Raw genomic sequence first — 47,639 nt, 5'->3', positions numbered from 1 at the left:
CATCGCCCGAGCGGCCCTCGTCCTCCTGCAGCTGGAACACGACCGCACAGCCTGAAGATCACGAAGCGTCACGACAAATTACCGAGAAGGGTTCACTGTGAGGAAGCCAGGTGTCCACCGCCCTTTCCACAGCGCCGCTCTCCCCCTCCGACCGGGCGGAGCGCTGGCGCGATGTGGTCTCAAGCACCTTCATACCGCTCGACGTCGAGTTCCTGGAGAAGGAGCCGTCGCCCGGAACGCTTGTCAGCACGCAGCTCGGCCCCCTGCGGATCGCTCACGTGAAAGCGGGACCGCAAACAGTCACGCGCACCAGTCGGCACATTGCCCGACAGGATGAGGAGTTCCTGACCCTCAGTTTCCAGTGGCGGGGCACCGCACTCAAGGAACAAGACGGGCGGGAATCCCTGATAGAACCTGGTCAATTCTCCCTGTCCGATTCTTCCCGCAGCTTCAGGAAGAGGGTTGACCGTGAATTCTCCTTCACTTCCTTCCATTTCCCTCGGCAGGCGCTCGGCGTGCGGGACGAGGATCTGCGGACACTCACCGCGACCGCCTTCGCCGGCGACGTGGGAAGCGCCGGCCTGGTGGCGACCTACTTCGCGTGTCTGGCGCGCCACCAGGAGAACGAGAACGACAGCCTCGGCCGCCGGTTCGCGACCACCGGGCTGGACCTGCTCGCGTTGTTCATCGCCGAGCGGTGCGGTCGCTTCGACTCTCCGGAGTCCGGCCCCGGCGCAGCCGTGCTGGTGCGGGTGAAGGACCACATCAGGCGAAACCTCTCCGACCCGGAGCTGTCACCGTCCAGCATCGCCGCGGCGCATTTCGTGTCGGTCCGCTACCTGCACAAGCTGTTCGAGCCCGAGGGGACCTCGGTGAGCGGCTGGATCCGCATGCAGCGCCTGGAGCGGTGCCGACGGGAACTCCTGAGGAGCCCGGAGCGTGGGGGCGGCGTGGCGGCCGTCGCTCGACGCTGGGGATTCGTCAGTCCCAGCCACTTCAGCCGCGCCTTCCGCGTGGCCTACGGGATGACACCGCGCGACTGGCAGCTCCTCGATGCGTCCGGCCGGAGGCCCAAGGCAGAGGCCGTCTGAGGCGCTGCCCGCCTTCTTCCGTCCGCACGGCGGGCCTCGGCCGGACGGTCACCCCTGCGCGCGCAGGTCGGCGACCACCGCGGTCATGCCCCGGACGGTCGGGGCGTCGAAGAACGCGTACAGCGGAACCTCGACTCCCAGCCGGTCGAGGATCCTCACCGAGATCTGGGTCATCGTGATCGAGTGACCACCGAGGTCGAAGAGATCCTCGGTGTCCGCCAGCTCGGGGATCCGGAGCACCTCGCACCAGATCTGCCGTACCGTTTCGAGCAGGCTCCCGGAGTTCGCCGAGGCCGGGGATGCCGCCTCCGGCGGGGACGGCAGCGCCGACCGGTCGAGCTTGCCGTTCGGCGTGGTCGGCAGGGCGTCGAGGGCGACGAACGCCTCGGGCACCATGTACGCCGGCAGCGACGCCGCCAGCGCGCCGGAGTTCGCCCGCGTCCGCGCCCCCGACGACGTAGCCGACCAGCCTGTCCTCCCGCACCATGGCGGCGGCCTGGTCCACTCCGGGCACGGCGAGCAGCCGGGACTCGATCTCGCCAAGCTCGATCCGGTAGCCCCTGAGCTTGATCTGGCCGTCGATCCTGCCGAGGAACTCCAGCCGTCCGTCGCCGCGTCGGCGCACCCGGTCTCCGGTCGATCCGCACCCCCTTGGGGCGGCCGGTCGAGCCGGAGGTGTAGATCACATAGGCCAGGTCGTGCGGTGCCGGTGGCGTGGCGGCGGTCCCGTCGGCCGTGCCGGGATCCTCGATGGCGGCTTCGAGTTCGGCGTCCCCCAGCGTGAGGACGGCGCGGGAGTCCTCGACGATGAAGTCGAGCCGTTCCGCGGGGTATTCCGCGTCGAGCGGAAGGTAGGCGGCCCCGGCCTTGAGGACTCCGAGCAGGCCGACCAGAAGCCGCTCCGTCCGGCTCGCCCGCACCGCGACGAGGCTTCCCGGGCCGACGCCCTTGCCGTGCAGCCGGTCCGCGAGGCGGGTCGCGGCAGCGTCCAGCTGTGCGTAGGTGAGCCGCCGGTTCGCATGGATGACCGCGACGGCGTCGGGGGTGCGAGCGACCTGTTCCGCGAACAGTTCCGGCACGGTCCGTACCGGATGGTCACATCTTCTCCCCGGACGGACACTGCCGGCCGTTCAGCGACGACGCCGGCGGCACCATCGGCGCCAGCGGTGTCGGTGTGGTGGTGCTGAAACCCCTGCGGCTCGCACGGCGTGACGGCGACACCGTCTACGCGGTCGTCACCGGCTCGGCCCTCAACAACGACGGCGCCGACAAGCTCAGCTACAGCGCCCCCTCGCTGGCCGGCCAGCGCGAGGTGATCCGCGCCGCCCTGCGGCGCAGCGGCCGATCCGGTGCCGACGTCGGGTACGTCGAGGCACACGGCACCGGCACCCGGCTCGGCGACCCGGTGGAAGTGGGTGCGCTGCGTCAGGCCCTGGACCTCGGCCCGTCGGACCACTGCGCGCTGTCGTCGGTGAAGAGCCAGATCGGCCATCTGGGCGCGGCCGCCGGAGTGGTCGGCCTGGTGCGGGCCGCCCTGGCGGTCCATCACGGCGTGATCCCGCCCACCGTCGACTTCCACCGTCTCAACCCGCAGATCGGCGCCGAGATACCGTTCTCCATCCCGACCGAGGCCCGGCCGTGGCCGGCCGGCCGGCCACGCGTGGCGGCCGTCAGCAGCTTCGGCATCGGCGGTACCAACGCCCACCTGCTGCTGGAAGAGGCCAAGGTGCCCTCGGCGCCGCTCCATGCCCTGCCCTGCCTGGTGCTGTCCGGCAGCAGCGCCGAAAGCCAGGGCCAGTACATGAGACAAAGGGCGACAGCCCGACACAAGGGCGGGGTTGGTTCCCGGCAGGCGGGGCCCGAGGAGGCGTACTCGGGTCAGACGTCCCTGTTCCGTAAGGAGCCCGGACATTCCGACGCGGCGTCGTGGCGGGTGGGATGGAGGCATGGAACAGCGCTTCTTTCCCCCCGTGTTCAGGGGCAGGCTGCACGACGCCCGCACGGCGACCGCGATCGGCCGGTGGCTGGGGCTTGCGTTCGCGGTGTGCTTCGTCACCGGCCTGGTCAGCCACGTCCTGCAGCACCCGCCCTCCTGGGCGGCCGACGAGCTGCCGAGCCGCCCCACCTGGGGCTACCGCCTCACCCAGGGACTTCATGTCGCCTCCGGCATCGCCGCGATCCCGCTGCTGCTCGCCAAGTTGTGGACGGTGTATCCGCGCCTGTACGCATGGCCGCCCGTGCGGTCGGTGCGTCATGCGCTGGAGCGGCTGTCGGTGGGCGTGCTGGTGGCGGCAGCCGTGTTCGAGGTGGGCACCGGGCTGCTGAACACGGTGCAGTGGTATCCCTGGCCGTTCTCGTTCGTGCCGGTGCACTACGCGATGGCGTGGCTGGCGACCGGTGCGCTGCTGCTGCACCTGGCGGTCAAGGCCTCGGAGATCCGGGCCAACTGGACCCGGCGGTCGCCGGGAACGCTCGCCCTGCCCGAGAAGGACGCCGTCGACCGGCGCTCGTTGCTGGCCGGCGTGGGCGCGGCGGTCGGAGCGGTCACCCTGACCACCGTGGGCCAGTCCCTCACCCCGCTGAAGGACCTCGATCTGCTCGCGCCCCGCCAGCCGGACCACGGCCCGCAGGGCCTGCCGGTCAACCGGACCGCCGCCGCAGCCGGGGTCGGCCGGATCGCGGCCGAGCACTACCGGCTGGTGGTCTCCGGCCCGCGCCCCTATGTCCTCACCCTGGACGAGCTGCGCGTCATGCCGCAGTACGAGGTCGATCTGCCGATCGCCTGCGTGGAGGGCTGGAGCACATCGGCCCACTGGACGGGCGTGCGGGTCAGGGATCTGCTGGACCGGGCGGGCGCCCCGCCGCACGCGCGGGTTCGGGTGGTGTCGCTGCAACTCCGGGGCGGATACCGGGTGTCGGAGATGGGGCACGTATACGCCCGTGACCCGCTGACCCTGCTCGCGCTGCGCTTGAACGGGCGGGAACTCGCCCCCGACCACGGTTACCCGGCCCGTGTCATCGCGCCCAACCGGCCCGGTGTGCTGCAGACCAAGTGGGTCGGACGGCTGGAGGTGCTGTCGTGAAGGTGATGCGGATCCTGACGGGCCTGGCCGGCGCTGTGCTCATGAGCATCGGCGCCTTTCTGCTGTCGGACACGGGCGATCCGACGGGGGTGCTGGTCTGGCTGGGTGGAGCACTGGTGCTCCATGACGTGGTGATCGCCCCGCTGGTGCTGCTCGCCGGGCTGCTACTGGTGCGCGGCGGCGGGCGGGGCCCGGTGCGCGGGGCGCTGACGGTCGCGGGCGCGTTGACGGCGGTGGCGCTGCCGGTGCTCGTGCGCCCCGGGGCGACCGCCAACTCCTCGGTGCTGCCGTTGGACTACCCGCGCAACTGGCTGCTGGTGCTCGTCGCCGTAGCGACGGGGACAGCGCTGCTGACGGCCGCCCGCGGGTGCGTCCGCAGCCGGCGGCGCCCGCCAGGGGCACGCCAGGACCGGCGTGGCCGACGCCGTTGACCTCCACATCGGGCGGAAGGCTTACGAACCCCTGACGTCCGGGCGCGGAGCGGCCCGCGGCCGGGTGTGCGGCCCTACGGTCGGTGGCATGTTGATCCTGGTCACCGGAGGCGCGGGCTTCATCGGCTCGCACATCGTCCACGCCCTCCTGGACGCCGGGCACGCGGTGCGCGTCCTCGACGCCGTGTTGCCCGCCGCCCACCGCACCGTGCCGTCCCCGCCCCCGGAGGCCGAATGGCGGCAGGCGGATGTCCGGGACGCGGCAGCCGTGGCCGATGCCCTGAGCGGAGTGGATGCCGTGTGCCATCAGGCCGCCATGGTCGGCCTGGGCAAGGACTTCGCCGACGCGCCCGACTATGTGAGCTGCAACGACCTGGGCACCGCGGTGCTCCTCGCCGGGATGGCGGCGGCAGGGGTGCGTCGGCTGGCGCTGGCCGGCTCCATGGTGGTCTACGGCGAGGGGAGCTACGCATGTCCGGCCCACGGCCCCGTCCGGCCGGGGCCGCGCCGGGCGGCGGACCTGGACGCGGGACGCTTCGAACCACCCTGCCCGCGCTGCGGCGCTCCCCTCGCCGCCGGCCTGGTGGACGAGGAGGCGCCCGCCGACCCGCGCAATGTCTACGCCACCACCAAGCTCGCCCAGGAGCATCTCGCCGCCGCGTGGGCGCGGGCCACGGGCGGGCGGGTGGCGGCGCTCCGCTACCACAACGTGTACGGGCCCGGAATGCCGCGCGACACTCCCTACGCGGGCGTTGCCTCGCTCTTCCGTTCCGCGCTGGCGCGCGGCGAAGCCCCGCGCGTCTTCGAGGACGGCGGCCAGCGGCGCGACTTCGTCCACGTACGGGATGTCGCCGCGGCCAACCTCGCGGTGCTGGGCGCGGTGGACGGGCTGCCGAAGGGGACCTTGCGGGCGTACAACGTCGGCAGCGGCGAGCCCCACACGGTGGGGGAGATGGCGGCCAAGCTCGCCGCGGCGCACGGCGGTCCGATGCCGGTCGTCACGGGAGAGTACCGACTCGGCGACGTCCGCCACATCACCGCCTCCTCGCAGCGGCTGCGCGCGGAACTGGGCTGGAAGCCGCAGGTCACCTTCGCCGAGGGGATGACGGGGTTCGCGGGGGCGCCACTGCGTGACGGCTGACGTTGCGCTGCCGCGCCCGGCTGCCGTACGGGGCCTCAACCCGCGGCCGGAAGGCGGACCTCGAAGCGGCAGCCGCCCGGGACGTTGCGTACGGCGGCATGGCCGCGGTGAGCCTCCACGATGCCGCGCACGATGGCCAGGCCGAGCCCGGCCCCGGCCGGCGGGGTGCGAGCGTGGGTGCCGCGCCAGCCGGTGTCGAAGACCCGGGGCAGGTCCTCCGGCGGGATGCCGCCGCAGCCGTCGGTGACCGACAGCACGACGCTGTCGGCCACCCGGCAGGCACAGACGGCGACGGTGCCGTCGGCGGGGGTGCGGCGGATGGCGTTGACGAGCAGATTGGCCAGGACGCGGGACATCTCACGGCTGTCGACCTCGACCGGCACGGGCTCGACCCCGTCCCCGACGAGCCGTACCCCGTGCTCCCTGGCCAGCGCGTCGGCGCCCGCGATGGCGTCGCCGACGAGGTCGTAGACCGACATCCGTGTGGGCGACAGGGCCAGCACCCCGGCCTGGATGCGGGAGAGTTCGAACAGATCGCTGACCATGCCGCTCATGCGCTCGACCTCGGCGCTGATCCGGGTGTGGTAGACGGCGGGGTCCTCGACCACGCCGTCCTCCAGGGCCTCGGTCATCGCCTGCAGTCCGGCCAGCGGGGTGCGCAGGTCGTGGGAGATCCAGGCGACCAGTTCGCGGCGGGAGGCCTCCAGGGCCCGCTCCCGTTCCCGGGAGGCGGTGAGCTTGGCGCTGGTGGCGGCGAGCTGACGGCTCAGCTCGGCGAGTTCGGCGGTGGGGGCGGCGGCGGGCGGGGTGAAGCTCCCGTCGTCGCCGAGGGCCCGGGTGGCCTCGGCCAGGGCCCGGCTGCCCCGCACGACGCTGCGGCCCAGGACGAGCGCCACCGCCAGGGAGACGACCGCGGCCATGGCGCACACGGTCGTCACGACCCACAGGTCGTGGTCCGACAGGAGCATCGCCCAGGCCACCAGAAGGGTGCCCCCGAGCATCGCCGCGACCGTGACGGCCGCGACGACGGCCAGCGACAGGGCGACCGAGCAGCGTCTCAGCAGCCGCAGCGCGACCGCGCCGCCCAGCCCGGCGGCCACCGCGCCGATCGCGGCGTACAGGGCGATGAGCAGCGTGTCACCGACCATCGTCGGCTCCGCTCTCGGCAGGGCCGGTCTGTTCGGGAGGGTCGAAGCGGTAGCCGACCCCCCACACGGTGCTGATGAGGTGAGGGTGCGCCGGGTCGTCCTCGACCTTCTCGCGCAGACGCCGCACATGCACGGTGACGGTCGACAGGTCGCCGAACTCCCAGCCCCACACCCGGCGCATGAGTTCCTCGCGGCTCGTCGCCCTGCCCGGGTGGCGCAGGAAGAACTCCAGCAGGTCGAACTCGCGGATGGTGAGGGCAAGTTCCGCACCGTCGCGGGTGGCGCGCCGGGCGACGGGGGCCAGGGCGAGCGGGCCGGCCCGCAGCCAGGGCTCCGCGGGTTCGGCGCGGGCCGCCGCCCGTGTCCCGGCGCGGCGCAGCACGGACTCCACGCGCAGTACGAGTTCGCGGGGGCTGAACGGCTTGGTGACGTAGTCGTCGGCGCCGACCTCCAGGCCGAGGACGCGGTCCTCCTCGTCGCCGCGCGCGGTCAGCATGATCACGGGCAGGGGGCCGTCCTCGCGGATGCGCCGGCAGACCTCCAGGCCGTCCATGCCGGGCAGCATCAGGTCCAGTACCACCAGGTCGGGCGGCCGGACGGCGGCGCTGGCCACTGCGGCGGGACCGTCGGCGGCCAGCTCGACGGCGAAGCCCGCCCGGTCCAGATAACCGGCGACGACCTCGGAGACGGTCGGGTCGTCGTCCACGACGAGTACGCGTTTCACGCCACCGAGTCTCGCACCGTCCTCCGGCCGGCCGGCGGGGCGGCGGGCGATGTCAGAGATCCGTAAGGACGGGTGGAGGTGAGCAACCCGGGAGGACGCCACAGGCGCGCGATCTGCCAGGACGGTGGGTGCGCGCAAGCGTGCGGGGACGGGTGGGGCCACGACCGGCACGCCGACCTCCGGTACGTCCATCCGGCGCCGGACGTCAGCGATCCGTAAGGTCGCCAATTCCCTTTTGTTCGTTCTGCGTTCGTAGGGTGAGTGGGGTGATCGAGACATCCCCCTCCTCGCCTCCGCCCGTCGATGTCGTGCTGCCCTGCCTGGACGAGGCCGGGGCCCTGCCCTGGGTCCTGGAGCGGATCCCGCCGGGCTGGCGTGCGATCGTCGTCGACAACGGCTCGACCGACGGCTCGGCGGACGTGGCCCGCTCCCTCGGGGCCCATGTGGTCCGGGAGCAGCGCCGCGGCTTCGGAGCCGCCTGCCACGCCGGGCTCGCTGCCGCCATGGCCGACGTGGTCTGCTTCTGCGACTGCGACGCCTCCCTCGACCCCGCGCTGCTGCCGGCCCTCACCGGGCCGGTCCTCGACGACTCCGCCGACCTGGTCCTCGGCCGCCGCCGGCCCACCGCCCTCGGCGCCTGGCCCGTGCACGCCCGGCTGGCCAACCTGGAGCTGGCCCGGCTGATCCGCAGGCGCACCGGGCTGCGCCTGCGTGACCTCGGCCCGATGCGCGCCGCCCGCCGCGAGACGTTGCTCGCCCTGGACCTGACCGACCGGCGGTCCGGCTACCCGCTGCAGATGGTGGTCCGCGCCGCCGACGCCGGCTGGCGCGTCCGGGAGATCGACGTGCCCTACCACCCGCGCACCGGCCGTTCCAAGGTCACCGGCACCTGGCGCGGCACCTGGCAGGCGGTGCGGGACATGAGTGCCGTCCTCGGCGAACCGCGCACCGCGGACCCCGCGAGTAGAACCGCCGCCGGACCCGCGGACATCGCGAGCGTCACCGGCGTCACCGGAGCCGGACGATGAGCGCCCGGAGCCGGGGCACGGTCACGGGGCCTGCCACGCTGCTGGTCATCGCCAAGGAGCCCGTACCCGGGCGGGTCAAGACCCGGCTCACCCCGCCGTACACCCCGCAGCAGGCGGCAGCACTGGCCGAGGCCGCACTCGCCGACACACTCCACACGGTGCTCCGGGTCCCCGCCCGGCGCCGCGTCCTCGTGCTGGACGGCGCTCCCGGCGCCTGGCTGCCCCCGGGGTTCGACGTCGTACCCCAGGCACCGGGCGGCTTGGACGAGCGGATCGCGGCGGCCTTCACCCACTGCGCCGACGGTCCCGCGCTGCTGATCGGCATGGACACGCCCCAGCTGACCCCCGGTCTCCTCGACGGTGTCGGCGAAGACGGTCACGACGCCTGGTTCGGGCCGGCCGCCGATGGCGGGTTCTGGGCGCTCGGCCTGGCCGATCCGGCCCGCGCCGGGGCTCTGGTGCGGGGTGTGCCCATGTCCACCGACCGTACCGGCGCGGTCCAGCGGGCCCGTATGGCCGCGGCGGGGCTGTCGGTGGGCGACCTGCCGGTGCTGCGCGACGTGGACACCGCCGCCGACGCGGCCGAGGCCGCCGCCGACTGTGCACCGGGCGCCCGCTTCGCCGCCGTACTGGACCGGCTGGCGGAGATCGTACGGTGAGGGGCACGGCAACCGGTACGGCACCGGGCGGAACGTCCCCCGACGCCGAGTGGGCCGAGCCGGCCACGCCGGGCACGCACCGGCAGCCTCCGATGTCCCGGCCCTTGATGCCGCGGCCCGCCCCGCCCCGCACACCGACGCCCTCCACCGCTCGCCCCACCCCCGTGGAACCGGGCGCACCCTGGGCGGACGACCCCTACGTCCACGCCCTGCGCGCGGGCCGAGGCCCGCTGTACCTGCGCCGTCTGTGCCCGGGCACGGGGCAGGAGCCGCTGCTCCTGGACGTGGAGCGCTGGTGCGCCGCGCCCGACGCCGCCGACACGAGCGTGCTGCGTCGCTGCACCGGCCCGGTGCTGGACGTCGGCTGCGGCCCCGGACGCCTGGTCGCCGCCCTCACCGCCCGTGGCCGGCCGGCGCTGGGCGTGGACGTCAGCCCCACCGCCGTCGCCCGGACCCGCCGTCTCGGCGGAGCCGCCCTGCGGCGATCCGTCTTCGACCCTCTGCCGAGGGAAGGCCGCTGGGGCACCGTCCTGCTGATGGACGGCAACGTCGGCATCGGCGGCGACCCGGTCGTCCTGCTGACCCGGCTGCGCGACCTGGTCCGCCCCGGCGGACGGCTGCTGGCCGAGGCGGCCCCACAGGACGTGGACGAACGTCTCACCGTCCGCGTCGAGGACGCCCACGGCCGCCATGGCAGCCCCTTTCCCTGGGCCCGCCTCGGCACCACCGCGCTGGCGCACGCCGCCGACACCACGGGCTGGATCCTCACCGGGCGCTGGACGGCCGGGGACCGCCCCTTCGTGGAACTCCACCGCCCCGGGCCGGGACACCCCGGCGAACGCCCCACGGCCACCGGAAGGCCCGGCCGCCCATGACCGACACCACCCCCGCCTGCCGGCGGGATTCCGCGACGTCCGCGCGGCACCCGCGTCCTGGCTCCGCCGTACCGGCGAACCGCAGCACGGCCCGGATCGCCATCGGTGTCACCGTGGTCCTCCTCGCCGCCCTCACCGCCGTGGTCGCCGGCACCCTCCGCGCCGGCGACGACATCGGCGCCCCCGGCCGCCTGCTCACCGGCTACGGCGTCGCCTGGACCCTGTTCGCCGCCGCGGTGTGGACCGTGCGCAAGGTGCCGGCGCGTACCGCGACCGGGCTCGTGCTGGCCGGTGCGGCCGCCGTGGCGCTGGGCGCGCTCGCCGCGCCGCCCCGCACCAGCGACGACATGTACCGCTACGCCTGGGACGGCCGGGTCCAGGCGGCCGGCATCTCTCCCTATGCCCACCCGCCCGCGGCACCGGAACTGGCCGCGCTGCGCGACGACTGGCTGTTCCCCACCCAGGAGGCCTGCGAGGGCTGGGGTCTCCACCAGACAGGCAGTGGTCTGTGTCTCCGTATCAACCGTCCCACCGTTCCCACCGTCTACCCGCCTGTCGCCGAGGGCTGGTTCCTCGCCGTCCATGCCGTCTCCCCGCCGCACAGCCGCCACAAGCCGCTCCAGATCGGCGGCGCGGCACTCGCGTTCGGCACCACCGTGGCCCTGCTCGCGGTGGGGCGCCGACGCGGGGACCCGCAACGGGCCCCGGCCCGGGCCGCGTTGTGGGCCTGGTGCCCGGCCGTGCCGTTCGAGGCGGTCGACAACGCCCATATCGACACCCTCGGCGTCCTGTGCACGGTGCTGGCGCTCGGCACCGCGACCGCCGGGGCCCGCCGGGGCGCGCTGCTGGGCGCCGCGATCGCCGTAAAGCTCCTGCCGGTCCTGGCCCTGCCCGGAGCCCTGTCCGGGCAGCGCGGCCCGGCGCGGATCCTGCGCGTCGTGGCGGCCACCGTCGCCACGGTCGCGCTCGTCTACGTGCCCTACGTCGCCGTGTCCGGCACGGGTGTCCTCGGATATCTGCCCGGTTATCTCCACGAGGAGGGCTACGAACCCGGGGACGTACGCCGCTTCGCCCTGCTGCGCCTGCTGCTGCCGGACGCCGCAGCCGAAGTGACGGCGGCGGTACTGCTCGCGCTCGTCGGGCTGTACGTGTGGCGCCGCGGCGACCCGGACCGGCCCTGGAGCGGCGCTCTGCTGCTCACCGGCACCGCGTTGCTCCTGTTCTCGCCGAGCTATCCCTGGTACTCCCTGCTCGTCATCGCCCTCGTCGCCCTGGACGGCCGCTGGGAATGGCTGACCGTCACCCTGGCGGGCACCGTTCTCTACCTCGCCGGCCGGCTGCTGCCCGGCTTCCCGCTCCAGGCGTGGGCGTACGGCACGGCCGCTGTGGCCGTCACGGTCGGCGCCTGTCTGCGCTCCGGCCGGGCTCGCGGCCTGTCGGCAAGACGCCGCGACGGACCACGGCTCGCCGACCGGGCGTAGACCGCCGGGGGCGGTCATGGCACGGGCGTCGAGGTGGTCACGGGCGCTCTCACCGGGGCCGGCGCGCGCAGGATGCGGCTCGGACCGTCGGCGGTGACCGCGCGGCGGACCGGCCGGCCGGGTCACCCCGGCCGCTCCGGGGGAGGGAGCCGGGTGACCCGCCGGGGCCGGCCCAAGGCCCGGCGTGACCGGCGAGCCTCTCCCGGCCGCGTGGAGGTCGTCACACCGGTGCCGATGATGCATACGTGAGCGTCCAGGGCGGGCAGATGATGGACCGGCCGGTCGTGGTCAGGGCGCGGGTCCGGCCCGGCGCCGGTGCAGACGTACCAACGCTCGCCAGTCGCCCGATCCGGGGCACTCATGAGAAGGGACCGCTGATGTTCCGCAAGGTACTTGTCGCGAACCGTGGAGAGATCGCCGTCCGCGCGTTCCGTGCGGCCTATGAGCTGGGCGCCGGAACCGTGGCGGTGTTCCCGTACGAGGATCGCGGCTCGCTGCACCGGCTCAAGGCCGACGAGGCCTATCAGATCGGACAGAAGGGCCACCCGGTGCGGGCCTATCTGTCGGTCGAGGAGATCGTGGGGGCGGCGCGCCGGGCGGAAGCGGACGCCGTGTACCCCGGGTACGGGTTCCTGTCGGAGAACCCGGATCTGGCCCGGGCCTGCGAGGAGGCCGGGATCACATTCATCGGTCCGAGCGCCGAGATCCTGGAGCTGACCGGCAACAAGGCCCGCGCCGTCGCCGCGGCCCGCGCCGCCGGGGTGCCCGTGCTCGGCTCCTCGCGTCCCTCGACCGATGTCGGCGAACTGCTGGCGGCCGCCGAGGAGGTCGGATTCCCCCTGTTCGTGAAGGCGGTCGCCGGCGGGGGCGGGCGCGGCATGCGGCGGGTGACGGAGCCCGCACGGCTCCAGGAGGCGATCGAGGCGGCGTCCCGCGAGGCCGAGTCCGCCTTCGGGGACGCGACCGTGTTCCTGGAGAAGGCCGTCGTGGACCCCCGCCACATCGAGGTGCAGATCCTCGCCGACGGCCAGGGCGGCGTCATCCACCTCTACGAGCGCGACTGCTCGGTGCAGCGCCGGCACCAGAAGGTCGTCGAGCTGGCCCCCGCCCCCGGACTCGACCCCGCGCTGCGGGACCGTATCTGCGCCGACGCCGTCGCTTTCGCCCGCACCATCGGCTACCGCAACGCCGGCACCGTCGAGTTCCTGGTCGACCGCGACGGCCGGCACGTCTTCATCGAGATGAATCCGCGCATCCAGGTCGAGCACACGGTGACCGAGGAGGTCACCGACGTCGACCTGGTCCAGGCGCAGTTGCGCATCGCCTCGGGGGAGTCGCTGGCCGACCTCGGACTGTCCCAGGAGACGGTCTCCGTCCGCGGCGCGGCCCTGCAGTGCCGGATCACGAGTGAGAACCCGGCCAACGGGTTCCGCCCCGACACGGGAACGATCAGCGCCTACCGCTCGCCCGGCGGCTCCGGCATCCGGCTCGACGGCGGCACCGCCTTCGTCGGCTCCGAGATCAGCGCCCACTTCGACTCGATGCTGGTGAAGCTGACCTGCCGGGGCCGTGACTTCGCCACCGCGGTGCGGCGTGCCCGCCGCGCGGTCGCCGAGTTCCGCATCCGCGGCGTGGCCACCAACATCCCCTTCCTCCAGGCGGTGCTGGACGACCCCGACTTCCGGGAGGGCCACGTGACCACGTCGTTCATCGAGGAACGCCCGCACCTGCTGACCACCCGCCATTCCGCCGACCGCGGCACCCGCCTGCTCACCTACCTCGCCGACGTCACCGTCAACAAGCCGCACGGCGCACGCCCGCGGCTGGTCGACCCCGTGACGAAACTGCCGCACGTCCCCTCCGGCGCACGGCCGCCCGCCGGTTCGAAGCAGCGGCTGACCGAACTCGGCCCGGAAGGGTTCGCCCGCGCGCTGCGCGCGTCGTCGACCGTCGCCGTCACCGACACCACCTTCCGCGACGCCCACCAGTCCCTCCTGGCCACGCGTGTCCGGACCAAGGACCTGCTGGCCGTCGCCCCCGTCGTGGCCCACACCCTTCCCGGGCTGCTGTCCCTCGAATGCTGGGGCGGGGCCACCTACGACGTGGCCCTGCGCTTCCTGGCCGAGGACCCCTGGGAGCGGCTGGCCCTGCTGCGCGCGGCGGTGCCCACCATCTGTCTGCAGATGCTGCTGCGCGGCCGGAACACCGTCGGCTACACCCCCTACCCGACGGAGGTCACCGACGCCTTCGTCGGCGAGGCCGCCCGTACCGGCATCGACGTCTTCCGCATCTTCGACGCGCTCAACGACGTCGCCCAGATGCGGCCCGCGATCGACGCCGTACGCGCCACCGGGACGGCCGTCGCCGAGGTCGCCCTGTGCTACACCGCCGACCTGTCCGACCCGACCGAGAAGCTCTACACCCTGGACTACTACCTCCGGCTCGCCGAGGGGATCGTCGAAGCCGGGGCACACATCCTGGCGATCAAGGACATGGCCGGGCTGCTGCGGGCGCCCGCGGCCGCACGGCTGGTGACGGCGCTGCGCCGGGAGTTCGACCTGCCGGTGCATCTGCACACCCACGACACGGCCGGCGGGCAGCTCGCCACCTATCTGGCCGCGATCGGCGCGGGCGTCGACGCCGTGGACGGGGCGGTGGCCTCGATGGCGGGCACAACGTCCCAGCCGTCCCTGTCCGCGATCATCGCCGCCACCGACCACTCCGAGCGGCCGACCGGGCTGAGCCTGCGGGCGGCCTGCGACCTGGAGCCGTACTGGGAGACCGTGCGCCGCATCTACGCCCCCTTCGAGGCCGGCCTGGCCTCGCCCACCGGACGTGTCTACGACCATGAGATCCCCGGCGGACAGCTCTCCAACCTGCGCGTCCAGGCACGGGAGTTGGGCCTGGGCGACCGGTTCGAGGAGATCGAGGCGATGTACGCGGCCGCCGACCGCGTCCTCGGCCGCCTGGTGAAGGTCACCCCGTCGTCCAAGGTGGTCGGCGATCTCGCGCTGCACCTCGTCGGCGCGGGCGTGACACCGGAGCGATTCGCCGCGGAACCGGGCGCGTACGACATCCCGGCCTCGGTGATCGGGTTCCTCCGCGGCGAGCTGGGCGACCCGCCCGGCGGCTGGCCGGAGCCCTTCCGCGGCAAGGCCCTCAAGGGCCGGGCCGAGACCAAGCCGGTCGCCGGACTGACCGAGGAGGACCGCGAGGGCCTGGACAAGGACCGCAGGGCCACCCTCAACCGCCTGCTGTTCCCCGGACCGGCCAAGGAGTTCGAGGCACACCGCGACGCCTACGGAGACACCGGCGTCCTGCCCAGCAAGGACTTCTTCTACGGGCTGCGCCCCGGCGAGGAACACGCGGTCGACCTCGAACCCGGCGTACGCCTGCTCATCGCCCTGGAGGCGATCGGCGAGGCGGACGAGCGCGGCATGCGCACGGTGATGGCCACGCTCAACGGCCAGCTCCGGCCCGTCCAGGTCCGTGACCGCTCGGTCGCCTCGGATCTGCCGCCCGCGGAGAAGGCCGACAAGTCCGACCCCCGGCACGTCGCCGCACCGTTCGCCGGGGTCGTCACCCTGGCCGTGCAGCCGGGCGCCCAGGTGGAGGCGGGCGCGACGGTGGCGACGATCGAGGCGATGAAGATGGAGGCCGCCATCACCGCGCCCGTCGCCGGAACGGTGGGCCGCCTGGCGGTCGACTCGGTACAGCAGGTGGAGGGCGGCGACCTGCTGATGGTCATCGCGTAGTACTCCAGCGCCGGTTCGCGTCTCGAGCCGCGGCGCCAGGTGCCCGCCGATGTCGTTGCCGCTCCCACCGGGACCGCGGCAACGGCGCGACCAGCACGTCATCGCCGCCCGGTGGGGCTTGTCTCGCGCATCCGACTTCACCCGCGCCTTCCGGACCGCCTACGGGACCGTCCGGGGCGTAACGCAAGCAGGCTCAACGCCTGGCCGAGTACACGCACGGCCAAGGACGCTCCCGTGACGAGCCGGTCGGTCTTCGGGCGGAAGACCGCCCGGCGGGCTGCCCGATGACGTCGGCCGCGAGCGCCGTCGGGGGCGGCCACGCGGTGTCCGGGGACGGCGGCCCCCGCAGACATCGCTGGAAGCCACGGCCGAAGGATGTCATCGTGGAAGGGGGCCCGGCCCGACTGGGCAGCGGGACCGGAGTGCTGTACCGGCAGGGGGCAGCGCGCGACGCGGAAGCGGTGCGAGCGGGATGATTCTTGCGGTCGTGTTCGCCGTCCTGGCAGCCGGCAGCAACGCGGTGGGAACCGTGCTGCAACGGCGTGCGGCGGTGGCGGCGCCCGACTCCACGGCGCGGTTCGGGCTCATCCGGCAGCTGCTGCGCAGCCCGGTCTGGTTCGGGGGCATCCTGGGGGTCGTGTTCGCCGCGCTCTTCCAGGCCCTGGCGCTGAACGTGGGGACCCTGGCCGCGGTCCAGCCCCTCTTCATCCTGGAGCTGCCGCTGGCTCTCCTGGCCGGCAGCGCGGTATTCCGGGTGCGGGTGTCCCGCAAGGCGTGGCTCTACGTGCTGTGTATCTTCGTGGGCCTGGCCGTCAGCCTGTTCTCGGTCGCGCCCTCCGGCGGGCGCTCCCAGGTTCCCGGACTGTGGTGGGTGCCGGCCCTCGCCGTGGTCGGCGGCGTCGGCGCCGTGCTCGTCCTCGCCGGGTTCCGCCGCCCCCACGGACTGGCGCGCGCGGCCTGTTTGGCCGCCGCGGCCGCGATCGGCAACGCGCTGACCGCGGCGCTCGTCAAGTCCGCCATGCACATCCTGTCCGAAGAGGGGGCGGCAGGGTTCTTCCTGGCCTGGCAGACCTACGGTTTCGCGGCCGCCGGTTCGCTCTCCATCCTGCTCCTGGGCTACGCCATGCAGTCGGGCCCGCTGATCGCGTCCCAGCCGGCCCTCACGCTCGGGGACGCGACCGTCAGCTTCTGCCTCGGCGTCGTCCTCTACGCCGAGTCACCGCGCCACGGGCTGTGGCTCCTGCCGGCGTTCCTCGGCGTCGCCCTGCTCTGCTACGGCGTCTTCGCCCTCTCCCGTACCCCGTGCCTCGCGGAGTGTGTCCACCCGGAAGCGGAGGAACCACGGCCCGAAACGCGGCCCGCCCCAGCGGCCCGTCACCCCGCGACGGCGGACTGAGGCGGGACCGCGGCTGGGGCGATCCGGCCCGCTCAGGCGGTGAGGCGCTCGGCGAGGGCCTTGGCCTTGGTGGCCGCGTCCTGCAAGGCGCGCTCACGGGAGGCCTCGAAGAGCGGCACCAGCTCGGCCATGGCCGGGTTGTGCGGGGCCATGGTGAGCTCGGGGACGATGAAGTCGAGGTCGAGGCCGAGCGCGTCGGCGAGGATCGCCGTCAGGTAGTTCTGTACGTACTCGTACGGCTCCCGCGGGGTGCCCGGCGCGTAGGAGCCGCCGCGGCTGGCGACCACGGTGACCGGGGTGCCCTTGGCGGAGGGGTTCTCGCCCGCGGTGCGGCCGAACAGGATGACGTTGTCCAGCCAGGCCTTGAGGGTCGAGGGGATCGCGTAGTTGTACATCGGGGCGCCGATCAGCACCGCGTCCGCCTGCTCCAGCTCCTCGATCAGCCGCACGCGCTCGGCGAAGGCGGCGGCCTGCTCCGGCGTGTGGGCGGCGGGGTCGGCGAACCCGGCCGAGTGGGCGTCGGCGGTGATGTGCGGCACGGGCTCGGCGGAGAGGTCGCGGTAGATCACCGTGCCCCCCGGGTGCTGCTCCTCCCAGGCCTTGCGGAAGGTCTCGGTCACCGCGCGGGAGGCGGAGGCGGAGGCCGGGAACACGGACGAGTCGAGGTGCAGAAGGGTGGCCATCGGGGGTCTCCAATGAACGGGGGTCCGAGGGGTCCGCCGGGGTGACGGACGCCCAGGGGCTAATGTTTCGTACTGAACTGAAGTTAGCACAGGTACTTACTTTTTTTCATCTACATACGGGGGAGCGGTATCCTGGGCGCATGACGGTCGAACAGAGGCACGACCCCGCAGGATGTAAGCGGGTGGACGAGGGCATCACCCGCGTCTTCCAGTTGCTCGGCAAGCGCTGGACCGGCCCGATCGTGGCCGTGCTGGTCGAGCAGCCGGCCAACTTCGCCGCCCTGCGCCGCGCCATTCCCGGCCTCAGCGAGCGCATGCTCTCCGACCGCCTCACCGAACTCGGTGTCGCGGGGCTCGTCGTGCGCCAGGTCGACGAGGGCCCGCCGCTGCGGGTCTCCTACCGCCTCACGGAAGCGGGAGCCGCGCTGGAGCCGGCGCTCAAGGAGCTCGGCCGGTGGGCGAAGGAGCACCTGCCGGACAGCCGGCCCTGCGGGGAGGCGTCCGCGGAGTGACACGGACGCCGGCGAGGGGGCGGCGAGAGCTGCCCCGGCCGGGCCGCGCCATGGGTTTTCGCTGTTCAGCGGGACCGGGTTCCGGGTGTGTGGGGCATATCTCGTCACGATGACGCATCCCCATGTCAACGCACCGGAATTACCGCTTCCGACGGGCTTTGGACAGGCCCTCGGAGAGCGGACGGAACCGTCCGTGTCCATCCTCGTACTAATGTTGACCGCTTGTTTGAGGCTGGACCGGAAGATCCCCAGGCACACCTGCGGGCCCCCCAGCGCCCCGGAGCGATCCGGGAACGACACGTGAGGACCCGATGGCAGCCCTCCAGCAAGGCCCCGCACTCGCGCTGTCCGATACGGAGATGCGCGTCGAGTTCGGCGACCGCGCGCGCTTCTTCGCCGCCCCCGCCGCCTCGCCGCGCACCCTCGTGGACATCTTCGACGCCACGGTGCGGGCGTACCCCGACGAGCCGGCCCTCGACGACGGCCACCGTTCCCTGACCTACCGCGCCCTCGCCACCGAGGTCGAAACCCTCCGGCGCCGCCTCGCGGACGCCGGGGTGGGCCGCGGCGACCGGGTCGGCGTGCGCGTCCCGTCCGGCACCAACGACCTGTACGTGGCGATCCTGGCCGTACTCGCCGCGGGAGCCGCCTACGTCCCGGTGGACGCCGAGGACCCGGACGAGCGGGCCGAGCTGGTGTTCTCCGAGGCGGAGGTGCGCGCGGTCGTCGGCGCCGGGCACCGGATCACCGTCAACGGCACGTCCGACGTCCCGGCCGCCCGCCCCGGCGTCGAGCACGACGCCTGGATCATCTTCACCTCCGGCTCCACCGGCAAACCCAAGGGCGTCGCCGTCAGCCACCGCAGCGCCGCCGCGTTCGTGGACGCGGAGGCGGACCTCTTCCTGCGGGAGGAGCCGATCGGGCCCGGTGACCGGGTCATGGCCGGCCTCTCCGTGGCCTTCGACGCCTCCTGCGAGGAGATGTGGCTGGCCTGGCGGTACGGAGCCTGTCTGGTGCCGGTACCGCGCTCACAGGTCAGGAGCGGCGCCGATCTCGGCCCCTGGCTGGTCGAGCAGGAGATCACCGTCGTCTCGACCGTGCCGACCCTGGCCGCGCTCTGGGAGTCCGAGGCCCTGAGCGACGTCCGCCTGCTGATCTTCGGCGGCGAGGCCTGCCCGCCCGAGCTGGTCCAGCGACTGGTCACCGAGGGACGCGAGGTCTGGAACACCTACGGGCCGACCGAGGCGACCGTGGTGGCCTGTGCCGCGCTGCTCACCGGCGAGGAGCCCATCCGGATCGGACTGCCCCTGAACGGCTGGGAGCTGGCCGTCGTGGACGACGCCGGGCAGCCGGTGGCCATGGGCGCGAGCGGACAGCTGGTCATCGGCGGGGTCGGGCTCGCCCGGTACCTCGACCCCGAGAAGGACGCGGAGAAGTACGCGCCGCTTCCCTCCCTCGGCTGGGAGCGCGCCTACCGCAGCGGGGACCTCGTCAGGGCCGAGCCCGAAGGGCTGATCTTCCTCGGGCGCGCCGACGAACAGATCAAGCTCGGCGGGCGGCGGATCGAGCTGGGCGAGGTGGACGCCGCACTCCAGGCGCTGCCCGGGGTGGCCGGGGCCGCCGCCGCGGTGCGCACCGCCCGCAGCGGCAACCAGCTCCTCGTCGGCTATGTCGTCACCCAGGAGGGCTGGGACCACGCGGCGGCCGTCGAGCGGCTGCGCGCCGAACTGCCCGCCGCCCTGGTCCCGCTGCTCGCGCCGGTCGACGATCTGCCGACCCGCACGTCCGGCAAGGTCGACCGGAACGCGCTGCCCTGGCCGCTGGAGGGCCTGGAAGGCCCCACCGCCCAGCTCTACGGCACCGAGGCGTGGCTCGCCGAGCAGTGGACCGAGGTCCTCGGCATCCCGGTGGCCGACGCGACCGACGACTTCTTCGCCATCGGCGGCGGCAGCCTGGCCGCCGCCCAGCTCACCACCCGGCTGCGCACCCGCTACCCCAGCGTGGCCGTCCTCGACATCTACCAGCAGCCGACGCTGCGCAAGCTCGCCCGCCATCTGGAGGAGTCGGCGCAGGACGACGGTGCGCAGCGCGTGGTCACGCCGGTGCCCAGGCGCGCCGGGGTCCTTCAGCTCCTCCTGCTCGTCCCCCTGTTCACCGTGCTCGGGCTGCGCTGGACCGTGGCGCTGGCCGCGCTCGGCAACGTCCTGCACTGGTTCGGCCCGTATCCGTGGGCACCGGCCACCTCCTGGTGGGCCGTGGCCGCCGGAGCGGTGCTGTTCTACAGCCCGCCGGGGCGGCTCGCGATCGCGGCGGGCGGCGCCCGGCTGCTGCTGCGGGGCGTCAAGCCCGGCCGGTACGCGCGCGGGGGCAGCGTGCATCTGCGGCTGTGGACCGCGGAACGGCTCGCCGAGTTCAGCGGGGCGACCTCGCTGACGGGCTCCTGGCTGGAGCGGTACGGCCGCGCACTGGGCGCCAAGATCGGCCCGGACGTGGATCTGCACTCGCTGCCGCCGGTGACCGGCATGCTCAAGCTGGGCCGGGGCGCGGCCGTCGAGTCCGAGGTGGACCTGGCGGGCTACTGGCTGGACGGCGACCGGCTGGAGATCGGCACGGTCAAGGTGGGCGCGCACGCCGTGGTCGGCACGCGCAGCATGCTCTTCCCCGGCGCGCGCGTCGGCAAGCGCGCCGAGGTGGCCCCCGGTTCGGCGGTCGCCGGACAGATCCCCACCGGCCAGCGCTGGGCGGGCGCGCCCGCCGTCAAGCTCGGCAAGGCCAAGCGCAACTGGCCCAAGGAGCGGCCGGGCCGCGGCACCGGGTGGCGGGCGATGTACGGCGTCAGCGGCGTCGTGCTGACGGCCCTGCCGGTCCCGGCGGGCGCCGCCGCGCTCCTGGTGGCACACCTGTTCGTCGATCCGGCCGCCGGTCTCGGCGCGGCCCTGCGCGGGGCCGCCCTGGCGCTGGTTCCCGCCACGCTCGCGTTCGGGCTGGCGTACGCGCTGCTGCTCCTGGTCGCCGTGCGGTTGATGAGTCTCGGACTGCGCGAGGGCACCTACCCGGCGCACAGCCGGATCGGCTGGCAGGCCTGGACGGTCACCCAGCTCATGGACCGCGCGCGCGAGACCCTGTTCCCGCTGTACGCGGGGCTGGTCACCCCGGTGTGGCTGCGCCTGCTCGGGATGCGGATCGGCCGCGGTGCCGAGGTGTCGACCGTTCTGGCGCTGCCGAGTCTGACCACGGTCGGCGACGGGGCGTTCCTGGCGGACGACACGCTGACCGCGCCGTACGAACTGGGCGGCGGCTGGGTGCGGATCGGGCGCGCGGAGATCGGGCGGCGGGCGTTCCTCGGGAACTCCGGGATGACCGCGCCGGGCCGCAGCGTGCCGGACGGCGGACTGGTCGGCGTGCTGTCGGCGACCCCGAAGAAGGCCAAGAAGGGCAGCTCCTACCTGGGGCTGCCGCCGGTGAAGCTGCCGCGCACCGCCTCCGACAGCGACCAGAGCCGCACCTTCGAGCCGCCGGCTCGGCTGCTGTGGGCGCGCGGGCTGGTGGAGCTGTGCCGGATCGTGCCGGTGTTCTGCTCGGCGGGGCTCGCCCTGCTGACGGCCGCGGCGCTCTGTGCGCTGGGCGACTGGGCGTGGCTGCTGTGCGGGGTGGTGCTGCTCGGCGCCGGACTGGCGGGCGCCGCCGTGTCCGTCGTGGCGAAGTGGCTGCTCGTGGGCCGGCACCACAGCGGAGAGCACCCGCTGTGGAGCTCCTTCGTGTGGCGCAACGAACTGGCGGACACGTTCGTCGAGGTCGTGGCCGTGCCCTGGCTGGCCGGGGCGGTGCCGGGCACGCCGCTGATGACGCTGTGGCTGCGCGCGCTCGGCGCCCGGATCGGCCGGGGAGTGTGGGTGGAGAGCTACTGGCTGCCGGAGACGGATCTGGTGACGCTGGAGGACGGCGCCACGGTCAACCGCGGCTGTGTGCTGCAGACCCACCTCTTCCACGACCGGATCCTGCGGACCGATACTGTGATCCTCCGTGCGGGCGCGACGCTGGGCCCTGGCGGAATCGTCCTGCCCGGCAGCACCATCGGGGCCCGCACCACGCTGGGTCCGGCCTCGCTCGTGATGGCGGCGGAGTCGGTGCCCGACGACACCCGCTGGCTGGGCAACCCGATCGAGGCATGGCGTCCCCGGAAGCGAGCGGCGTGACGCGGCCGGGGCAGGGACACCGGCACGACGTATGAGCACAGCGCAGGGAGCAGACGCAGCAGTGAGCCCGCAGCAGAGGGTGGAAGCGGACCCGTACTTCCCCGACAACGGCGACCCCCGCTACCGGGTCAACCGCTACGAGCTCACGCTGGACTACCGCCCCGGCCCCAACCGGCTCGCCGGGACGGCCCGGCTGGGTGCGATAGCGGGCGGGGCCCCGCTCACCGAGTTCCAGCTCAACCTGGCCGACTTCCGCATAGGCCGGATCAGCGTCGACGGCCGGGCGCCGCGCTACACGCACCGCGGCGGCCGGCTGCGCATCCGCCCGCCGAAGCCGGTCCGGGCGGGTGCCGCGTTCACCGTCGAGGTCCACTGGTCGGGCAATCCGAAGCCGGTCACCAGCCCCTGGGGCGGGATCGGCTGGGAGGAGCTGGAGGACGGGGCACTGGTGGCGAGCCAGCCGATCGGGGCGCCGTCCTGGTACCCGTGCAACGACCGCCCGGCGGACAAGGCGTCGTACCAGATCTCGGTGACCACGCCGTCGGCCTACTCGGTGGTGGCGGGCGGGCGCCTGCTGACGCGTACGACGAAGGCGTCGACCACCACATGGGTCTACGAGCAGCCGGCACCGACCTCCAGCTATCTGGTCGGACTCGCGATCGGCAAGTACCAGACGGTGCTGCTCGGCGATCCGGGCGAGGGCGGTGTGCCGCAGTACGGGCACCTTCCCGCGCGCCTGCTCCCGCAGTTCTCCCGGGACTTCGCGCGCCAGCCCGCCATGATGGAGCTGTTCCAGGAGCTCTTCGGGCCCTACCCGTTCGGCGAGTACGCGGTGGTGGTGACCGAGGAGGAGCTGGATGTCCCCGTGGAGGCGCAGGGGTTGTCGCTGTTCGGCTCCAACCACGTGGACGGCGCGAGGGGTTCGGAGCGGCTGGTGGCGCACGAGCTGGCGCACCAGTGGTTCGGCAACAGCGTGTCCGTCGCCGACTGGCGGCACATCTGGCTCAACGAGGGCTTCGCGAAGTACGCGGAGTGGCTCTGGTCGGAGCGGTCGGGAGGCCCCACGGCCGCGCAACTGGCCGCGACGGCCCACCGGAAGCTGTCCTCGCTGCCGCAGGACCTGCGGCTGTCCGACCCGGGCCGCAAGCGGATGTTCGACGACCGGCTCTACGAACGCGGCGGCCTCGTGCTGCACGCGGTGCGCGGTGCGCTGGGCGACGAGGCGTTCCACCGGATGCTGCGGAGCTGGGCGGCCGTGCACCGGGGCGGGATCGTGACGACCGGCGCCTTCACCACGCACGCCGCGCGGTGCGCGGGCCGGTCCCTGGACGATCTGTTCACCGCGTGGGTGGAGGAGCCGGCACTGCCGCCGTTGCCGTCCCAGGCGGCCGTGGTGCCGCAGCGCCCGCCGTATCCGCCGAGCAACGCGGGGTCCGTGTGATCCGCGGACGCGGACACCGGCCCGGATGAACGGACCCCGGCCCGGCCTGGTCGACAGGGGGCGGAGGTCATGCCGGCCCGGAGGCCGGGAGCCCCGCGCTCGGGGCCACGAAGGAGGTGTCGGGGAGCGCGCCCCGACCGGGACGACGGTGACACGCGCGCCCCGGGGAACCAACTCCGCTTCCCCGTCCCGACGCTGACGCGTCTCCCCGGCCGGGCCGACGCGTTGCCGCGCGGCAACACCTCGGCCCGGCTCCCGGGGTCAGGGTCGGTCGTACGTCCGGGTCAGGATCTCCAGTACCTCGGACTCGTCCGGCAGCCGCGGCGCGTTCTTGGTCACGGCGTCGGCGACCGCGCCGGCCGCGATGGCCGGCAGCAGCGCACGGTCGGCGCCCAGCTCGCGCAGCGGTCGCTTGATGTCCAGCGCCCCGGAGATCTCCCGTACGGCCGACACCGCGGCCCCGGCCCAGTCGCCGCCGGCCGGCGGTGCGAGGCGCATCGCCCGGGCCACCTGCTCGTACGCGCCCTGCGCGGCGGGCGCGCTGAACTCCATGACCTCCTCGAGGACGGCGGCGAGGGCCACCCCGTGCGGGGTGCCGGTGTGCGCGGTGATCGCGTGACCGATGCCGTGCACGAGGCCGAGTCCGGAGAGGGTCAGGGCCTGGCCCGCGAGGTGCGCGCCCATCATCAGCTCGGCGCGCGCCTCGAGGTCCGAGCCGTCCCGGTGCGCGACGGGCAGGGCGCGGCTCACCATGGTCACGGCCTGGGTGGCGTACGCGACGGAGAACGGGTTCGCGCCCCGCGAGGCGAGCGACTCGATGCCGTGGACCAGCGCGTCGATGCCGGTCGCGGCGGTGGCCGGGGCGGGCAGGCCGAGCGTCAGCTCCGGATCGAGGAGGGCGACGCGCGGCTTGACCGAGGGGTGACCGATGTAGACCTTCCGGCAGGCCTCGGTGTCCTCGATGACGCCGAAGCCGTTGGTCTCCGCGCCCGTGCCGGAGGTGGTCGGGACGGCGACGATCGGCAGACCCTCCGACGCCTCCCACAGACGGTCGGCGTCGGCGGCGGTCGCGTCCGGGTTGCCGACCAGCAGGGAGATGCCCTTGGCCGCGTCCAGCACCGAACCGCCGCCGAGCGCGACGATGGCGGCGGCACCGAAGGCGCGGGCCCGTGCGGCGCCCGCGTCGACGTTGCCCGTGGACGGGTTGGGCGCCACCTCGTCGTGGACCGCGTACTCGATGCCCGCGCTGTCGAGGATCTTGAGGACGCGTTCGACGACACCGGCGGCGCGCAGCCCCCGGTCCGTGACGACGAAGGCGCGGGCGTGGCCGGTCGTCGCGATCAGTTCGGGCAGCAGGCCGATGCGCCCGGGCCCGAACTCGACGCGGCCGGGGGGATCGATGCTCAGCGACGCGGTGGCGAGGCTGTCGCGCTGGGGAGAGGTCATGGGATGCGGCTCCTGAGTGCTGCGGACCGGTTCAGACCGTGACTGCCGTGGTGGCCGGTGTGGCCGCCGCCGGGTTCGGCAGGCGGAACTCCTGCCCCGCGAGGGTCTCGTAGAGGCGGACCGGGCTCATCTCGCCCGCGCGGTCGCCGTGCTGGGCCTTGGAGCGCCGGTAGATCTGCTCGACGAGCGCGGACAGCTCGGTGGACACGCCGAGGTCGCGGCCCAGGTCGACGGCGAGCCCGAGGTCCTTGCAGGCGAGGGCCATGGCGAAGGAGTCGTCGTAGTCGCCGTCGGCGAGGACGCACAGGATGTCGTGCTCGAGGAAGTGGGAGGCGGCCGGGCTCGCCAGCAGCGCGCTGCGCAGCACTCCCAGGTCGACCCCGGCCTTCACGCCCATGGCGAGGACCTCCGAGGTGGCGACCAGGTGGCTGAACCAGAGCAGATTGATCATCAGCTTGACGGTATAGCCCGCGCCGAGCGGCCCGACGTGCAGGATGCGCTCCGGGTCGCCCATGACCTGAAGGACGGGCAGGGCGCGACGGAAGTCGTCGTCGTCGCCGCCCACGAAGATCTGCAGGCTGCCGGCCTCGGCGCCCCGGGCCATACCGCTGACCGGTGCATCGAGCCGGCGCACGGCCCGGGCGTTGAGGACCTCGGCCGCGACCCGCTCCGCCGCCGCGGGCGTCGAGGTCGACATGTCTATCCACAGCGCGCCCGCGGGCAGGGCCTGGGCCGCCCCGCCGCGCAGCAGCACGTCCTCGACGATGCGCGGGTTGGGCAGCATGGTGATCAGGAACTCGGCGTTGCGTGCGCAGTCGGCGGGGGAGTCGGCCCAGCGGGCGCCGAGCGCGAGATGGTCGGCGGCGGCCTCGGGCCGGGTGTCGTGCACGGTGACCAGGTGTCCCGCCTGGACCAGATGGCGGGCCATGGGGTTCCCCATGTTGCCCAGGCCGATGAAACCGATCCTCATCAGTGTCCTCGTTGCTGTCGGAGAAGAGACGAAGGGGTGCCCGACCCGAACGGGTCGCGGATCAGGCGAGGTTGATCCAGGTGGTCTTGAGCGCGGTGTACGCGTCCAGCGCGTGCAGGGACTTGTCGCGGCCCGCGCCGGTGGCCTTGAAGCCGCCGAACGGCGTGATGACGTCGCTGGCGTCGAAGGTGTTGATCCAGACCGTGCCGGCCCGCAGCCGCCTCGCGGTGCGGTGGGCCACGGTGACGTCCCGTGTCCACACCGAGGCCACGAGACCGAAGTCGCTCTCGTTGGCGAGCCGTACGCCCTCGTCGACGTCGCCGTCGTAGGACACCACCGCCAGGACCGGCCCGAAGATCTCCTCCTGGCCGACGACGGAGGTGTTCTCGACTCCGTCGAGAATGGTGGGTTCGACGTAGCTGCCACCCGTCTCGGCCAGTGTGCGGCCGCCGCCGAGCAGCACGGTCGCGCCGTCCCGGGTGCCGCGCTCGATATAGCCGAGGACCTTGGCGAGCTGGGTCTCGTCGACGATCGGTCCCATCACGGTGGCCGGGTCGAGCGGGTCGCCGACGCGGAAGGTGTCGGCGGTGATCCGGCGCACGGCCTCCAGCAGCCGTTCCTTGACACGGGCGTGTACGACGACCCGTGATCCCGCGTTGCAGGTCTGCCCCGCGTTGTAGAAGATGCCCCAGGCCACGGCCGAGGCGGCGGCCTCGATGTCCGCGTCGGCCAGGACGAGTTGCGGCGACTTGCCGCCCGCCTCGACGGCGACCTGCTTGCCGTTGGACTCGCCCGCGTACACCTGGAAGAGCCGGGCCACCGCCGCCGAGCCGGTGAAGGCGATCTTGTCGACGTCCGGATGGCGGCCGAGTGCCTGCCCGGCGACCTCGCCCCGCCCCGGGACCACGTTGAGGACGCCGTCGGGCAGCCCCGCCTCGGTGGCGAGCGCGGCCAGCCGGAGCGCGGCGAGCGAGGTCTGCTCGGCCGGCTTCAGCACCACGCTGTTTCCCGTGGCGAGCGCGGGCCCCAGTTTCCAACTGGCGATCAGCAGCGCGTAGTTCCAGGGCACGACCACGCCGATCACGCCGAGGGGTTCCCGGGTGATCAGCGCGAGCGCGTCCGCCGGGGTCGGTGCGATCTCGTCGTAGGTCTTGTCGATGGCCTCGGCGTACCAGGCGATGGTCTCCGCGGCCTTGGCCACGTCCACGCGCAGCGACTCCGTGATGGGTTTGCCCATCTCCAGGGTGTCGAGGAGGGCCAGTTCCTCGGCGTTCGCGCGGATCAGATCCGCCCAGCGCAGCAGGACGCGCTTGCGCTCCTTGGGCGCGAGGTCGCGCCAGCGTCCGTCCTCGAAGGCGGTACGGGCCGACCGGACGGCCCGGTCGACGTCCTCGGCGGAGGCGGCCTGCACCTTGCCCAGGACCGAGCCGTCGCGGGGCGACACGCTGGGGAAGCTGTCGCCGGAGGTGGCATCGGTGAAGGTGCCGTCGATGAACGGGCGGGTCTCGAAGGCGAGTTCGCCGGCCGCGGCCCGCCACTCGTCGTGGGAGCGGGTCAGCAGTTCCTCGATGGTGTCGGTCACTTGACCCTCCAGCGGTCGATCGCGTCCTCGTCCAGTTCGATGCCGAGACCGGGCCTGTCCGGCACTTCGAGACAGCCCTCGGCGTTCACCTGCACGGGTTCGGCGAGCATGAAGTCGCGGCGCTCGGGGGTCCAGCCGGGCGGGTCGTAGGGGAATTCGAAGTAGGGACCGGCGCCGACGCCCGCCGCGACATGCAGGTTGGCGAGGACGCCGATGCCGTTCGTCCAGCTGTGCGGGGTGAACTGGCGGTGCTTCAGCTGGGCGAGTTCGGCCAGGGTGCGGGCGCGGTGCATGCCGATCGCGAGCACTACGTCCATCTGGTAGATGTCGAGGGCGTCCTCTTCGAGGTAGCGGAGCAGCTCGGTGGGGGAGTGGTGCATCTCGCCGGCCGCGATCCGCACGCCCGGGTTCTCGGCCCGCAGCCGCTTGAAGCCGTCCAGATCCGCGTAGGGCAGCGGCTCCTCCACCCAGAACACGTCGAGTTCGGCGAGCCGGGCGATGATCTTGCGGGTCTTGGCGAGGTCGGAGGCGTTCGCGGTGTCACCCGCCATCCGCCAGGACTGGTTGAGGTCGACCATGATGTCGAAGTCGTCGCCCAGTTCCTCCCGGACGGCCCGGACCGCTGCGATGCCCTCGTCGACGCGGTCCCGGTCGATGCGGATCTTCATGGCCCGGAAGCCCGCCTCGCGCACCTTCCGTGCCGTCGCGACCCGCTCCTGCGGCGACTTCAGCTCTCCGGACGAGGCGTACGCGGGCAGCTTCTTCGCCGCGTTGCCGAACAACTCGGAGACCGGCCGGCCGTGCACCTTGCCGATGACGTCCCACAGGGCCGCCTCCAGCGGCCAGTAGTGGGCGCCGTGGAAGTTGGCGGTCTCGATCGCCCTGACATGCCGGGTGATGTCGAGCGGGTCCTCGCCGACGAACAGGTGCTTGTAGGTGGCGAAGCCGTCCATGAGGTCGCCGGAGCCGATGCCGGTGATCCCCTCGTCGGTGTGCACGCGGACGATCGTGGCGTCGAAGTGGCGGCGCGGCTCGGGGTCCCAGGCGGCGTGGAAGGGCGGATCCAGTTCCAGTCGGAGCCGGTCCAGGGTGATGTCGGTGATCTTCATCGGGCATCCGCCTCGGGCGCCGACGCGGCGAGCACCTCGGGGGAGGGCGTGTAGAACGGGTTCGCCGGACCCTTCTCGGCCGCGGCCAGGGCGTCGAAGACCGACGGCGTCCCGGTCACGGCCGCGCGGACCGCGCCGTACGCGGCGGCCCGCTGGTTGCGGAAGCAGGCGTCCAGGTCATGGACCGCCGGGTTGACCCACACCGCGGCGATGACCAGCACGTCGTCGGCCTCCGCGGCCGGGATCAGGCCCTGTGCCACCGCGTCGAGCACACCCTGGGCCAGGCCCGCCTGTGCGCTTCCCCAGGTGGCGCGCTCATGGAGATCGCTGCCGGCGGCGGCCTTGTTCACGAACAGGGTCAGCGGCCTGACCGGCACCGACGGGCGTACGACCGTCATGAAGGGCACATGTCCGCTGCTCGGCGTGGCCAGCGCGGTGGCCCACGCCGTCTCGACCGGGCCGCCCTTGCGGCCGATCACGACGTTCGTGTGGGCGGCGTTGGCGCCGTCGCCGACGAAGGACTCGCCGATCAGCGCGGTGGCCGCGAAGGGGGAGGACATCGGAACTCCTGAACTCCTGGACCATGGGTGGCGCGGGCTCCCTGGGGAACCCGGATGCGACGGGAATTCCGGATGGACCTCGCATTCGGTGCAGTTCATCCGTCCCGATGCGGTGAATCTAGGTCCGCCGCCACCCCCTCGCAAGGTGGTCGCGGGAATCGAAACGCCGGTTGCTCTCCTGACAACTCGACCGCTGACCTGGGGTTCCTTCCCAGCGTCGCGGGCCTAGGATGGCGCGCGTGACGGACACCTCCTCCGCCTCGCGGGGTCATGGCCTGCGCCGGGACATCGACCTGCTGGAGGCCCTCGCCTCCGACGAGGCACAGACCACCGGCGGCCTCGGCGTCGTGCGTCTCGCCCACCTGGTGGGACGTGAGAAGACCCAGGTCTCCCGTGCTCTGAAGGCCCTCGCCGCCGAGGGGATCGTCGAGCGCGACCCCGACACACTGGAGTACCGCCTGGGCTGGCGCCTGTTCTCCCTCGTGGCCCGCACCTCGGAGAGCCGCCTGGTGCGGGTGGCCGAGCCCGTCATGCACGCCCTGTCCGCGGACCTGGAGGAGACCAGCCATCTCTGTGTGCTCAGCGACCAGGAGATCCTGACCCTGCTGTCGGTCTCCGGTCACTCCTTCCGCGTCCACGGCTGGGAGGGCCGCGGGGTGCCCGCCTGGCAGACGTCCGCCGGCCGGGTCCTGCTGGCCGACGCCACTCCGGACGAGCTGTACGTCCGCTTCGGCACCACGGGCGAGATGCCGGTCCCCGAGCTGTGGACGCTCATCCAGGTGGCCAGACGGCTGGGCTACGCACGCGTCAGCGAGGAGTTCGAGGCCGGTCTCGTCGGGGTCTCCGCCCCGGTGCGCGACTTCCGCGGCCGGGTCGTCGCGGCCCTCAACATCTCCGCGCCCAAGGTCCGGCTCGGCGACCGCCTCGACGAAGCGGGCCGCACGACGGCCCGGGCCGCGGCCCGCGTTTCGGCGCTGCTGGGCTGGGAGCCACGGCGTGCGTGACCGGCGAGGACCGGACCTGCTCAAGCGTCCCCGGCCCGGGAAAACCCCGCCTCCCCCGTGCGTTCAGCAGCGCGGTGTCCGCTCGCCCCGTACCGCCGCGCAGTGATCGTCGAGTTGCCCTGACAGCAACCCCCGTTGCGATCCGGCGACCTGGCCTTGTCCGCCGTATGCCGCGCTCGTAAATTCACCGCGCATCGGACGAGCCCCGGTCCGAACGGAGAAAAGAGCAGCTCATGAACCTCGTCGGCATCGACACCCTCGCCAAGGCCCCGCTCGCCGACGGCGATGTGTACATCGGCGGCCGCTGGCGTCCGGCCGCCGACGGACGGACCTGCCCCGTGTACGACCCGGCCACCGGGGACCTCGTGCGCGAGGTGTCCGCGGCGGGTCCCGACGATGCCCGCGCCGCGATCGAGGCGGCGCAGGCCGCCGCGGCCGCCTGGCGTGCGACGCCGCCCCGGCGCCGCTCGGAGATCCTGCACGACGCCTTCCGGCTGATGCGGGAGCACGCCGACCCGCTCGCCGCCCTGATCGTGCGGGAGAACGGCAAGGCCTACCGGGACGCGGCGGCCGAGGTCGGCTACGCGGCCGAGTTCTTCCGCTGGTTCGCCGAGGAGGCCGTCCGCATCGGCTCCTCCTTCGGCGACGCCCCCGCAGGCGGCTTCCGGCATGTCGTGCGCAGGCACCCGGTCGGCGTCACCGCGTTCGTCACGCCCTGGAACTTCCCGGCCGCCATGGCCACCCGCAAGATCGCCCCGGCACTCGCGGCCGGCTGCCCCGTCCTGCTCAAGCCGGCCCCGGAGACCCCGCTCACCGCCCTCGCGGTGGCCGCCCTGCTCGCCGAGGCCGGACTGCCCGACGGGCTGCTGAACGTCCTGCCCACCGACCGCGCCCCCGAGGTCGTGTCGACCTGGCTCGGCGACGAGCGGGTCCGCAAGTTCTCCTTCACCGGCTCCACCGCCACCGGCAGGCTGCTCCTCGAACAGGCCGCGGCGAACGTCGTCAACGTGACCATGGAACTCGGCGGGAACGCGCCCTTCGTCGTCTGCGCCGACGCCGATGTGGACGCCGCCGTGCACGGCGCGATGGACGCCAAGATGCGCGGCGGCGGCGAGGTCTGCATCGCCGCCAACCGGTTCTACGTCCACGCCGACGTCGCCGCCGAGTTCACGGCGAAGTTCGGCGCCGCCATGGCCGCCGTGCGCACCGGACCCGGCATGGAGGAGGGTGTCACCCTCGGTCCCATGATCAACCGGGTGGCGGTCGAGAAGATCCGCTCCCTGGTCGACGACGCGCTCGCCCGCGGCGCGCGGATCGCCGCGCAGGGCACGGTCCCCGACGGCCCCGGCCACTTCCATCCCGCCATGGTGCTCACCGACGTCCCCGACGACGCCCGCATCCTCCACGAGGAGGTCTTCGGCCCCGTCGCCCCGCTCACCACCTTCACCGACGAGGACGAGGTCCTCGCACGCGCCAACGCCACCGTCCACGGCCTGGCCTCGTACGTGTACTCCCGCGACGTCGGCCGCGCGCTGCGCCTCGCCGAACGCCTGGAGGCCGGCATGGTCGGCCTCAACCGTGGACTGCTGTCCGACCCCGCCGCGCCCTTCGGCGGCGTCAAGCAGTCCGGCCTAGGCCGGGAAGGCGGCCGCGAAGGCATCGAGGCGTTCCTGGAGACCCAGTACATCGCCCTCGACTGGCCCGCCTGACTCCCCGCCCCTTCGTACGTCCCCCACGCCCCCAGCTTGAGCCCTCCCCGCCATGCCCTGACCCGGCCCCGGGCCCCAGCCCGGCCGGCCCGGACACCGAACAGACAAGGACCGCTCATGGCAACGACGCCTGCGACCGAACCCCAGTTCGGCACTCCGCCGACACCCGACCTGCTGCGCGTACGCCGCCGCCTGCACACCAAGCTGAAGCTGGCCACCCAGATAGGCGAGGGCATCGACGGCTACATCATCGGCGGCATCGGCATGGCGATGGCCGCCCTGACCACCGACCTCCACCTGTCGACCGTGATGGAGGGGCTCGTCGGCGCCTCGCCGCTCATCGGCATCTTCGTCGGCGGCCCGCTCTTCGGGCGGCTCGCCGACCGGTTCGGCCGGCGTCCGGTGTTCCTCGCCGACATGCTCATCTTCCTGGTCGGCTCGCTGCTCCAGTTCTTCGTCACCGACGGGATGCAGCTCTTCCTCATCCGGCTGGTGATGGGTGTGGCGATCGGCGGTGAGTACGCCATCGGCGCGCCGCTGCTGTCGGAGTACGCGCCGCGGAAGGGCCGGGGCCGGCTGCTGGCCAGCCTGGAGATCAGCTGGTACGTCGGCTACGCGCTGGCCACGGTCGTCGGCGCCCTGTTCGCGGACGTCCAGGGCGGCTGGCGCTGGTCCCTGGCCAGCAGCGCGGTCATCGCCGTGGTGTGCGTGGCACTGCGCGGGGGCATCCCGGAGTCGGCGCGCTGGCTGCTCAGCAGGGGCCGCCGCGAGGAGGCCGAGGAACTCATCGCCAAGTACGGCATCGAGGTCGACGTGAGGGCCGAACTCGACGAGTGCGCCGAGGACGGGCGGGCGGGATTCCGCTCCCTGTTCAGCCGTAGGCACCTCCGCAGCACGGTGTTCGCCAGCGTCTTCTGGGCCGCGCTCGTGCTGCCGTACTTCGCGATCGGCACCTTCTGGACCCAGGTCTTCGACGCCCTCCACATGGGCGACAACGCGGTCGCGGCCCTGCTCGTCTACTCCTTCACCGCCGTCGCCGGTGTCACCGTGGGCTGTCTGGTCGTGGACCGGATCGGCCGCCGCAAGCTGCTGATCCCGCCGTTCTGGATCACGGCCGGCGCTCTCGCGCTGGTCGCCGTGTGGCCGACCTCCACCCCGGTCATCGTGGGCGGCTTCCTCTTCTTCATCTTCCTCAACGCGGCCTCCAGCGCACTGACCGCCGTCTATCCGCTGGAGGTGTTCCCCACCTCGCTGCGCGCCACGGGCGTCGGCTTCGCGACCGCCATGAGCCGCGTCGGAGCCGCTGTCGGCACCTTCCTGCTCCCGATGGGCCTGGAGCACTTCGGCGCCCGCTTCGTTCTCTTCATCGGCGCGGGTGTACTCGCCGTCGGCGGTCTGGTCTCGCAGTTCCTGGCGCCCGAGACCACGGACCTGGACCTGGCCAAGGCGGCCCGGACGGCCCGCGAACCGGTCGCCTGAGCGGACGCCGCGGGAACGAGGCCGCGGGGCGGCCCGGTCCGATCCGGACCGGGCCGCCCCGCGGGGATTCAGCGTCAGGCGTTCGGGTCGAACGGGATCCCGGACGGCATGGAGTGCGCGAGCGCGTACTGGAAGTCGCCGTCCTTGATCTTGATGGTGGCCGCGCCGAAGTCGGCGCTCAGGAGCTTGTCGCGGAAGCCGGCCGGGTAGCCGTTCCAGCCCACCAGGCGCGGGTAGAACCAGCCCCCCGTGACGTTCTCCGGCGGTTCGTCATTGGTGTTGGCGAAGCGGAAGTCGTGCGTCGAGATGCCGTCCTTGTGGTAGACGATCTTCGGGTGGGTCCCGTCGAAGCGCACCGACGAACGCGCGGCCACCTGGTAACTGGTGTGCTGCGACACCGAGACGTACTCGACCTGGTTGTTGTTGATCCACACCACGACGTGCTCCCAGTCGTGGGTGTGGCCGATGGCCGCGGGCCCGAGCGTGGCCTGGTCCTTCTCGAAGTAACTGGCGTACATGACGGCGCACCAGCCGTTGTTGCACTTCTCGCGCGAGTACGTGTTCGCGTTGGCCAGCTGGGCGTAGTCGTGGCAGTGCCCGTTGACGTCGCCGCCCAGCTTCAGGCCGGGGTTGATGGTGCCGTCGCTGCCGATGGCCGCCGTGGCGTAGCAGCCGTCGCCGTCGTAGTCATAGGCGGGGGAGAAGGTCTGCTCCAGGCCGTCGGCGTTCTGGGGCAGCAACTGCAGAACGCTGGCATCGGCGTTCGTGGGCAGCGCCACGACCAGCGCGAGGGCGGCCAGGGCACTCGCGAGCACGGAACGGCGCAGCCGCCGCGAGGACCTGCGGCCAAAGGCCGTTGTGCTGTGCGGTGCTGTGGGGGGTACCGGGTTGCGCACGTCAACTCCCTGCGGACTCATGACGACGGAAGTGTTCCCGGGGTACGCCGGCGAGCGCGTGTGCCGGGCGTCGAGATTCTCGCAAGGACTGGACCGGCAAGGCGAGTCGCGTGATGGAACTTTGACAGTCGGATCTCTGAACTCCTCGTCCACCGCGCACAGTTCGAGCTTCGGACTCAAGTCCCGGAAGTGCGAGGGACGTTCGAACGGGTGCGAGGTGAACCGCGGATCGCGCCGTGATCGAGGACGCCGCCCGAACAGTTGGAGCGATCAACCACGAGACACAGGAAGCGGGCCGCCCGTCAGCGGGCCACGGCGGGCGGAGCACGGCGGTCCCCCGCGCCAGGGCGGCGCCGGTCGGCCGGGCCCGGACCTGCGGCCCTGCCGACCGGCGCGTGCGTCACGAACCGTTGTGCAGGACCGACCGGAGGAACTCGCCGGCCTGCGCGGTCGCGGCCTGGGCCGCGTTGGTCTTCGCGAGGGCGTTGAGCATCATGAAGTCGTGGACCACGCCCTCGTACCGGACCGCGGTCACGTCGTTGCCGGCGGCGCGGAGCTTGGCGGCGTACGCCTCACCCTCGTCGCGCAGCACATCGGCCTCGTCCGTGATGACCAGGGCCTTCGGCAGCCCCTTGAGCTGGTTGAGGCTGGCGCGCAGCGGCGAGGCCAGGATCTGCTTGCGCGACGCGGTGTCGGGCGCGTAGGCGTCCCAGAACCACTGCATGGACTTGCGGGTGAGCCAGGGGCCGTTCGCGAACTCCCGGTAGGAACCGGTGTTGAAGTTGGCGTTGGTGACCGGGTAGAAGAGCGCCTGGCCGGCCAGGTGGGGGCCGCCGCGCTCCTTGGCCATCAGCGTCAGGGCGGCGGACATGTTGCCGCCGACGCTGTCGCCGGCGATGGCGATGCGGGAGCTGTCGACGTTGATGTCGCTGCCGTGCCGCGCCACCCACTGCGTGGCGGCGTACGCCTGCTCGATGGCGATGGGGAAGCGGGCCTCGGGCGACGGGGTGTAGTCCACGAAGATCACCGCGGCGTGGGCGCGGTTCGCGATCTCACGGACCAGGCGGTCGTGCGTCTTCTCGTCGCCCAGCACCCAGCCGCCGCCGTGGAGGTACATCACCGCGGGGAGCTTGCCGGTGGCCCCCTTCGGGCGGACGATCCGCACGGTCACCTTTCCGGTGGGTCCGACAGGGAGGACCCGGTGGGAGATGTCGGCCGGCGGCAGCGACACGGGCCCCGACTGAAGGTTGTCCAGCGCCTTGCGCGCGTCGCTGTACGAGAGGGTGTAGATCGGGGGGGTCTTGGCCGCGGCATCGGCGAAAACCTGGGCGTCGTGCTCGAGGACCACCTTGGTGTGCCAGTCCTGGCTGCTGACGCCGGCGGTGGGGGCCGTGGAGCCCGTCAGTGCCTCGGCGGTGACGGCCGAGCCGATGACGAGAGTGGAGGCAGCCGCGAGCGCGGACCAGCGCGCAGCTCGATGCAGACGGCTGTGTGACATGTCGTTCTCCCGAAGAGACGAGTCGCGCCACGCATTCCCCGGGCCGCGACCGGGGAGGCCGGCACTCCGTGGGAATCCGTGGGAAGACGTGAGCAGGCACGCGAACCACCGGGCCGCCGTGTCGGCAGCCGCGGGTGTCCGGTTCGCGCTGTCTCAACGGTAGGAGTGGGCGGAATCGGCTTATGTCCGGTCGTGTACGGCTCCTTTGCTATGAGCGCACTCCTGTCCGACCCCGGGGGAGACCCGTGGTTCGCGCGGGCGGACCGTGCACGATCAGGCAACAGAAGTACGGGTCAGCGGCACAGATACGACGTGGCGTGGCAGATGATGGTCCCGGTGGCGCCGCGTTCCCCCCTCGGAGCGCGGCCGACGGCCCCGCCCGGCCGGCCGTTCGTCGCCCGTGCCTTCGGGCCGGCTTCGACGGGTGCGGCTCGTCCTCGGTGGTTGCCGCCCCCGTCGCCGGGCAGACCGGCGCCGCGCGCTGTCGTGCGCGCCTCGGCGCCCGTCGCCCGCACTGCAACACATCAGGAGAAGAGTCATGCCCCCACAGTGCCCCCGCATCAGCGTCAGCGTGCTCGGCGAGATCGACATCGCGTCGGCTCCGTTACTCGAGCGCGCGCTCCGAGACCTCGCCGCGGACGGGTGCAGACTGCTGGAGGTCGACCTGGACCATGTGGACTTCATGGACTCGAGCGTCGTCGGGCTTCTCCTGCGTACCCGGGCGTATCTGGAGCGCGGGCAGGCCTGCCTGCGGGTGCGGTGCAGCCGTCCGGTCCACCGGAGGATCTTCCGTCTCACCTCCACGGACCAGCGGCTCAATGTGACGGCTGCGGAGCCGGTCGCCGGCGCAGCGCCGCAGGACGCGGGGCACCGGCGGTACGTCGTCGACTGCCGCACCCCTCCCGCGACGCTCTCACGTCCCCATGCGGCCCGGCGATCCGCGCAAGGTCCCTGGTCGCGTCGCTCTTCGGCAGCGGCCGTCCGAGGACCCGTCATCTGACGTGGCGCTCCGTCGGTCCGGGCGGCCTCGGCCGGTGCCGTCGATCGATGGGACGACGTGCAGAGGACCGACGCGTCGAGCGCTCATCCGGCGCCCCGGTTTCCGCCTGTCCTGTGTCTGGAGACCCTCGTACGACGCTGATTGGCTGTCAAGGGCAGGGTGGATCTCGGAAGCCCGCGCGGTTCCGGCCGAGTAGTCGGCCACCAGGATCGTAAAGCCTGGTTCCGGCCTTTCAGGCCAGGGCTGACGGCGTTCCCCGGGCGGAACAGGTAGGGTCGCGATGCGCGGGTCCTTGGAAGATGTCCGGGAAGGGCGTGCTCCCGGTCCCCTCCACCATGGTGGCCATCGGCGCTCCCTGTGGCGTACGCCTCCTTGGTGCCGCTCGGAGCCGAAGCCCGCCCTTCGGTACCCAACCGCCCAGTGATCGACCCCGTCAGGAGCCGATGTGCCCGGTCCCCGCATACGCGGAGGCAAGTTCTCCCGCTCAGAGACCACGCGTGCCGAAGCGTTCAGCGACGGCGTGTTCGCCATCGCCGTCACCCTCCTGGTGCTCGGCCTCGACGACCCGCCGCACCAGCCGGGCGGCCTGGGCCGCGCCCTGATCGACCAGTGGCCGGCCTACCTCGGCTACTTCGCCTCCTTCAGCTATGTGGCGGTCATCTGGCTCAACCACCACCAGGCGTTCGTCCGGATCTCCGGCATGGACCGCAGCCTGCACGCGGCGAACCTGTTCCTGCTGTTCACCACCGGGGCCCTCTCCTTCCCCACGGCTGTGGTCGCCGACGCACTGCGGGCCGACACGCAGGGCGCCGACGCGCGGGTCGCCGTGGCCCTCTACGCGGGGCTCGCCGCGGCGATGTGCCTGAGCTGGGTCGCCTTCTACCAGCGGCTCGCCCGGCGTCCCGAGCTCCTGGCGCAGGACGTGGAGCCCAGCTATGTGCGCCACGGCCTGCTGCGCTCCTGGGCCGGGGCGCTGGCCTACGCTCTCGCGGGCGCGGTCGGGGTGCTGGTCACCCCGCTGCTGGCCCTCGCGGTGTTCCTCATCCTCCCGGTGTTCTACTTCGTGACCAGTGAGGGTCTGCCCATCGTGGGCGGCGCGGCCGACCAGCGGCGCCACCAGGAGTGAGGGGCCGTAGGGCTCGCTGCGATCGTCCGTTCGCGCACCGGTCTCAGCGGTCGAGGACCCGTGACGGGTCCAGGACGACGGGCAGTTTCTCCAGGCCCCGGAACGCGGGGAACGGAACCTTGAGCCACTCCGCCTCGTGGGCGGGAGCCACGAGATCGATGTCCGGGAACCTCTCGAACAGTGTGGTCAGCGCGATCCGCATCTCCATCCTGGCCAGCGGCGCACCGAGGCAGTAGTGCGGACCGCTGCCGAAGCCGAGATGCGCGCTCTGCAGCCCCTGGCGTTTCACATCGAAGGTGTCCGGCGCCTCGAACCTCTCCGGGTCCCGGTTCGCGGAGGCCACCGCGACCTGCACGAGAGCGCCCTTGGGAATGACCGTGTCCCTGATGGTGATGTCCTCGAGGGCATGCCGGAACGTGGCGTTCTCCACCGAGCCCTCGTAGCGGATCACCTCCTCGATCGCGTTCGGCAGGAGCTCGGGATCGGCGAGGACCTCCCGCAGCTGATCGCGATGGGTCAGCAGGTTGAAGACGGCGTTGCCGATGAGGTACGCGGTCGTCTTGTGCCCCGCGAAGACCAGCACCCACAGCGTCGACAGCAACTCGCCGTCGTTCATGGCCCCCTGCTCGTCCTGCGTCCGGATCAGCGCGCCGAGGAGGTCGTCGGTCGTCTCCCGGCGCTTCCGCGCGATGAGGTCGACGAAATAGTCCCGCAGCGCCCCCTCGGCCACCGCCAGCTTTTCCTTGTCCGCTTTGCTGAACCCGGTACGCGCCACAACGGCGCACCACTTCTGAACGTCCTCCCGATCCTCCTCGGGAATTCCGATGAGTTCACAGATGACGATGAGCGGCAGTGGAAAAGCGAAGGACGGCAGCAGGTCGACGGGCGCATCGGTGGAACAGCGCGCCAGCAGTTCGTCGGCGATCTCCTGAATGCGCGGACGCAGGGATTCGATACGGCGCGGGCTGAACGCGCTGTTGACGATGCGGCGCAGCCGGGTGTGCTTGGGTGGGTCCGAGAAGAGCATGTTGTCGTCGAGGGCGACGGACGAGTCACCGAAAATGGTGTGGTACGCATCGATGGCCGCGTACATGTCCTTGCTGATGCGCGGGTCCGTCAGCGCGGCCTTGGCGTCGTCGTACCGGGTGATCAGGTAGGTGCTCACCCCGTGCGGCGGGGAAATCGGGCACACCGGCGCCGACTCGCGCAGGCGTGCGTAGACCGGATACGGGTCGCTGCGGTACGCGGCCGTGCCGCGTGATGCCGCCGAGATCGCCTGTGCGGTGGCGTCGGTGGTGTCCCGTTCGTCGAGCTGAGTCATTCTCCCGGCCTTTCTGAAGGATCCCGCCCCGGCCACGGGACAGCAGGTCTGCGACGTTCGGTCAACCATTCCCCGGTCGCCTCCCGACCGTAAACGCGATTCGCCCGACTGGCCACGTACCGGGCGTCCGACGGAAGTTCCTGCCGCTGTACGAGTGATTACTGCGTATCGCTCACCACGGTGTGGCAAAAGTACAGGGCGTGAGCCACGGAAGCCCCCGGCCGCCGTGTTACGGAGATGCTGACCGCAGAGGAGAACACGCGATGGAAGATCGCGGGAACGACTACGTGCCCGTTCTGGTCGTCGGGGGATCGCTCGTCGGTCTGTCCGCTTCCGTTTTTCTCGGACGCCTCGGCATTCGGCATCGGGTCGTCGAGCGTCATGCGGCCACGTCCGCACATCCGCGTGGCCGTGGCAACAACATGCGGACGATGGAACTGTTCCGGACCGCCGGTCTCGAACCGGACATCCGGAAGGCCGCGGCCACCCTGTCGCGGAACCACGGGATTCTCCAGGTGGACACGCTGCACAGCGGCAACCAGCGCTGGCTCTCGGCGCGGATCACGGGCAGGCCGCCCGAGGCCGATCTGTGCTCGACGGTCCGCTGCGCCTGCAGCCAGAACGATCTGGAACCGGTGCTGCTGGACGGCGCCCGGGACCTGGGCGGGGACGTGCGCTTCAGCACGGAACTGCTGTCCTTCACCCAGGACGCGGACGGGGTGCGGGCCGTCGTGCAGGACCGGGCCTCCGGCCGGACCCACACGGTGCACACGGACTTCCTCCTCGCCGCCGACGGTCCCCGCAGTCCGGTGCGCCAGCGGCTCGGTATCGAACACTCGGGATCCGGGGACCTGTTCCACAACATCAGCGTCACCTTCCGCAGCAAGAAGCTGCGTGAGGTGACGGGGGACCAGCTCTTCGTGGTGTGTTACGTCACCGATCCCGCGGGCGAGGGAGTGCTGCTGCCCGTGGACAACGAGGAGCAGTGGGTGTTCCACGTGCCCTGGTTCCCCGAGCGCGGGCAGACCATGGAGTACTTCACCGACGACCGGTGCATCGAGCACATCCGGGCCGCGGCGGGGGTGCGTGACCTGGACGTCGAGATCACGGGCAGGGCGCCATGGCACGCGGCGGACCGCGTCGCGAACAGCTACCGGGACGGACGCGTCTTCCTCATGGGCGACTCCGTTCACGAGATGCCGCCGACCGGCGCGTTCGGCTCCAACACCGGCATCCAGGACGCGCACAATCTCGCCTGGAAGATCGCCGCGGTACTGCGCGGCTGGGCCGGTCCCGCGCTGCTGGACAGCTACGAGGTCGAACGCCGGCCGGTGGCCCAGATCACCAGCGCCCGGGCCACGGTGCAGGCGGCTCGTGAGCAGCATCCCGGCTACTCCGCGAGGACGGCGTCGAACGACGCCGCCGACCTGATGACCACGGCGCTCGGGTACCGGTACGTCTCCGGCGCGGTGGTCGGTGCGCCGACGGACGAGCCCCTCATCCAGGACACCCTGTGCCTGCGCGCCGACCCCGGCACCCGCGCGCCGCACATGTGGGTCACGCGCGACGGGGAGACGGTCTCCACCATCGACATGTACGAGCGCTCCTTCGTCCTGCTGAGCGGACGTCCGAACTGGCGCGAGGCCGCCCGCACGGTGGGCACGCTGCTCAACGTACCGCTCGAGGCGTACACCGTCGGCCGGGGCGCGGCATACGACCTGGACACCGGTGACGGCGCGGACTGGGCCTCGGTGCACGGCACGACACCGGAAGGCGCCGTCCTCGTACGGCCGGACGGATTCGTCGCCTGGCGGGCCGATGCCCGGCCGACGGACGGGGAAGAGACGCTGACCGGTGTTCTTCGTCAGGTCCTCGGGCGCTGACGCACCGACCGCCCACAGGCACAACCCTTCTGACGCGACCACAGGAACGGGGCCCGCCCATGACACCACTGCACACGGCGACAGGCGCGGCCCCGGTGGCCGGCGAGGACGACGGCACGCCGGCGGACGCCGACGCGCGCCGGGCACGGGTGGACGTACACCACCACTACACCGCGCCGGAGTGGATCGACTGGGCGGAGAAGAACGACATCGTCCGGCGCGGAAGCCTGCCCCCGTGGACGCGGTGGGACCTCGGCAGCGCCCTCGCGCTGATGGACGGGGCGGGCATCCGGACCAGTGTGCTCACCGTCGCCATGCTGGGGCGCCTGAGGGAGCCGGAGATCCGCAAGGAGAGCGCACGTGTCGCCCTCCAGGCCGCGAGTGGCCTCGTCCGCAGCCACCCCGGCCGCTTCGCGTTCTACACCCCCGTCTTTCTCGACAGCCCGGAGCTCTCGCTCTGGTCGGTCAACCACGGCATGGACGACCTCGGGGCGGTCGGAGTCAGCGTGCGCACCAGCATGCGAGGGGTGTATCTCGGGCATCCGGCCCAGGACGCGATCCTCGCGGAACTCAACGAACGCTCGGCCGTGATCAGCACCCACCCCATGGAGGTCCCCGGGGGGAACGCGGAGCTGGAAGGTGTGCCGCCGTTCCTGTGCGACTTCCTGATGGACACCACCCGGGCGGCCCTCAGCCTCATCGTCAACGGAACGCTGGACCGCTACCCGAATCTCACCTTCATCCTGCCGCACGGGGGCGGTTTCCTGCCGTACATCGCAAGCCGTCTGGAAGTGTTCAGTCACCATCTGTCACCGGCGGTGGAACCCGCCCGGGTACGCGACTACCTGCACCGTTTCTACTACGACACCGCCGGCCCCATGTCCCCGTCCGCCACGCCGAGCCTGCTGGCCGCCGTCGGACCGTCCAGAATCCTGTACGGCAGCGACTGGCCCCCCACCCCCTCCCGCCTGGTCACCGGGGTGACCGCGCCCGCGCTCGACGACGACCCGGCCCTCGACGACGATCAACGCCGTCGCATCAACCGCGACAACGCCCACCGTCTGCTGCCGGCGCTCGCCGCGGGCCGCACCCGGAGCGCCTGAGCGCCCGCGACGCCGCCGCACCTGTCGCGCTCACCCGGCGGGCACCTCCGCCCACCGGCAGGTCCCGCCCGGGTCCACCTGGACACCGCACCGCGCCGACAGCATGGTCACGATGGCGAGACCCCGGCCGTGCTCGTCCGGGTCGACGGGCCGGCCCGGGACCCCGGCCGCTATGGCAGGCCCCTTGTCGGTCACCTCGACGCGTACGGCGCCGCGCCCGTCCACCAGCACCTGGGAGAGCCGCAGCGTCGCCGGGGGCAACGCGTGCACCAGGGCGTTGGTGAGCAGCTCCGACACCACGAGAAGCACGTTCTCGGCGGCGTCGGTGGTCAGGCTCAGGGGGGCGAGGAGTGTGCACACGCGTCGCCGCACGACCGAGACGGCCCTCGGGGCGCGGGGCAGCGGAAACACGTATTCGACGCCCTCGCGTGGCGCGGCATCGAGCTGCGCTGCTGCCATGGGCCCTCCTCTCCCGGAATGCGCGACCGGTTGGAAAACGGACGTCAGCGCACGTTAGGGAGATAAACCCACGGCGTCAATGAATAGCGGTCGGCATTACCGAACGGCATGTGGATCGCGACAAACCGGACTATGATCGCTTCATGGCCGGCCCGGTCCAGTCGATAGAACGGGCGGCGGCGATCCTGCGTCTGCTCGCCGGCGGCCCCGGACGTCTGGGACTGGGCGAGGTCGCCACGTCGCTCGGACTGGCCAAGGGCACCGCTCACGGCATTCTGCGCACCCTGCAGCACGTGGACTTCGTGGAACAGGACGAAGCCACGGGAAAGTACCAGCTCGGGGCCGCACTGCTGCACCTCGGCACCAGCTACCTGGACGTCAACGAACTGCGGTCCCGTTCCATCAACTGGGCCGACGCCCTGGCCGCCCGCAGCGGGGAGGCCGTCCGGCTGGGCACGCCGCTGGAGGGCAGGGTGCTCGTCGTCCACCACGTCTTCCGCCCGGACGACACCCTCCAGACCCTGGACGTCGGAGCACTGCTGCCCCTGCACGCCTCCTCGCTCGGCAAGGTCCTGCTGGCCTTCGGGGCCGCCCCCGTCGACCCGCTGCTGGAAGCCGGCCTGGAGGCGTACACCCGGCACACCGTGGTCTCCCCCGCCGACCTCAAGCGCTCGCTCGCCGAGATCCGGGACCTCGGCTGGGGCGCCGAGGTACAGGAGATGAGCATGGGCGAAGCCGGGGCCGCCGCGCCGATCCGGGGACAGGGCGGTCTCGTCGTCGGAGCGATCGGCGTCTCGGGACCGGTCGAGCGGATCTGTGACACCCAAGGACAGCCCCAGCCGGCCCTCATCACCTTGCTCCGGGAGGCCTCACGCGCGATTTCCAGAGATCTCGGCGCGGCCCGCTGGTAGGTCCCGCACCGCCACGACGCATCGGAAGGCAGGCCCAGTCATGGTTGAACGGTATGTGATGTCCATCGACCAGGGCACCACATCCACACGATGCATCCTGTTCGACCACCGGGGTCGGTTGGTGTCGGTCGCCCAGCGGGAACACCAGCAGTACTTCCCCCGGCCCGGCTGGGTCGAGCACGATGCCGTGGAGATCTGGCGCAATCTGCAGCGCATCGTCCCGGAGGCGCTGTCGAACGCCGGTGTCGACGTCGCACAGATCGCCGCCATCGGCATCGCCAACCAGCGGGAGACCACGGTCCTGTGGGACCCGCGGACCGGGGTTCCGCTCGGCAGGGCGATCGTCTGGCAGGACACCCGCACCGCTGCCCTGGTCGACGGGCTGAGGGAGCGGCCGGGGGACGAGTTCTTCCTCGAACGCTGCTGTCTGCCTCCCTCGACCTACTTCTGCGCGCCCCGGATCCGCTGGCTCTTCGACCACGTCGACGGGCTGGAACGCCGCGCCCAGGACGGTGAGGTGCTCTTCGGCACCATGGAGACCTGGCTGATCTGGAATCTCACCGGCGGCGCGGACGGCGGCCTGCACATCACCGACGCCACCAACGCCAGCCGGACCATGCTCATCAACATCCGGACCCTGGCCTGGGACCGGGAGCTGATGGACTTCTTCGGGGTGCCGCGGCCGATGCTGCCGGAGATCCGGGCCTCGGCCGAGATCTACGGCGAGGCCCGCTCGGTGCTCCCGGGCGTGCGCATCTCGGCCGCCCTGGGCGATCAGCAGGCGGCCCTGTTCGGACAGACCTGCTTCTCGCCCGGCGAGGCGAAATGCACCTACGGGACCGGCAGCTTCCTGCTGATGAACACCGGTACCGAGGTCGTACGCTCCCGGCACGGGCTGCTCACCACCGTCGCGTACAAGATCGCGAACCAGCCCACGGTCTACGCCCTGGAGGGCCCCATCGCGGTCACCGGCTCGCTCGTCCAGTGGTTTCGCGACCGGCTGGGCCTGATCAACAGCGCGCCCGAGATAGAGACCCTGGCGCGCTCCGTCGAGGACAACGGCGGCTGCTACATCGTCCCCGCGTTCTCGGGCCTGTTCGCGCCGCACTGGCGCAGCGACGCCCGCGGTGTCATCGTCGGCCTCACCTCCTACATCACCAAGGGCCACCTGGCCCGAGCCGTGCTGGAGGCGACCGGCTGGCAGACCCGGGAGGTCGTCGACGCCATGAACTCCGACTCCTCCCTCGCCCTGCGGCAGCTCAAGGTGGACGGCGGCATGACGGCCAACAACCTGCTGATGCAGTTCCTGGCCGATGTGCTCGACGTGCCCGTGGTCCGGCCGATGGTCGCCGAGACGGTCTCCCTCGGCGCGGCCTACGCCGCCGGGCTCGCGGCCACCTACTGGCCGGACCTGGAGGTCCTGCGCCGCAACTGGCACATGGCCGGCAAGTGGGTGCCGGACATGGACCCCGAACGGCGGGAGTGGGAGCACGAGTGCTGGCAGCGGGCCGTCGAGCGCTCCCTGGGCTGGGTCCGGCCCCGAAGCACTCTTGACGCGCCCGGCGGGGCGCCGAGGCGGCACGGCGCGGGACGCCGGAGGCGCGCCTAGCATGCAGGAAGAGGTACTTTCCGCGAAGTGAGCGCAGCGGATGGGCAGAGGCGAGGACGTGCGGACGGCCACCGTCCGGGACCTGCTGGATCACATGCTGGCCCGGACGGTGGACAGCCTGGGCGCGCACGCCGGGGCGCTCGTCCTCCTCGACCCCGGTGGGGACGCCCTGACCCTGGACGTGAGCGTCGGGCTGCCCCCGGAGTTCATGGGACCGCCGCGCCGTATCCGGGTGACCGACAACCCCGGGGACCCCGTGGCCGAGGCGATCCACCGCCGGCAACCGGTGTGGACCGGTTCCGGGGACGGGGAGGAACCGGCGTACGGCCACCCGCGCCACCTCGCCCTCTCGCCGTATCCCCGCGGCGCCGCGGTGGCCCCGCTCGTCACCCCCTCCGCGGTCTGGGGTGCCCTCCTGGTGCTGGTCCCGCGGCGCGGTCCCGGACCCGGCGAGGACGCCCGGCGCCGCCTCGCCACCGCGGGCCACTGCATCGCCTGGGTACTGCAGGGGGCCGCCGCTGCCGGGAACCGCCTCGTCCCGGGACCCGAGCCGCGCTTTCTGCCGCTGCCGCCCACCGAACCCGTGGCGCCGGGCGAGGCCCGAGCCGCCGCCGACCTCGTGGCCTCCCTGCCCGAAGGGGGCTGCCGGCTCGACCCCCGCGGCCGGATCACCTTCGTCGACCCCACCGCGGCCGGGCTGCTGGGCCTGAGCGTCCCGCATCTGCTGGGCACCCGGCTCTGGGAGGCGGTGCCATGGTTCGACCTCACGCTCTACGAGAACCGGCACCGGAGCGCGGTCGCCCAACGGCTGCCGACCTCCTTCACGGCGCAACCGCCCCTCGGCGGGCGGCTGCGGTTCCAGCTCTACCCGGACCGCACCGGCGTGAGCGTGCGCATCACCCCCGTGGACGACGTGTTCGTGCCGGAGAGCCCGGAACCCGCCGGCACGGAAGCGGTGACGGGCCTCACCCGCCTGGACGCGCTCTCCCACCTGATGCGCCTGTCCGGCGCTCTGGCCGAAGCGGCCTCCGTACGTCAGGTCGTCGACCTGGTGGCCGACCACCTCGTGCTCTCTCTGCGCGCGCAGGCCTTCGCCCTGCTCGTCGCGGAGGCGGGGCGGGTACGGGTCGTCGGCCACCGCGGCCTCAACCCTCAGGTGCTGGACGGCATCGACCACGCCCCCCTCGTCTCCGGCGCCACCGTGCCGGGGCTGACCGCCGGCGCGCCGTCCTGGAAGCTGAACGAGGGGGTGCCGTCCTTCTTCGCCGACCGGGAGGAGTTGCGGGCGGTCCATCCCCAGGGCGCCGACATCGACGACGGCATGGGCGCGTGGGCGTGGCTGCCGCTCATGGTCTCCGGGCGGGCCGTCGGCATGTGCGTGGTCGGCTATGAACACCCGCACGACTTCAGCCTCCAGGAACGCACGACTCTGACCTCCCTCGGCGCCCTGATCGCCCAGGCCCTGGACCGGGCCCGGCAGTACGACGCCGCCCAGCAACTGGCGGAAGGCCTCCAGGCCCGTCTGCTGCCCCGCACCCTGCCCCGCATACCCGGACTCCGGGTGGCCGCCCGCTATCTGCCCGCCAGCCACGGAATGGACGTCGGCGGCGACTTCTACGACCTCATCCGGCTCTCCGGCACGGAGGCCGCCGCCGTCATCGGCGACGTCCAGGGCCACGACGTCAGCGCCGCCGGGCTGATGGGCCAGGTCCGCACCGCCGTCCACGCCTACGCCGTCGCGGGCGCCACCCCGGGCGAGGTTCTCGCCCGCACCAACCGCCTGCTCACCGACCTCGACCCGGACCTGCTCACCAGTTGTCTGTACGCGCACATCGACATGGCCCGCCACTGCGCGGACCTGGCGACCGCCGGCCACGTCCCGCCCCTGCTGCGCCCCCCGGGCCGGCCCAGTGAGGTGCTCGACCTGCCGCCGGGGCCCCTGCTCGGCGTCGACCCCGCGGCGGACTACCCCACCACGGAGGTCGACCTGTCTCCCGGCACCCTGCTGGCCGTGTACACCGACGGACTCATCGAGACCCACGGCACGGACCACGACGTCAACATCGCGGATCTCGCGGCCGTGCTCTCCGACGCCGGCGGCCCGCTGGACGGCATCGCCGACGCGATGCTCGCGCAGGCCCAGCCGTCGGGCGACCGTACCGACGACACCGCCCTGCTCCTGCTGAACGTCGAAGCACAGCCCACCGCCGAACCCGCGCCCTGACGTCCGGTGGTGCCTAGTAGGGCTTCGTTAGGTAGCCCAACTGCCGTCTGATCGGTAGCGTGTGATCTTGTATCGGGTATGACACCCGAGGAGATGGATGAGGTCC

37 protein-coding genes and 3 pseudogenes are annotated in these 47,639 nt (G+C 72.5%); 25 read left to right on the top strand and 15 right to left on the bottom strand.

The window, feature by feature from the left end; all coding sequences use genetic code 11:
• Positions 1-110 precede the first annotated feature (110 nt).
• On the top strand, positions 111-1,091 hold the full coding sequence (locus ACWD5Q_RS28300) for an AraC-like ligand-binding domain-containing protein (protein ID WP_451429884.1): 981 nt from the start codon (positions 111-113) through the stop codon (positions 1,089-1,091).
• Positions 1,092-1,139: 48 nt separating this feature from the next.
• On the opposite strand, the gene ACWD5Q_RS28295 is transcribed toward ACWD5Q_RS28300, so the two are convergent.
• Positions 1,140-1,487 (bottom strand): phosphopantetheine-binding protein, encoded by a 348-nt coding sequence (locus tag ACWD5Q_RS28295; protein ID WP_451429883.1) that lies wholly within the window; start codon positions 1,485-1,487, stop codon positions 1,140-1,142.
• Between the two features lie 302 nt (positions 1,488-1,789).
• Positions 1,790-2,170 (bottom strand): annotated as a pseudogene (locus ACWD5Q_RS28290) (AMP-binding protein); the annotation flags it as partial.
• Between the two features lie 17 nt (positions 2,171-2,187).
• Here ACWD5Q_RS28290 and ACWD5Q_RS28285 point away from each other — a divergent pair.
• The 4 genes and pseudogenes from ACWD5Q_RS28285 to ACWD5Q_RS28270 form a co-directional block, all read left to right on the top strand.
• Positions 2,188-2,880 (top strand): annotated as a pseudogene (locus ACWD5Q_RS28285) (beta-ketoacyl [acyl carrier protein] synthase domain-containing protein); the annotation flags it as partial.
• A 157-nt stretch (positions 2,881-3,037) separates the two neighbouring features.
• Positions 3,038-4,174 carry a molybdopterin-dependent oxidoreductase gene (locus tag ACWD5Q_RS28280; protein ID WP_451429882.1) on the top strand — a complete coding sequence of 379 codons (1,137 nt, stop codon included), beginning with the start codon at positions 3,038-3,040 and terminating at the stop codon, positions 4,172-4,174.
• Positions 4,175-4,179: 5 nt separating this feature from the next.
• Positions 4,180-4,605: a hypothetical protein gene (locus ACWD5Q_RS28275; protein ID WP_451429887.1), complete on the top strand. Its 426-nt coding sequence runs from the start codon at positions 4,180-4,182 to the stop codon at positions 4,603-4,605.
• 88 nt (positions 4,606-4,693) lie between these two features.
• A complete protein-coding gene (locus ACWD5Q_RS28270; protein ID WP_451429881.1) occupies positions 4,694-5,746 on the top strand; it encodes an NAD-dependent epimerase/dehydratase family protein in 1,053 nt (350 codons plus the stop codon).
• A gap of 35 nt (positions 5,747-5,781) precedes the next feature.
• Here the strand turns inward: ACWD5Q_RS28270 and ACWD5Q_RS28265 are convergent, their stop codons facing one another.
• Positions 5,782-6,894: a sensor histidine kinase gene (locus ACWD5Q_RS28265; protein ID WP_451429880.1), complete on the bottom strand. Its 1,113-nt coding sequence runs from the start codon at positions 6,892-6,894 to the stop codon at positions 5,782-5,784.
• Entirely contained in the window at positions 6,884-7,618 is a 735-nt protein-coding gene (locus tag ACWD5Q_RS28260; protein ID WP_451429879.1) for a response regulator transcription factor, read from the bottom strand. The genes ACWD5Q_RS28265 and ACWD5Q_RS28260 overlap by 11 nt, the downstream gene beginning before the upstream one ends.
• A 266-nt stretch (positions 7,619-7,884) precedes the next feature.
• Between ACWD5Q_RS28260 and ACWD5Q_RS28255 the strand changes: the two genes are divergently transcribed.
• The 7 genes and pseudogenes from ACWD5Q_RS28255 to ACWD5Q_RS28225 all read left to right on the top strand — a co-directional run bounded on the left by ACWD5Q_RS28255 (position 7,885) and on the right by ACWD5Q_RS28225 (position 16,812).
• Complete coding sequence (locus ACWD5Q_RS28255; RefSeq protein ID WP_451429878.1) at positions 7,885-8,646, top strand: glycosyltransferase family 2 protein; 762 nt, start codon at positions 7,885-7,887, stop codon at positions 8,644-8,646.
• Positions 8,643-9,305: a TIGR04282 family arsenosugar biosynthesis glycosyltransferase gene (locus tag ACWD5Q_RS28250; RefSeq protein WP_451429877.1), complete on the top strand. Its 663-nt coding sequence runs from the start codon at positions 8,643-8,645 to the stop codon at positions 9,303-9,305. The genes ACWD5Q_RS28255 and ACWD5Q_RS28250 overlap by 4 nt, the downstream gene beginning before the upstream one ends.
• The gene (locus tag ACWD5Q_RS28245; protein WP_451429876.1) at positions 9,302-10,180 is read left to right on the top strand and encodes a class I SAM-dependent methyltransferase; all 879 of its coding nucleotides are present in this window, start codon (positions 9,302-9,304) and stop codon (positions 10,178-10,180) included. The genes ACWD5Q_RS28250 and ACWD5Q_RS28245 overlap by 4 nt, the downstream gene beginning before the upstream one ends.
• Entirely contained in the window at positions 10,177-11,661 is a 1,485-nt protein-coding gene (locus ACWD5Q_RS28240) for a glycosyltransferase 87 family protein (protein WP_451429875.1), read from the top strand. The genes ACWD5Q_RS28245 and ACWD5Q_RS28240 overlap by 4 nt, the downstream gene beginning before the upstream one ends.
• A gap of 377 nt (positions 11,662-12,038) precedes the next feature.
• Positions 12,039-15,416, top strand: a complete 3,378-nt coding sequence (locus tag ACWD5Q_RS28235) for a pyruvate carboxylase (protein ID WP_451429874.1) — start codon at positions 12,039-12,041, stop codon at positions 15,414-15,416.
• Positions 15,417-15,510: 94 nt separating this feature from the next.
• A pseudogene (locus ACWD5Q_RS28230) lies at positions 15,511-15,654 on the top strand (helix-turn-helix domain-containing protein); the annotation flags it as partial.
• 234 nt (positions 15,655-15,888) lie between these two features.
• Positions 15,889-16,812 carry a DMT family transporter gene (locus ACWD5Q_RS28225; RefSeq protein WP_451429873.1) on the top strand — a complete coding sequence of 308 codons (924 nt, stop codon included), beginning with the start codon at positions 15,889-15,891 and terminating at the stop codon, positions 16,810-16,812.
• Positions 16,813-16,844: 32 nt separating this feature from the next.
• Here ACWD5Q_RS28225 and ACWD5Q_RS28220 read toward each other — a convergent pair whose 3' ends face one another.
• Positions 16,845-17,495, bottom strand: coding sequence for an FMN-dependent NADH-azoreductase (locus ACWD5Q_RS28220; protein WP_451429872.1), 651 nt, complete (start codon positions 17,493-17,495; stop codon positions 16,845-16,847).
• Positions 17,496-17,635: 140 nt separating this feature from the next.
• On the opposite strand from ACWD5Q_RS28220, the gene ACWD5Q_RS28215 reads away from it, so the two are divergent.
• From ACWD5Q_RS28215 to ACWD5Q_RS28205, 3 genes are all read left to right on the top strand, one after another.
• A complete protein-coding gene (locus ACWD5Q_RS28215; RefSeq protein ID WP_451429871.1) occupies positions 17,636-18,007 on the top strand; it encodes a winged helix-turn-helix transcriptional regulator in 372 nt (123 codons plus the stop codon).
• A gap of 311 nt (positions 18,008-18,318) precedes the next feature.
• Positions 18,319-22,203: a Pls/PosA family non-ribosomal peptide synthetase gene (locus ACWD5Q_RS28210; RefSeq protein ID WP_451429870.1), complete on the top strand. Its 3,885-nt coding sequence runs from the start codon at positions 18,319-18,321 to the stop codon at positions 22,201-22,203.
• Between the two features lie 31 nt (positions 22,204-22,234).
• Complete coding sequence (locus ACWD5Q_RS28205) at positions 22,235-23,644, top strand: M1 family metallopeptidase (protein ID WP_451429869.1); 1,410 nt, start codon at positions 22,235-22,237, stop codon at positions 23,642-23,644.
• A 261-nt stretch (positions 23,645-23,905) separates the two neighbouring features.
• On the opposite strand, the gene ACWD5Q_RS28200 is transcribed toward ACWD5Q_RS28205, so the two are convergent.
• The 5 genes from ACWD5Q_RS28200 to fae all read right to left on the bottom strand — a co-directional run bounded on the left by ACWD5Q_RS28200 (position 23,906) and on the right by fae (position 29,311).
• Positions 23,906-25,090, bottom strand: coding sequence for an iron-containing alcohol dehydrogenase family protein (locus ACWD5Q_RS28200; RefSeq protein WP_451429868.1), 1,185 nt, complete (start codon positions 25,088-25,090; stop codon positions 23,906-23,908).
• A 31-nt stretch (positions 25,091-25,121) separates the two neighbouring features.
• Positions 25,122-26,060 carry an NAD(P)-dependent oxidoreductase gene (locus ACWD5Q_RS28195; RefSeq protein ID WP_451429867.1) on the bottom strand — a complete coding sequence of 313 codons (939 nt, stop codon included), beginning with the start codon at positions 26,058-26,060 and terminating at the stop codon, positions 25,122-25,124.
• Between the two features lie 61 nt (positions 26,061-26,121).
• On the bottom strand, positions 26,122-27,642 hold the full coding sequence (locus ACWD5Q_RS28190) for an aldehyde dehydrogenase (RefSeq protein ID WP_451429866.1): 1,521 nt from the start codon (positions 27,640-27,642) through the stop codon (positions 26,122-26,124).
• Complete coding sequence (locus ACWD5Q_RS28185; protein ID WP_451429865.1) at positions 27,639-28,751, bottom strand: mandelate racemase/muconate lactonizing enzyme family protein; 1,113 nt, start codon at positions 28,749-28,751, stop codon at positions 27,639-27,641. Before ACWD5Q_RS28185 ends, ACWD5Q_RS28190 begins: the two co-directional genes overlap by 4 nt.
• Entirely contained in the window at positions 28,748-29,311 is a 564-nt protein-coding gene (gene fae, locus ACWD5Q_RS28180; protein ID WP_451429864.1) for a formaldehyde-activating enzyme, read from the bottom strand. The genes ACWD5Q_RS28185 and fae overlap by 4 nt, the downstream gene beginning before the upstream one ends.
• A 230-nt stretch (positions 29,312-29,541) precedes the next feature.
• On the opposite strand from fae, the gene ACWD5Q_RS28175 reads away from it, so the two are divergent.
• From ACWD5Q_RS28175 to ACWD5Q_RS28165, 3 genes are all read left to right on the top strand, one after another.
• A complete protein-coding gene (locus ACWD5Q_RS28175) occupies positions 29,542-30,315 on the top strand; it encodes an IclR family transcriptional regulator (RefSeq protein ID WP_451429863.1) in 774 nt (257 codons plus the stop codon).
• A 233-nt stretch (positions 30,316-30,548) separates the two neighbouring features.
• Positions 30,549-32,024: an NAD-dependent succinate-semialdehyde dehydrogenase gene (locus ACWD5Q_RS28170; RefSeq protein ID WP_451429862.1), complete on the top strand. Its 1,476-nt coding sequence runs from the start codon at positions 30,549-30,551 to the stop codon at positions 32,022-32,024.
• A gap of 117 nt (positions 32,025-32,141) precedes the next feature.
• Positions 32,142-33,503 carry an MFS transporter gene (locus ACWD5Q_RS28165; protein WP_451429861.1) on the top strand — a complete coding sequence of 454 codons (1,362 nt, stop codon included), beginning with the start codon at positions 32,142-32,144 and terminating at the stop codon, positions 33,501-33,503.
• Between the two features lie 74 nt (positions 33,504-33,577).
• Here the strand turns inward: ACWD5Q_RS28165 and ACWD5Q_RS28160 are convergent, their stop codons facing one another.
• The gene (locus ACWD5Q_RS28160; RefSeq protein WP_451429886.1) at positions 33,578-34,330 is read right to left on the bottom strand and encodes an NPP1 family protein; all 753 of its coding nucleotides are present in this window, start codon (positions 34,328-34,330) and stop codon (positions 33,578-33,580) included.
• Positions 34,331-34,799: 469 nt separating this feature from the next.
• Positions 34,800-35,897: an alpha/beta hydrolase gene (locus ACWD5Q_RS28155; protein ID WP_451429860.1), complete on the bottom strand. Its 1,098-nt coding sequence runs from the start codon at positions 35,895-35,897 to the stop codon at positions 34,800-34,802.
• 538 nt (positions 35,898-36,435) lie between these two features.
• On the opposite strand from ACWD5Q_RS28155, the gene ACWD5Q_RS28150 reads away from it, so the two are divergent.
• Positions 36,436-36,897, top strand: a complete 462-nt coding sequence (locus tag ACWD5Q_RS28150; protein ID WP_451429859.1) for an STAS domain-containing protein — start codon at positions 36,436-36,438, stop codon at positions 36,895-36,897.
• Between the two features lie 445 nt (positions 36,898-37,342).
• Complete coding sequence (locus ACWD5Q_RS28145) at positions 37,343-38,023, top strand: TMEM175 family protein (RefSeq protein ID WP_451429858.1); 681 nt, start codon at positions 37,343-37,345, stop codon at positions 38,021-38,023.
• A gap of 43 nt (positions 38,024-38,066) precedes the next feature.
• On the opposite strand, the gene ACWD5Q_RS28140 is transcribed toward ACWD5Q_RS28145, so the two are convergent.
• Together ACWD5Q_RS28140 and ACWD5Q_RS28135 are read right to left on the bottom strand one after the other, a co-directional pair.
• The gene (locus ACWD5Q_RS28140; protein ID WP_451429857.1) at positions 38,067-39,344 is read right to left on the bottom strand and encodes a cytochrome P450 family protein; all 1,278 of its coding nucleotides are present in this window, start codon (positions 39,342-39,344) and stop codon (positions 38,067-38,069) included.
• Between the two features lie 158 nt (positions 39,345-39,502).
• Entirely contained in the window at positions 39,503-39,727 is a 225-nt protein-coding gene (locus ACWD5Q_RS28135; protein WP_451429888.1) for a hypothetical protein, read from the bottom strand.
• Here ACWD5Q_RS28135 and ACWD5Q_RS28130 point away from each other — a divergent pair.
• Positions 39,632-41,227, top strand: a complete 1,596-nt coding sequence (locus ACWD5Q_RS28130; protein ID WP_451429885.1) for an FAD-dependent oxidoreductase — start codon at positions 39,632-39,634, stop codon at positions 41,225-41,227. The genes ACWD5Q_RS28135 and ACWD5Q_RS28130 overlap by 96 nt on opposite strands.
• Before the next feature lie 59 nt (positions 41,228-41,286).
• Complete coding sequence (locus ACWD5Q_RS28125) at positions 41,287-42,330, top strand: amidohydrolase family protein (protein WP_451429856.1); 1,044 nt, start codon at positions 41,287-41,289, stop codon at positions 42,328-42,330.
• 30 nt (positions 42,331-42,360) lie between these two features.
• On the opposite strand, the gene ACWD5Q_RS28120 is transcribed toward ACWD5Q_RS28125, so the two are convergent.
• The gene (locus ACWD5Q_RS28120) at positions 42,361-42,789 is read right to left on the bottom strand and encodes an ATP-binding protein (RefSeq protein WP_451429855.1); all 429 of its coding nucleotides are present in this window, start codon (positions 42,787-42,789) and stop codon (positions 42,361-42,363) included.
• Between the two features lie 143 nt (positions 42,790-42,932).
• On the opposite strand from ACWD5Q_RS28120, the gene ACWD5Q_RS28115 reads away from it, so the two are divergent.
• The 3 genes from ACWD5Q_RS28115 to ACWD5Q_RS28105 are packed head-to-tail and all read left to right on the top strand — an operon-like array spanning position 42,933 to position 47,533.
• A complete protein-coding gene (locus ACWD5Q_RS28115; RefSeq protein ID WP_451429854.1) occupies positions 42,933-43,700 on the top strand; it encodes an IclR family transcriptional regulator in 768 nt (255 codons plus the stop codon).
• 40 nt (positions 43,701-43,740) lie between these two features.
• Positions 43,741-45,309 carry a glycerol kinase GlpK gene (gene glpK / locus ACWD5Q_RS28110; protein ID WP_451429853.1) on the top strand — a complete coding sequence of 523 codons (1,569 nt, stop codon included), beginning with the start codon at positions 43,741-43,743 and terminating at the stop codon, positions 45,307-45,309.
• A gap of 40 nt (positions 45,310-45,349) precedes the next feature.
• Positions 45,350-47,533, top strand: coding sequence for a SpoIIE family protein phosphatase (locus ACWD5Q_RS28105; protein ID WP_451429852.1), 2,184 nt, complete (start codon positions 45,350-45,352; stop codon positions 47,531-47,533).
• The last annotated feature ends 106 nt before the right edge of the window (positions 47,534-47,639 follow it).

The sequence above is a fragment of the Streptomyces sp. NPDC002513 genome, assembly GCF_053595355.1.
Note: the sequence above shows the minus strand (reverse complement) of the source record. Positions and strands in the feature narration are given on the sequence as shown.

Coding starts and splice junctions, on each gene's coding strand:
- ACWD5Q_RS28240 (WP_451429875.1), top strand. CDS start 10,177: ATGACCGACACCACCCCCGCCTGCCGGCGGGATTCCGCGACGTCCGCG.
- ACWD5Q_RS28200 (WP_451429868.1), bottom strand. CDS start 25,090: ATGACCTCTCCCCAGCGCGACAGCCTCGCCACCGCGTCGCTGAGCATC.
- ACWD5Q_RS28295 (WP_451429883.1), bottom strand. CDS start 1,487: ATGGTGCCCGAGGCGTTCGTCGCCCTCGACGCCCTGCCGACCACGCCG.
- ACWD5Q_RS28250 (WP_451429877.1), top strand. CDS start 8,643: ATGAGCGCCCGGAGCCGGGGCACGGTCACGGGGCCTGCCACGCTGCTG.
- ACWD5Q_RS28225 (WP_451429873.1), top strand. CDS start 15,889: ATGATTCTTGCGGTCGTGTTCGCCGTCCTGGCAGCCGGCAGCAACGCG.
- ACWD5Q_RS28280 (WP_451429882.1), top strand. CDS start 3,038: ATGGAACAGCGCTTCTTTCCCCCCGTGTTCAGGGGCAGGCTGCACGAC.
- ACWD5Q_RS28235 (WP_451429874.1), top strand. CDS start 12,039: ATGTTCCGCAAGGTACTTGTCGCGAACCGTGGAGAGATCGCCGTCCGC.
- ACWD5Q_RS28195 (WP_451429867.1), bottom strand. CDS start 26,060: ATGAGGATCGGTTTCATCGGCCTGGGCAACATGGGGAACCCCATGGCC.
- ACWD5Q_RS28150 (WP_451429859.1), top strand. CDS start 36,436: ATGCCCCCACAGTGCCCCCGCATCAGCGTCAGCGTGCTCGGCGAGATC.
- ACWD5Q_RS28135 (WP_451429888.1), bottom strand. CDS start 39,727: ATGACGCTCGACGACCCGATGCCGAATGCCGAGGCGTCCGAGAAAAAC.
- ACWD5Q_RS28155 (WP_451429860.1), bottom strand. CDS start 35,897: ATGTCACACAGCCGTCTGCATCGAGCTGCGCGCTGGTCCGCGCTCGCG.
- ACWD5Q_RS28105 (WP_451429852.1), top strand. CDS start 45,350: ATGGGCAGAGGCGAGGACGTGCGGACGGCCACCGTCCGGGACCTGCTG.
- ACWD5Q_RS28175 (WP_451429863.1), top strand. CDS start 29,542: ATGGCGCGCGTGACGGACACCTCCTCCGCCTCGCGGGGTCATGGCCTG.
- ACWD5Q_RS28140 (WP_451429857.1), bottom strand. CDS start 39,344: ATGACTCAGCTCGACGAACGGGACACCACCGACGCCACCGCACAGGCG.
- glpK (WP_451429853.1), top strand. CDS start 43,741: ATGGTTGAACGGTATGTGATGTCCATCGACCAGGGCACCACATCCACA.
- ACWD5Q_RS28205 (WP_451429869.1), top strand. CDS start 22,235: ATGAGCACAGCGCAGGGAGCAGACGCAGCAGTGAGCCCGCAGCAGAGG.
- ACWD5Q_RS28115 (WP_451429854.1), top strand. CDS start 42,933: ATGGCCGGCCCGGTCCAGTCGATAGAACGGGCGGCGGCGATCCTGCGT.
- fae (WP_451429864.1), bottom strand. CDS start 29,311: ATGTCCTCCCCCTTCGCGGCCACCGCGCTGATCGGCGAGTCCTTCGTC.
- ACWD5Q_RS28270 (WP_451429881.1), top strand. CDS start 4,694: ATGTTGATCCTGGTCACCGGAGGCGCGGGCTTCATCGGCTCGCACATC.
- ACWD5Q_RS28215 (WP_451429871.1), top strand. CDS start 17,636: ATGACGGTCGAACAGAGGCACGACCCCGCAGGATGTAAGCGGGTGGAC.
- ACWD5Q_RS28185 (WP_451429865.1), bottom strand. CDS start 28,751: ATGAAGATCACCGACATCACCCTGGACCGGCTCCGACTGGAACTGGAT.
- ACWD5Q_RS28265 (WP_451429880.1), bottom strand. CDS start 6,894: ATGGTCGGTGACACGCTGCTCATCGCCCTGTACGCCGCGATCGGCGCG.
- ACWD5Q_RS28275 (WP_451429887.1), top strand. CDS start 4,180: ATGCGGATCCTGACGGGCCTGGCCGGCGCTGTGCTCATGAGCATCGGC.
- ACWD5Q_RS28210 (WP_451429870.1), top strand. CDS start 18,319: ATGGCAGCCCTCCAGCAAGGCCCCGCACTCGCGCTGTCCGATACGGAG.
- ACWD5Q_RS28125 (WP_451429856.1), top strand. CDS start 41,287: ATGACACCACTGCACACGGCGACAGGCGCGGCCCCGGTGGCCGGCGAG.
- ACWD5Q_RS28170 (WP_451429862.1), top strand. CDS start 30,549: ATGAACCTCGTCGGCATCGACACCCTCGCCAAGGCCCCGCTCGCCGAC.
- ACWD5Q_RS28120 (WP_451429855.1), bottom strand. CDS start 42,789: ATGGCAGCAGCGCAGCTCGATGCCGCGCCACGCGAGGGCGTCGAATAC.
- ACWD5Q_RS28165 (WP_451429861.1), top strand. CDS start 32,142: ATGGCAACGACGCCTGCGACCGAACCCCAGTTCGGCACTCCGCCGACA.
- ACWD5Q_RS28220 (WP_451429872.1), bottom strand. CDS start 17,495: ATGGCCACCCTTCTGCACCTCGACTCGTCCGTGTTCCCGGCCTCCGCC.